We start from the raw sequence: 57,098 nt of genomic DNA, 5'->3' as shown, positions 1-57,098 counted from the left end.
CCCGTCGTCGTCGACCTTGAGCACGTGCTCGTAGCGGCCCACGTAGGTGTAGGCGCCGCCGTCGCGGTAGCGGTGGATGAGGAAGTTGGCGCTGATCCACACCGTCTCCGCGCCGGCCTCCAGCAGGATCACGTTGGAGACCATCCGGTGGGTACGCGAGTGCGGGTTCTCGGCGTGCGCCTTGCGGCTCTTGAGCCGCTTCACCCGGGCCCGGATCAGGTCGTAGTCGTCGCAGACGAAGAATCCGGCGGTGGTGGCGTCCCAGCCGGCCCAGTCGGTGGTCGGCACCTCCATCCGGCCGTCCGGCTCGAACATGGTGAACCACTCGTCGAGGCGCCACTCGTCGAGCAGTTGCGCCTCCCGGTAGAGGAAGTCCTCCACCTGCGCCCGGGTCACTTCGCGGGCGCCGACGTTGAGCACTGCTCCGCTGGTCGTCGAGGACATCGGGTCACTCCTTCCCGCTGGCGGTGGGCGCGGCGGAGCCGCTGGTGGCTGCGGATCCGGCCGCGAGGACGGCGGACGGGCCGGGTGCGCCGGGGTCGGCCGGCGGGTCGCCTGCGACGGCGGTGGCCGCCCCGACCCGGTCGGCCCAGTGTCGCCAGAAGCTGCGCATCGCACCCTCGTCGATGGAGCGGCCCTGGTTGCCCTGCTTCTCGTTGGCCATGCCGCGCGACATGTCGGACCAGTCGTGGGCGGGGTCGGCAGAGTCGGCGGTGGCGACGATGCCGCGCTGCACCGCCTCGTACGCCTCGATGTCGTCCGGGGTGGCCAGGCCGCCGGGGCCGACGAAGCTGACCATGGTCCTGATCCGCAGCGCGCGCACCGACTCCGGCTCACCGGTCTCGACGAACTGCCAGGCCCGCACGTCGGTACGGTCCGGGGCGACCGGTTCAAGCTGGCGGATGGTGAGCGCTTCCAGGTCGAACAGCAGCAGGTTGGGGAAGACGAAGAGGATCCGGCTGGCGTCGGCGATCTCGGCGGCGAGCTCCGGCCCGAGCCGGGCGATCATCTCGTTGCGCTTGGCGACGGTACGGGCCTTCTCCTCGTCGCCGAAGCGCGGCTCCCAGACCATGCCGATCCGGCCGTTGTGGCCGGTGAGCACCAGCAGCCCGTGTCCGCCGCCGAGGTCGTATGCGTACTGGTCGTCGTCGGTGACCGCGAACCCGGTCTCCCGCAGGTAGCCGACGAAGGTGTTGTGGGTGGGCGCGAAGTGGTAGCCGTCCATGGCGTTCTCGACGGCGAGTTTCCAGTTGCCCTTGACGCTGTAGAGCTGCACGCCGGGCAGGGTCTGCATGCCATGCTCGCCGATCTTGGCGGTCAGCGACATGTAGTGCGCGGCCGGACCGAGGTGGGTGAGCAGGTCGGGCACGTCGGGGTCGAACGCGATGAAGACGAAGCCCTCGTGGATCTGCAGCCGGGGCACCTGGCGCAGCCGCATCGACTCGCGGAAGCCGGGGTCGTCGGGGTAGCTCTCGTCGCCGGGCAGCGCGGCCAGGTCACCGGAGTTGCTGAACGCCCAGGCGTGGTAGAAGCACTGGAAGAACTTGGTGTTGCCCTCGTTGTGCCGGCACAGGATGGTGCCGCGGTGGGTGCAGGCGTTGAGGAAAACCTTGACCTCGCCGGCGGAGTCGCGGCAGAAGATCAGCGGACGGCCGCCGAGGGTGCGGGTCTTGAAGTCGCCGGCGTTGGGGATCTCGGTCTCGTGGCCGAGGTAGAGCCAGGTGTGGCCCCAGATCCTCGCGATCTCGTCACGGAAGACACCCGGGTCGCGGTACGCCGAGCGGTGCACCCGGAAGCGCATCGCCTCCCAGTCCTCGTCGATCAGCGCGCCACCGTCGGCTCCGCCGAGCGGTCGCACCGGCGTCTGCTGCGTCATCACCCACCGCCCTCTTTCGTCCCGTCCGCCCACCTCGGCGGTGCTACGTCATGCGAGACAGTGTCTCGCTCTCCGATGCTGCTATCAGAGCCCTCCACCTGTCAAGAGCAGGGCATTTTCCGTGATCGGGTTACTCACTGTTAACAGGACAGCAACATGTTCCTGCGGGTTCGGCGGAAACGATCCGGTCATCCACCCATCACCCCGGCCCACCAGCGGCACGCACCGCCGCGCGCCTCTGCGCCCGCCGGCCGGGTACCCCTTCCGGAGGAACCGATGCTCCAGCCGCACCAGGGACCGATCGCCGGCGCCCACTACCTGCCGACCACGCCCGACACCTGCCTGTGGGGCCGGCTGCCCAACCGCAGCCACGCCCCGGTGCTGCGGGTCCGCTCCGGTGAGACCGTGACCATCGACACCCTCAGCCACGAAGGCATCCTCGAAGACCAGGGCCGCGACCCGGTCGGCTACCTCAAGCAGTACGACGTACCCGCCGACGGCGTCCTCGCCGACGCCCGCGACCTGGCCGCCTCCGACGTCGCCCACGACTACGACGACGACGGCCCGCACGTGGTCACCGGCCCGATCACCGTCGACGGCGCACAGCCCGGCGACCTGCTCCGGGTCGACGTGCTCGACCTGACGATCCGGGCCCCGTACGGCTTCGTCAGCAGCCGGCACGGCTACGGCGCGCTGCCCGGCGAGTTCCCGCTCACCCCGGTCGACACCGGGCCCGACAGCGACCCGCGCGCCTACGGCAGCGTCTGCCACTTCACCGAGGTCGTCTCCAGCGGCGGCCGGCTGTACGGCGTACTGCCGTTCGGCGCCGGCCGGGCCGCCCGGTTCCCCCTCGCCCCGTTCCTCGGCCTGATGGGCGTCGCCGTCGACACCGACGAGATGGTGCACTCGGTGCCGCCCGGCGGGCACGGCGGCAACCTGGACATCAACGAACTGCAGGTCGGCTCCAGCCTCTACCTGCCGGTGCAGCTGCCCGGTGCCGGCTTCTACGCCGGTGACCCGCACTACGCCCAGGGCGACGGCGAGGTGGCGCTGACCGCCCTGGAGGCGCCGCTGCGGGCCACTCTGCGGCTGAGTGTGATCCCGGCGGCGCAGGCCGCCCTGCTGGTCGGTGCCGGCGAGGCCCCGCTGGCCGAGACCGACACCCACTGGATCCCGGTCGGCCTGGACGCCGACCTGAACGAGGCGATGCGCCGGGCAGTCCGGGCCGCGGTCGACTTCCTGGCCCGCACCCAGGGAATGCCCCGCGACACCGCCCTGGCCTACCTGAGCGCCGCCGCCGACTTCGAGGTCAGTCAGGTCGTCGACGCGGTCAAGGGTGTGCACTGCCTGATCCGCAAGGCCGACTTCCCCGCCCAGATCTGACCCCGCCGCCACATCGCGGCACCTCGGCACTCCGCCGAGCGGCCCCTTCCCAAGATCATGTGAGCGCTATGGACGTCACGATGCGATTGTGGCGTACATAACGCTCACATGATCTTGAGCAACCGCAGTCTGGCAGGATCACCGGGGTGCGTCGAGCGTCAGCACCGCGAGCGGCAGCCAGGTGGTACCGGGGCGACTGCCACCTGCACTCGGTGCGGTCGACCGGCGGTGAGCTGACCCCGGCCCAGCTGACCGCCGCCGCCCGCGCGGCCGGGCTCGACTTCGTCGCCGTCACCGAGCACAACACGACCGATGGGTACGCCGACTGGGTCGACGGCGCCGGCGACCTGCTGGTGATCTGCGGCCAGGAGGTCGTCACCCGTACCGGGCACTGGCTGGCCCTCGGCCTGCCACCCGGTCACCTCGTCGACTGGCGGTACGGCAACGACAACAGCGACGGCGACGACCGGATCGGCCGACAGCTCGACGAAGTGCACCGGGCCGGTGGACTGCGCGTCGCCGGAGTCATCCTCGCGCTGTGCCGACCACCCCGCGCCGACGGGCGGCGGGCCGCCGACGACCGACCGGGTCTGGCCAGCTAGCCGACGGTGAGCACCTCCGCCCGGCGCGGGGCGCTGGCCATCGCGCCGGGCCGGGTCACTGTCACCGCCGCCGCCCGGCTCGCCCAGCGGGCCGCGTCTTCGATCGCCGCACCGTCGAGCAGCGCGTCGGCCAGCGCCGCGCAGAACGTGTCCCCGGCACCGGTGGCGTCCACCGCGTCGACCCGCTCGGCCGGCACCAGATGCTCCCGGTCGGCGGTCACTACCAGGGCACCGTCGACGCCGAGGGTCACCACCACCGGCCCCCGGGTACCCAGCGACCGGGCCATCGTGGCGAGCGCGGCGACATCGCCGGTCCCGCCACCGGCCGGCACGGCCGCACCGGCCAGCGCCGCGAGTTCACCCCGGTTGGGCACCAGCACGTCGACCCGGGCCAGGGTTTCCGCGTCGATCGGCCGGGCCGGGGCCGGGTTCACCACGACCAGGCCGCGGGCGGCGGCCACCACCGCGGCCACCACCGCCGCGTCGACCTCCTGCTGCAGCAGTACGGCCGCAGCGTCGCCGATCAGGTCTGCGTACGGCCGCAGGTGCTCCGGGGCGAGCCACATGTTGGCCCCGGAGCTGACCGCGATGGTGCTGTCGCCGTCGGCGGTGACCAGCACGATCGCCTGCCCGGTGGGGCGGGGTGCGCGCAGCACCGCCGAGGTGTCGACGCCCTCGGCGGCCAGCAGCCCGGTCAGCCACTCCCCCTCGGGGTCTTCGCCGACCGCGCCGACCATGGCCACCGACCGGCCCAGTCGGGCGGCGGCCACCGCCTGGTTGGCGCCCTTGCCGCCACCGGCCCGGGAATGGTCGGCGGCGCTGAGCACCGTCTGCCCGACGGCGGGCAGCTCGTCGAGGGGCACCACCACGTCGACGTTGAGGCTGCCCACCACCACAATGTCAGTCATCGGCTCACCCCTGAGCGGCGGGACGCCAGGCATGCGCCAGGAAGTCGGGGCGCGGCGGGGCGAACACGTCCAGGTTGATGCACGGGCCCTCGGTCGGCTCGATGTAGTGCTCGGCGCCGCGCGGCACCAGCAGCATCGAACCCGCGCTCATGTCGTGCGGTACACCGTCGACGTAGTAGTTGCACCGCCCGCCGAGGATCATCACCAGCTGGTCGAAGTCGTCGTGGGTGTGCGGGTTGAGCGCCATGCCGACGGCGAGTTCATGCCAGGCGAGGACCACCTCGTCGGTGGCGTACACCTTGCGTCGCACGCCGGGGCGCACGTCAGTGGCGGGGATGTCGTCCCAGTTGACCGAGGTGCGGTAGAGCTGCGGGTTCAGCACGTCCGGGCTCCCTTCGAGGGCTGGCTCAATTGTCGGTGGCGAGGTGGCGCAGGCCGGCGCCGAGCAGCTGCAGGTCGGAGCCGGCGACCAGGTAGTTGGCGCCGGTCAGCCCGTACCGGCGCAGAATGCCGTCGGCCCGGCCCGGCGCCCACCCACCCAGGGTGACCCCGGCGACGCGGGCAGCGTCGGCGATCTCACCGACCCGGCGCAGCAGCGGCGCCTGGTCGTCGGTGGTGGCCAGGCCGAGGCTGACCGCCAGGTCGGTGGTGCCGGCGAACGCCACGTCGACGCTGGAGTTGCCGTCCGGGCTGGCAAGCAGGTCGGGCAGCGGGTCGTCGGTGTCGGCGGTCTCGATCTGGGCGACCAGCAGCGGCGGGTCGGCGGCCTCGGCGGCCAGGTAGGCGTCCAGCCCGGCGGACCCGTAGCCGGCGGCCGGGTGGGCGAGGCTGATGCTGCGGCGGCCGACCGGCGCGTACCGCACGGCGGCGTGCAGCGCGGCGACCTGCACGTGGGCACGGACGGTGGACAGCTGCACCCCGGCGGCACCCGCCTCCAGCAACCGGTTGACCTGCGCCGGGTCGACCGCTGCCAGCCGTACCAGGGCCGGCAGGCCGAGCAGCGCGGCGTGCCGCAGCTGCCCGGCGGCGGTCCGCTCGTCCAACCCGGAGTGCTCCAGGTCGACCACGACGAAGTCGAGGCCGGCCTGGGCGGCCAGCTCGACCGCGTCGGTGCCGGGCAGTTTCAGGAAGGTGCCGACCACCCGCCGGCCGCGCCGCAGCCGCTCGCGCAGCGCGGCCCGGCCGGTGTGCACCCCGGTGCGCATCGGGTCGGTCCTCAGCTGGCCCGGCCGGCGGCACCGGCCTGGTCGGTGGGCAGGCCGCGCCACGGTACGGTCGGCACCCGCTCGCCGGCGAGCAGCACCACTTCCGGCTCCAGCCGGGGCGCGGTGATCTGGTTGCCGGCCGCGTCGGGCAGCACCGCCTCGTCTGCGTCGGCGAGCACGGTGACGTGCGCCGGGCCGCCTTCGACGAGGCTGCCGTAGCCTTCGGCGTCCAGGCCGGTCAGCCGGGCCGGGGCGCTGGTCACCCGGGGCACGATCTGCTCCATGGTCATGCCCAGCGCGCGTAGCTTGGCCATGCTCGTGACCAGGTCGAACACCGGGCCGCGCCAGTTGCGGGCCGAGGTGTCCGAGGTGATCACGTCGGGGTAGAAGCCCTGCGCGATCGCCGGTTCGGCCACCTTGAAGCTGAGGTTGCTCTTGCCGTGCGCCGACTCGAACAGCACACCGCGCTCACGGGCGGCGTACACCTCGGGCAGCACCGTGCCGTCGGCCAGGATGCCGTACGGCTTGCCGGTGTAGCAGTGCGCGACCACGTCGCCGGGGCGCAGCATCTCCAGTACGGCCGGCAACGGCTCCGGGGTCTCCCCGATGTGGATCATCAGCGGCAGGCCGGCCTCGGCGGACAGCTCCAGCGAACGCTTGAGCAGCGGCCGCCAGTTGTGCCCGACGACGTCCTCGGAGAGCCGGATCTTGAAGCCGCGGACCCGGTGCGGGTTGGCGGCGGCGACCGCGAGCGCGTCCTCGGGGACCAGGGTGTCCGGGTTCATCAGCTCGCCGAACCGGAAGTCGATCAGCCCGAGCACGCTGACGTTGAGGAAGTTGACCAGCCGCAGCTTGGCCGGGGCGGCGACGTACCGCTCGAAGGCGGCGAAGGTGGACGCGCCGACGGTGCCGGCGTCGCAGGCGGCGACGACGCCCCGGTGCAGGTGCGCCTCGTCCGGCGGGGCACCGACCTTGGACACCTCGGCGAAGATGTGGGTGTGTCCCTCGACCAGGCCGGGCAGCACGTACCGGCCGGCGCAGTCGACCACCTCGCGGGCGTCGGCGGCCAGGCCGGGGGCGATCCGGGCGATCCGGTCGCCGGTCACCGCGACGTCGGCGACCTGGCTGGCACCGGTGGTGGAGTCGAAGACCTCACCACCGGCCAGCACCAGGTCGTACCGGGGAGCATTCTCAGTCATCGGTCAGCGGACTTTCTGTGCGAAGGAGAGGACGGTGCCACCACGTCGGGGGTGCCGTCGGCGGTTTCGGCGCAGAACCGGGTACGCAGCGGCAGCACCCCGCCGACCGAGACCTCGACCAGGTCACCGGGGCGCAGGAAGCAGCCCCGGTCCTGGCCGGTGCCGGCCGGGGTGCCGGTGAGCACCACGTCGCCCGGTTCCAGCACCACGTACCGGGTGATCCAGGCGAGCAGCTGCGGCACCGGGAAGATCAGGTCGGCGCTGGTGGCCTGCTGGCGTACCTCGCCGTTGACGGTGGTCCGCACCTCGATGGCGTCGCGGTCGGCGACGGCGGCGATGTCCAGCACCGACGTGCCCAGCGCGCCGAAGCCGGGGAAGCTCTTGGCCAGCGTCGGGTTGCCCGACGCGGTCATCACGTCGCGGGCGGTCAGGTCGTTGGCGGCGGTGATGGCCGCGACGTGCGACCAGGCCTGCTCGGCCGGCGTACGGTGCATCCGGGCCCCGATGACCAGCGCGATCTCGCCTTCGTAGTCAGGCTGGGCGCTGATCGAGCTGGGCAGCGCCACGGTGGCGTCCGGACCGGAGCCGGCGCTGGCCGACTTGAGGTAGAGCACCGGTTCGGTGGGCAGTGCCCGGCCGGCGGCGCGGGCCTTGCAGTGGTAGTTGAGGCCGACTCCCCAGACCGCCCGGGTGCTGCCCAGCGGGGCGACCAGCTCAGCGGTGAGGGTGTCCAGCGGCAGCCGCTCACGTGTGGGTGCGGTCGCCGCGGGGTCGAGCCCGGTGCCGGCGCGCAGGAGGTCGGCGATGTCGCGGTACGGCAGGTCGAGCAGTTCGGCGGTGCCGTCGCCACAGATCCGGGCCAGCCCGTGCCGGGTGGCCAGCAGCTGCAGTCCGGGGGCGCTCACGCGGCGTCCGACGAGTGGCCGGGCACGGTGCTCAGCGCCGGGTTGACCAGCGGTGCCAGGTTGTTGACGGCGGCGGCGGCCTCACCGAAGCCGACCGAGATCAGCCGCACCTTGCCCGGGTAGTCGGTGACGTCCCCGGCGGCGTAGACCCGGGGCAGGTTGGTACGCATCGACCGGTCGACGGTGATGTGCCGTTTGGTCATCTCCAGCCCCCACTGCTGCATCGGGCCGAGGTCGGCGATGAAGCCGAGGGCGGCCACCACCGCCTGGGCGGGCAGCTCCTCGCGCCCGTCGCCGCGTACCTCGCTGATCGTGACCGAGGTGAGCTGTGGGTCGCCGGCGATGCCGCTGACCTCGTACGGGGTGACCACCCGCACGCTCGACGCGTGCAGCTGCTCGACGCTGCGTTCGTGGGCGCGGAACTGCGGCCGGCGGTGCACCAGGGTGACGCTGGCGGCGTACGGCTCCAGGGCGAGCGCCCAGTCGACGGCGGAGTCGCCGCCGCCGACCACGACGACCTGCTGTCCGGCGAGTTCCTCCAGCCGGGGCACGAAGTAGCGCAGCCCACGTCCGAGGTAGTCGCTGCCGACCGGCAGCTCGCGCGGGGTGAAGGTGCCGATCCCGGCGGTCAGCAGGACCGCCTTGGCGCGCACCCGGCTGCCGGTGTCGGTGCCGAGCTGCACGTGGTCGGCGGCGTTGGTCAGCTCCACGGCGCTCTCGCCCAGCAGGAAGGTGGGTTTGGCAGTGGCGGCCTGGGTGAGCAGGTCGTCGACGAGCTGCTGGCCTTTGATCGACGGTAGGCCGGCGATGTCGTAGATGTCCTTCTCCGGGTAGAGGGCAGCGATCTGTCCGCCCGGTTCGGGCAGCGAGTCGATGATCGCCACGGTCATCCCACGGAAGCCGGCGTAGTAGGCGGCGTAGAGGCCGGCCGGGCCGGCGCCGATGACAGCCAGGTCGACGTCGTGTTCGGCGGTCATGAGCCGGTGCTCCCGGCGACGGCCGGGTGGTCGCGACCGACCCGGCCGATCTTGCGGGCACCGCCGGGGGCGCCGAGCTCGCTGAAGAACTCGGCGTTGATCGGGCCGAAGTGTGCCTGGTCGGCCGGCAGGTCGTCCAGGTGGAAGATCGAGGTGACCGGGCAGACCGGTTCGCACCGGCCGCACTCGACGCACTCGTCGGGGTTGATGTACATCATCCGGTCGCCCTCGTAGATGCAGTCCACGGGGCATTCCTCGACGCAGGAGCGGTCCTGTACGTCCACGCATTCGTCGGTGACCACGTAGGTCATCGGTCCTCCCGCATCAGTGGGCCTCTTCGCCGTCCTGCTCGCGTCTCGCGCCTCTGCGACCTGCGGTTATCTGGTTGGACAGCGGCGTCGTTGATGTGACGTCACGCTAGAGACCCCACCCTGGCTATGTCAACATGCGAGACGTCATCTTGGATAACTGTCACGGGAGTGATGGGATGAGGCAATGAGCGAGGACCGGATCGTCGACGCCCTGACGGTGCTGACCGCCGGGCCGACCCCGTACGGGCAGGAACTGGCCACCGCCGAGCGGCTGGCCGGCTGGGGCGCCAGCCGTTGGCCGGAGCTGGCCTGGCGGGTCGACCGGCTGCCGGCGACCGCCGAGATGCCCCGCAGCGCCAATCTCGTCGTCACCGCCGGCCGCGACGTCACCGCCGGCCACAACGTCACCGCCGGCTGCGGCGACGCGCCGGAGCTGCTGATCTGCTCCCACCTCGACACCTCCCTCACCGGTGAGCCGGGCTTCGACGAGCCGATCACCGGCGTGTCCGGTCCGACGGGTGGACTGCGCCGCTCGGCCGGACCGGCCGGCGACGCCCTGGTCGACGGCTTCGGCCTCGGGGTCGCCCGGGCCGCCGCCGCGACCGCGCTGGTCGGTTTCGTCGCCGCCGCCGAGGCGCTGCGGGCGGCCGACCGGCCACACCGGCTGACCCTGCTGCTGGCCGCCACCGGAACCCACCGGTACCACCTGTCGCAACCGCCGGAGACTCCTGCGCGCGTGGTCCGGCAGCAGCCCGGCGGTGTCGCCCGACACCTGGACCGGTACCCACCGCCGGCGGCGGCGGTGCTGGCCAAGTCCAGTCCGCCGGGCGTGCTGACCGCCGAACCTGGCGCCCTCTACCTGCGGGTGCGGCTGACCGGCCGGTTCCATCCGGTGCTGGCCCGCGAGCGCGCGGTGCCGCCCGGCGGTCTGATCACCCATCTCGGTGTGGTGATCGAGGCACTGGAGGCCTTCCGGCGGCGGCACCTGGCCGCCCGCGCCGATCCGACCGCTGCGGTCGGCGCCGAAGTCGGCATCGGTGCGGTACGCGCCGGGCAGCCGGCCAAGCCGGATCTGCTGCCGGGCCGGCTTGACCTGCACCTGTACCTGGTGACGGTGCCCGGTGACGATCCGGCGCGGATCCGCGACGAGGTGCAGGCCGCCGTCACCGCCGCGACCGCCGGCACTCCGCTGGCCGAGTGCCCGGTCTCGGTGGACGGGCAACTGGTCCACCCAGCCGCGGCGACGGCACCGGACGCGCCGATCGCCCGGCACGCGTGCGACGCCTGGACAGCGGCGTACGGCGAACAGGCACCGCCGGTCCTCGGCTGGACCGGTTCGACCGACGGGGTGGTGCTGCGCGGCCGGGGCGTGCCGACGGTACGGCTGGGACCGCCCGGCCGGGGTGCCGATCCCGCTGATCCCCGCCGGGACCGGTACGCGCTGGCCGATCTGCGGATGTTCGCCGGCATCTATGCGGACATCGCGGTACGGCACACCGGCACCATCGACAGCGCAGGGTACCGTATGGCATGATGCTGTCTCACTTTCCGTACGCGTCCCGGCCGCTCGCACCCACCCCCGTCCGGTGCGCACGCCCCGCCGCTTCCGACCAGGAAGCCAGATAAGGAAGCCAGATGGCGGACGACAGCTCTCCCGCCGAGGTGAGCCCCCCGGTGCTCGCCGAGCCGAGCACCCCGGCGATCCAGACCGTGCAGCGCGCCGCGGTGATCCTCAACGCGTTCACCGCAGCCCGACCCCGGCTGAGCCTCAACGAGCTCACCGCCAGCCTCGGCACCAGCAAAGCCACCGCGCACCGCTACACCAAGGCGCTGCGGGAGAGCAACCTGTTGCGCTACGACGAACGTGAGGGCCTCTACTCCCTCGGCCCGCAGATCCTCACCCTGTCCGCCGCCGCCCGCGCCGCCATGCCGGTGATCAGCATCGCCGGCCCGCACATGCAGCAGCTGGTCCGCGAGGTCGACGAGACCGTGGTGCTCAGCGTCTGGGACGGCGACACGGCGGTGGTGGTCCGCGCCGACGACAACACCGACCGGGTGATCCGGGTCAGCGTCCGCACCGGATCCCGGCTGTCGCGCACCGAGTCCGCCCAGGGCCGGGTGTTCTGCGCGTTCCTGCCGGCGGAGGACGTCACCGGGCTGGCCGCCGACCTGGCGGCCTCGGCCGAGCTGCGCCACGAGGTCGACAAGATCCGCCGCACCGGCATCTCCGCCAACACGCCGTCGGTCAACGGGGTACGCAGCATCGCCGCGCCGATCTTCCGGGGCCAGACGCTGATCGCCGCCATGGCGATCGTCGGCACCACCACATCGGTGCCGGAGGGCACCGACAGCCCGCTGGCCACCGCGCTGCAGCGCGCCGCCGCTGTGGTCACCGCCGAACTGGGCAGCGTCGCAGGCAACGGCCACCAGCAGCCGGGCGACACCGGGCGCAACGGCCACCGGCCGGGCGGCAACGGCCGGACCAGCCGGAGTTAACCGGCGATCGCCCCCAACGTCTCGGACAACTCCCCCGCGACCTGCCGCAGCTGGTCCGCCGCCGCGGTCTGCGCCGCACCGGCCAGCGCCACGCTGGTGCCGAGCACCGCGAGCGCGGCCACCACCTGGGTACGCTCGAACACCGGTGCGGCGATCACCCGTACCCCGAAATCCTCCGGTGAGTTGACCGCGACGCCGTCGCGGCGCACCTGCGCGACCACCTCCCGCAGCGCGGCGGACAGCCGCAGCTGCCGGGCCACCACCGGATTCTCGGCGGGCGGCAGGTAGGCGCAGAACACCCGGCCCTGGGCCGAGCGGGTCAGCTCCAACGGCGAGCCGGTACGCACGCTGAGCCGCACGTCACCGCTGGTGTTGTCCATGCACCGGACCACCGTCGGCGCCTCGCCGTTCCAGATGCTCAGCACCGAGGTCTGGTTGGTGTCGCGGGTCAGCCGGTCGAGGTAGGGCTCGGCGACCGTGACGATCGGCAGCGCGGCGCGGGCCGCCGCCTCCATCGCCAGGATCTGCGGGCCGAGCGTGTAGGTGGCGGTGGCGACGTCGAACCGCAGCAGATTGGCGGTGCGCAGCGCCCGCGCGTACCGGTGCGCGGTGGCCCGGCTGATCGCCAGGTCGGCGGTCAGCTCGGCCAGGGTGAGCCGGGGCCGTTCCGCGGTGAACGCCCGCAGGATCGTCGCGGCGCGCTGCACCGTCTGGATGGCCGGCCCGTCGCCGGCCACCTCGCTCGTCTCACCCGCCGCCCGACCCGTGACCACCACGGCGCCACTCTACCGAGCCCTACGCCACCGGCGGGATAAGCCGGCCGACGGGACCAGCCAGCCGATAGGGACCAGCCAGCCGACAGGATCAGCCGGCGGCGATCTGTCGGTGCACCTCGGCGCTGTCCCAGTAGTCGACCCGGCGGGCGATCAGCCCGTCGGCGTCCACCTCGAAGCGGAACATGCCCCGGATGCGGACCGGCGCGCGGCCGGCCGACACCAGCCGAAACGACATCCGGTACGCCACCGCCGCCCGGTCGCCCTCGACCAGCAGATCCTCGACCTCGTAGTGCAGGTCGGCGAACTCGGCGAGAAAGCCGTCCAGCCGGGCGCGGTACGCGGCCCGGCCGGTGACGGTTCGGCCGAGCGCCGCGGTGTGCTCGTTGACGAACCCGGGACTGACGCAGTCGGCGACCGCGTCGGCGTCCCGGGCGTTGAGCGCGGCCAGGTACCGCCGCACCGCGTCGCGGGTGCGTCCGCCGGTCAGCTCCCCCACAGCCGCCGTACGGTGTCGAACACCTGCTGGTCGTGGGAGATCTCGATGACGTTGCCGTCCGGGTCCTTCAACGCGCAGATGTAGCCGACCGGCGGCGGCATCTGCCGTGGCTCCCAGTGCAGGCAGCCCATCTCCCGGGCCCGTTCGGCGATCTCGTCGACGTCGGACCGGTTCGGCACCTCGATGCCGATGTGCGCGAACGGGTGCAGCAGCCCCAACTGGCCGCCCTTGTCCTTGTTGAACGAGACCAGCACCAGCACGAACGGCGTCTCGACCTGCTTGTCGTTGGAGAGCCAGACGCTCTCGCCGTCGGCGTCGGCGAAGCGCTCCACCACCACCAGCGGGGTGAGCGAAGTATAGAACGAGATGGCCTTGTCAAGGTCGCCGGTGGGCAGTGCCACGTGCGTCCATCGGGCGTGGGTAAGGCCGGTCGCCACGGGAACCTCCAGTTGCCGAAATGTCTGTTGCAGCGCGTCTACCAGGCTATTCGGCACCGTAGCCGGGATCCATGTGCCGGGGACACAAACCCGGCGACCGGCCTTCGAGCCGCTGCGACGGTGCCGCCGTCGGTGGTCGGCTGACAGGCTGGCGGCGGGAGGTTCTGATGCAGTACCGCAGGCTTGGCGGCACCGGCGTCGAGGTGAGCACGCTATGCCTCGGCACGATGATGTTCGGTGCCTGGGGCAACACCGACGAGCAGGAATGCCGGCGGATCGTCGGGGAGGCGCTCGACGCCGGGATCAACGTCGTGGACACCGCCGACGTGTACGCGCACGGCGAATCCGAGCAGATCCTCGGCCGGGCGCTGCGTGGGCGGCGCGACGACGTCGTGCTGGCCACCAAGTTCCACGAACCGATGGGGGACGACCGCAACCGGCGGGGCAACTCGCGGCGCTGGATCCGTCAGGCGGTCGAAGCCAGCCTGCGCCGGCTCGGCACCGACCGAATCGACCTCTACCAGGTGCACCGGCCCGACCCGGGCACCGACATCGACGAGACCCTCGGTGCGCTGTCCGACCTGGTCCGCGAGGGCAAGGTGCTGATGGTCGGCTCCTCGGCGTTCCCCGCCGAGGAGATCGTCGAGGCTCAGTGGGTCGCCCAGCTGCGGCAACGGGAACGGTTCACCACCGAACAGCTGCCGTACTCGATCATGGCGCGTGGGGTGGAGGCCGGGGTGCTGCCGACCTGCCAGCGGCACCGGCTCGGGGTGCTCGCCTTCAGCCCGCTCAACGGCGGCTGGCTGACCGGCAAGTACCGCTCCGCCAAGGTTCCCGCCGACTCACGGGCCGGACGCAACGCCGACCACTTCGACTTCCGCGATACCGCAGCCCGGCAGCACAAGCTGGAACTGGTCGACGAGCTGGAGAAGTTGGCCGCGCAGGCCGGGCTGACCCTGATCGAGCTGGCCCTCGGTTTCGTGCTGAGCCACCCGGCGGTGACCAGCGCCATCGTCGGCCCGCGCACCCTGCCCCAGCTGCGCAGTCAGCTCGGTGCCGGTGAGCTGACCGGGCTGCCCGCCGCAGTGCTGGACCGCATCGACGAGCTGGTGCCCCCAGGACACAACGTCAACCCCGCCGACGCCGGCTACCGGCCGCCGGCGCTCACCGACCCGGCGCTGCGCCGCCGGGGCTGACCGGACCGGCGCTGCACCACCGTGACCGGCCGCCGCCCAGGGCGGCGGAGTCAGGCGGCGCGAACCAGCAGCAGCACCACCGTGACCAGGTAGATCACCGGGATGGCGATGCCCTCGAAGCCGACCCCCCGGCGTTGGCGCAGGAGCAGGCCGGCGGCGAGGGTCACGGTGAGCAGCGTGGTCGACCCGGCGAGGAGCAGACCGGCGGAGGCCGCGTCGGCGTATACCGACCCCGGCCGGTACGCCGCGTCGGCGAGGAAGATCATCAGCGAGTCGAACGCGTTGCCGCCGAGGATGTTGCCGATCCCCAGGGTCAACGCCCCGATCCGGACCGCCGCGATCAGGGTGACCAGTTCCGGCAACGACGTGATCGCGGTGGTGACGGTGAACCCGACGAAGCCGCTGGGCAGACCCGTCGCCGCGATCACTCCCAGGCCGCCCTGCCCGATGAGGTAGCCGGTGCCGCCGACGACGGCGGCGAGTGCGGCCAGCCGCCACCACAGCCGGCGGGTGCTGGGCGCACCGTCGGCGTCGCCGTCGACGTCGTCCGGTACGTCCTGCCGGGTGTCCGAGGTCTGCTCCGCCCGCCACATCGGGTTCTGCCGCAGCCGGCGGACCAGGTGCAGTCCGTACAGGTAGAGGACCGGGATCAGCAGGCTCGCCGGATGCACCCAGCCGAGAGTCAGGCCGGGCGTGGCGTAGGCGACGATCGGCAGGCAGAGCAGCGCCACCAGCACCAGCGCCTGCATGATGTTCTCCAGCGAGGCGGCCGCGTGTTCGATGTTCGACCGCCGGTAGAGCAGATCGGCGATGGCCAGCCAGACCGTCTGTACAGCGATGCCGCCAATCGGGTTGGCGATGGCGAACTGCGCGTCGCCCTGCCAGGCGCCGATCGCGGTGGTGGCGATCCCCGGTAGCGAGGTGACCGCGCCGAGCAGCAGCGCTCCGGCGACGGCCTCGCCCATTCCGGTCCGGTCGGCGAGGGTGTCGGCGGTCGCCGCCAGCGACTTGCCGGCGAAGACGATGACGAGCAGGGCGACCGCGAGCGCAGCGATGCTCGGTGCCAGCGGCCAGGTCGACCCGGTCACCGTCGCCCACCGTCGCCTCGTGACGGATGGCCCGTTGACGGTGGGCACAGCCGAGCCGTCTTCGTCCGTTCAGGTCCCATGACCGACCTCGCTACCCGATCACTGTCACGGCGAATCATCCGCCCGTGATCCGGTCGCCGGATAGCCGGGAGCCGTCGCGGGTATTTGAGCAGGATGTTACTCGACAACCCACATCATCTGTGGCGAGTCACCGCTGTCGGTGTCCTGATCTACGTCCTTCTCGTCGGCGTACTCAGGGCGTCCGGCAAACGGACCCTGCGCTGAGCCGGGCGGTGACGCCGAGCCCGGCGGTGACGCTGAGCCGGGCGCGCCGGTAGTCAGGTAGCCGACTAGGTGGTGCCGCGCTGGAACGGTTTGGCCAGCGCTCTCGGTTCTCGGTGCTGGGTGGCGAAGACCAGCATGGCCAGCAGCGCCAACAGGTACGGCGCGGCGATGAGCAGCTGCGAGTTGATGGTCACCCCGAGCGCCGGCAGCGCCAGCCGCATCGCATCGGCGAGACCGAACACCGCACAGCCGACCATGGTCCGACCGAGCCGCCAGGCACCGAAGATCACCGCGGCGATCACCAGGTAGCCACGACCGGCGGTCATGTTCTGGTTGAACGAGCCGACCTCACCCACCGCCAGGTAGGCACCGCCGAGCCCGGCGAGCAGACCACAGAACAGCAGCGCCTGCCGGCGCCGGTGGTTGACCCGGATCCCGCTGACGTCGGCGGCCTGCGGGTTTTCCCCGACCGCCCGCAGCTCCAGGCCCCACCGGCTGCGCTCCACCAGCCACCAGGTGAGCGGTACCGCGATCAGCAGCAGGTACGCCGGCCAACGCTGTACGAACAGCATCGGTCCGATGATCGGGATGTCGCGCAGCACCGGGATGTCCACCCGCCACACCTGGTGCCCGGTGAAGCTGCTGATGGTGATCAGATAACTGGTCAGGCCGAGCACCAGGGCGTTGAGCACCAGACCGACGACGAACGTGTTGATCTGGGCCCGGTGCGACAGGTTGGCGTGCAGCACGGCGACCAGCACGCCGACGAGGGCACCGGCGGCCAGCCCGATGGTGGCGCTGCCGGTGGCGCTGGCCACGGCGATCGAGCCGAACGCCGCGCCGAGCATCATGCCCTCGACCGAGATGTTCAGCGTGCCGGCGCGCTGCGCCACGTACTCGCCGCAGGCGGCGAAGGCCAACGGGATGGTCAGCCGCGCCCCGCTGGACAGAATGGTGGCGATGTTGTCGGCGGCGCTCATGCCGGCCTGCCTTCCATGGTGGTCTTCTCGCTACCAGTCGACCCGCTACCGGTCGACCCGTTACCGGTCGACCCGCTACCGGTCGGCTCGCTACCGGTCGCCTCCGGGACGTCGATCGCCGGCACCTCGGTGCCGGGTGCCGCCGGCTCCCCCGTCGACGGGGTCGGGGTCGGCAGGCCACCGGTCGGCGGCGGAGTGCCCGCCGGTTCACCGCCGGCCCGCCGCCGGCGTAGCAGGGCGATCACCGCAGGCGGCGCCACGAACGCCAGCACCAGCAGCGCCTTGACCACGTCGACCAGGAACGACGGCACCCCGGTGGCGGCCAGAAAGCTGGATCCGGCGCGCAGCACGCCGAACAGCACCGCCACCGGAATGGCCAGCAGCGGATTGTTCCGGCCGACCAGGGCGACCAGCAGGCCGTCCCAGCCGAGGTTCAACGACATTCCCGGCTGCAGCCGGTGGCTGCCGATCGGGCTGGTCAGCAGCAGCGCGCCGGCCAGGCCGGCGAAGGCTCCCGAGATGGCCAGCGCCATCCCACCGAGGGCGCCGACCCGGACCCCGGCGTGCTGGGCGGTGACCGGGTTGAGCCCGAGCATCTTGAGCCGGAACCCCCACCGGGTCCGGGTCATCGCCAGGCTGATCGCCACCGCGATCAGGACGGCCAGGATCAGCCCTCCGTTGACCTGCAGGTTCGGGTACTCACCGAGGGAGGCGAGCCGGGCGTTCTCCGGCAGCGGGTTGGACTGTGGCGAGACCACCCCGGTGCCCAGCCGGGACTCCTGCAGCAGCCACGGGGTGTTGACCGCGAACGCCACCAACTGCTGGGCCAGGAAGGTCATCAGCAGCGTGCTGACCACCACGTTGACCCCTCGGAAGCGGTACATCAGCGCGCTCAGCCCGGCCCAGCCGCCGGCGGCGAGCAGCGCCGCGAGCAGCACGACGACCAGCAGCAACGGCCCGGGCAGGGCGAGTCGCAGGCCGACCCAGGCACCGGCCAGCGCCCCGATCAGCACCTGGCCCTCCTGGCCGATGTTGAAGAAGCCGGACCGGGCGCTGACGCAGGCACCGACCGCGACCAGCAGCAGCGGTGCGACGTAGAGCAGCGAGTTGCTCCAGGCTCGCGGGCTGGCCATGCTGCCCTGGTAGAGCGCCTGCACCGAGGCGCTCGGCGAGCCGCCGGTGACCGCGATCAGCAACGCGGACAGACCGAGGGCGACGGCGACCGTCACCACGGTCGCCGCGGTGACCTGCCGGCCGCCGGGGCCGGGGGTGAGCCGGGCCAGCAGCCGCCGGCCGGCCGGGTCCGCACCGGTCAACGTGGCCATCAGTGGCTCACCCCGCCGACCAGCATGCCGAGGCGTTCCGCGGTGGCCTCGGCGGGATCGAGCACGCCGACGATCCGACCCGAGGAGATCACCGCCACCCGGTCGGACAGGGCCATCACCTCTTCGAGTTCGGTGGAGATCAGCAAAACCGCCACCCCTTCCGCGGCGGCCTGCCGCAGCCGCACGTACATGTCTTCGATCGCGCCGACGTCCAGCCCGTGGGTGGGCTGGGCGGCGATCAGCACCCTCGGTCCGGCGGACAACTCCCGGGCCAGCACCACCCGCTGCTGGTTGCCGCCGGACAGGCTGCGCACCGGGGTGTCCGGGGACGGGGCGATGATGTTGAACTCGGTCATCCGCTGCCGGGCGATCTGCTGGATCCGTCGCCGGCTGAGCACCCCGCCGGCGCCGGAGACCGCGGCCAGCGACTTCATCACCAGGTTCTCGGCGATCGTCATGTCCAGCACCACGCCGGACCGGTGCCGGTCCTCGGGCACGATGCCGAGTCCGGCGGTGTGCAGCGCGCCGGCCCGGTCGAGGTCGACCGGCTCGCCACCGATCTCGACCGTGCCGGAGTCGGGCACCAGCAGCCCGGAAAGCAGATCACCGAGGGTGGCCTGGCCATTGCCTTCGACGCCGTACAGGCCGACGATTTCCCCCGGTGCGACGTCGAGGTTGAGGGCGTCGAGAATCCGCAGCTCACCGAGGAGCACGGTGACGTCGCGCAGCCGCAACGCCGGCGGGGAGCCGGCGGCCGGCTGGCCGCTGGCAGACGGCTGGTCGCCTGCTGGCTGGTCGCCGGAACGATCGACCGGCAGCATGCCCAGCGCGGCGCTCTCCGCCCGCAGCGACACCTCCCGACCGACCATCTGCCGGGCCAGCAGCTGCGGGGTGGTCTGCGCGGTCGGCCCGTGGAAGACCACCGCGCCCCGGCGCAGCACGGTGACCCGGTCGGTGGCCGCGATGATCTCGGCCAGCTTGTGGCTGATCAGGATGACCGCCCGGTTCTCCGCCTGCACCACCCGGCGCAGCACGGTGAACAGTTCGGCCGACTCGGCCTGGGTGAGCACCGACGTCGGTTCATCGAGGATCAGCACCGACGGGTCGCGGCGCAGACACTTGATCAGCTCGACCCGCTGCCGTTCCCCGGCGGAGAGCCGGTCCACCCGGGCCATCGGGTCGATCGGCAGGCCGTACCGCTGGGCGACCTGCTCGACCTGGGCGCAGGCCGCGCCCTTGTCGACCCGGCCGCTGTCGCCCATGATCACGTTTTCCCAGACGGTGAGTGGGTCGATCAGGCTGAAGTGCTGGTGCACCATGCCCAGCCCCAGATCGGCCGCCCGCTGCGGGGTGTCGATCTCGACCGGCTCGCCGTCGCGCAGGATGCTGCCGGCGTCCCGGTGCACCAGCCCGAGCAGGATCTTCATCAGGGTCGACTTGCCGGCCCCGTTCTCGCCGAGGAGGCCGTGGATCTCGCCGGGTCTGACAGCGAGCCCCACGGCGTCGCAGGCGACGACCGGACCGTAGCGCTTGCTCACTCCGCGCAGGGTGAGCGCCGGCGCCGTGTGGCCGTCGGTGTGCACAGTCCGTTCCACCTCGATAGTCGGGTCAGCAAGTGGTTTCCGATGTGCGGTCGGTGGCGGGTCAGCCGCCGAGCCGCTCCACCTCGGCGGCGGTGTCGATGTTGCCCTCGGCCACGTCGGTGACGAAAGCCTCCATCCGCTCGGTCTGCTCCGCCGTCGGGTCGCAGATCTTGATCGCCGGGTACGGGTCGATACCGATCTGCCACACCTTGGTGGTGCCCATCTCCAGCTCGCCCTCGGCGAACAGGGTCAGCGCGGCGGCGAAGTAGGCACCCGGGTCGAAGATGACCGAGATGTCGAACTCCGGCTCGGTCGAGTCGCACCGGTCGGTGCCCGGGGTCAGGGTGATCGCGCCGCCCTCGTTGGCCAGTTCGGTTGCGGCGTCGGTGGCCCCACCGAGGTACGGGTAGACCACACTGACGCCCTGGTCGATCTGCGCCTGCACGGCCTCCCGGGCCTTTGCGGAGTCGTTGAAGTCACCGGTATAGGTGATCACCAGCTCGGCCTCGGGGACCACCATCCGGATCCCGGCCTTGAAAGCCCGGGCGGCGTTGATCGCGAAGTCGACCTCCATGCCGGTGACGAAGCCGGCCTTGGTGTCACCGTTCTCCTCCATCAGCAGACCGGTGGCGTATCCGGCGGCGAGCATGCTCTGGTTCGGGTCGTCGCTGGAAATGACGATCTCCGGGGTCTGCGGGATGTTCTCCGACGACGGCACGTACCAGGCAACGTTCTCGCAGGCCGGCTCCTCGGAGGCGGGGATGGCGTCCTTGAGCTCGGAAGCGCCCAGCGCCACCATGTCGACGCCCTGCTGGCACAGCGCCCGGGCCGAGCTGAGCGCCTCGGTCGGCGGCACCGAACCCCGCTTGATGACCTCCCAGCCCTGCTCGTTGGCGAACCGCTCGGCTTCGGCGACAAAGCTCTCGTAGTAGCCGTTGTCGTTGATGTCACCGGGGCTGAGCACCCCGATCAGCACCTTGCCGTCGCCGTTGACGTCCGGCTGGCCGGCGATGACGGTGCCGCCGCCCTCGGAGCCGGCGGGGTCCGGCGCGGTGGCGTCGTTGTCGGCGCAGCCGACCAGGGCGAGGCTGACGGCGCCGGCGAGCAGCGCCGCCGCACCCTTTCCGATCCTTATTGTCACAGCTGTTCCTTTCACCTTGGGGGCGTCGCGCCGGCCGGTCCGGTCCGGTGCGCGCGGTACTCGGTCGCCGGCACGACAGGCCAGCGATGCGGGATGTCGATGCCGGCCCGGCGGAGCAGGTCCGCGCCGCGCGCCGCGACCTCGGCCCGCAGGGCGTCGACGTCGACGGTGGTGATCCGTCGGTCCCGGACCACCGGCCGGCCGTCGACCAGTACGTCCCGCACGGTGTGGCTGGCCGCGCCCCAGACGAGCTGGGTGGCCAGGTCCCCGCGCGGGGTCCACGCGATGGTGCGGGTGTCCAGTACGACCAGGTCGGCGGCCTTGCCGACCTCGATCGAACCGGTCAGCCGCCCCAGCCCGACGGCGTCGGCGCCGTCGACGGTGGCCAGGGCGAAGATCTCGTCGGCGGGCAGCGGCTCGGCCGCGCCACGGTCGCGGTCCAGCCCGGCGAAGAGCCGGGCCGCCCGCCACACGTCCGGGGTGTCGCCGGCATTGTGCGAGTCGCAGCCCAACGCCAGCCGGCCACCGGCCCGCCGCAGCTCGGTGTGCCGGCCCGCCCGGGTGAAGCCCTGTCCGAGCCGCAGGTAGGCGCCGGGGCAGGAGGCGACAGAGGCACCGCTGCCGGCGAGCGCGTCGAGCTCGTCGTCATCGAGCCAGACGGCGTGCCCGAGCAGCAGGCGGGGGCCGAGCACACCGAGGTCACGCAGGTGCAACACGGGCCGGGGGCGGCCGGCGACGGCGTACCCGGCCGGGTCCTCGGCGCTGGGCGACAGGTGCCAGGTCATCGGCACGTCGAGTCGCTCGGCCAGCTCGGCGGCGCCGGTGAACAGCTCGTCGCTGACCAGATCGTGGCCGACCAGGGTGACCCAGCCGGTGACCAGCCGGTCGCCGGCCAGCGCGGTGACCGTCTCAGCCTGGGCGGCGAGGGTCTCGCCGGCCGGCATCGAGTACGGGGCATCGGCGGTGTCCCAGCCCCAGCGGCCGACCCGGCCCCGGATGCCGGCGGCGCGCAGCCCGGCAGCGACCCGCAGCGGATGCGCCACGGTGCCCGGTTCGAGCAGGGTGGTGACGCCGTAGCTGAGCGCCTCGACGGCGGTGAGGGTGGCCGAAAGTTCGTCGTCGTCGCCGGTGACGGCGGCGTGCAGCGGCACGATCCAGTCGAAGATCGCCTGCTGGGCGGGGACGTCGTCGGGGATGCTGCTGCGGATCAGCGGGTCGGCGGTGGTGTGCTGGTGGGCGTTGACCAGGCCGGGGACGACCAGGCAGCCGGCCGCGTCGAGCTCCGGGGTGTGCGGGTACGCGACCCGCAGCGCACCGGTCGGGCCGATGTCGGCGATCCGGCCGTCGACCACCGCGATCGCACCGCCGGTGACCACCTCCCGGCCGGGGGCCATGGTGACGATGTCGGCGTCGACGACCAGCAGGTCGGCGCGGGCGGTGCCGGGTCCGGAGTCGGCGGTCGGGGCCGCGAGCGTGGTCATGGCCGGATCAGGATCTTGCCGACGAGGTCACCGGACTCCAGCCGGGCGTACGCCGCAGGCAGGTCGGCGAGCGGATATTCGGCTCCTCGGACCGCCCGCAGCCCGCCAGCGAAGTACGCATCGAGCATGGCGGCGAAGTCGGCCGGGGCGTACGCGCCGGCGCCGAGCAGGCGCAGACCCTGGTGGTACACCTGGGCCAGCGACAGACTGACCTGGTCGCCGCTGGTGTTGCCGAGCAGCACCAGCCGGCCGCCGGTGCGCAGGCTGGCCAGGGAGCTGTGCCAGGTGGCCGCACCGACGTGGTCCAGCACCAGGTCGGCGCCGTGCCCGCCGGTGTGCTCCCGGACCCCGGCGGCGGTCCGGTCGTCCAGGTCGAGCGCCACGTCGGCGCCGAGGGAGACGGCTGCGGCCCGTTTGGCTTCGCTGCGGGCCACCGCGATCACCCAGGCGCCGCGGGCGCGGGCGAGCTGGATGGCGGCGATGCTGACCGCGCTGGTGGCTGCCTGGATCACCACGGATTCGCCGGGGTGCAGGGTGCCGACCCGGTGCAGGGCGTGCCAGGCGACGCTCCAGGCGGTGGGCAGTGCGGCGACGTCGGCGAGGTCGACGTGGTCGGGGACCCGGTGGGCCACGGCGGCCGGTACGGCGACGTACTCGGCGAAGCCGCCGGGTCGGTTGCCGCCGACGACGCGCAGCGTTCGGCAGTAGCCGGGGTTGCCGCCGACGCAGGCGGCGCAGTGCCCGCAGCCGATGGTGGGGTCGAGCACGACCCGGTCGCCGGTGCGCAGCGTGCCGACCTCGGCACCGGTGGCGACCACCTGCCCGGCGACGTCCATGCCGGCGACGTGCGGCAGCGTGAAGCCGGGGAGCAGGCCGGGCCCGCGCAGCTGGAGCAGGTCGAGACGGTTCAGCGCGGCGGCGGTGACGCCGACGACGACGTCGGCCGGGCCGGGCTCGGGGTCCGGCAGGGCGCGCGGCCGTACGACTTCGGGGCCACCGAAGTCGGTCTGAACCATCGCCCGCACCCTTACCTCCACCGGTCTACCAAACAATATGCCGTCTTGCATTGTGATCCGTGCTGCTTAGCGACGTACTCTGCCTGCGCTCCGGCAACCTGTCAACGCCTCGACCGAAACTGGCTCAGCTACGTAACGTGCCCGTGATCCAGGCCGGCACAACCGGGCGGAAGTCGCCATCGACCTGCGGTTATCCGCCGTCTGCGACGACGATCAGCAGCTCCCGCGCGACCAGCGCGGTACGCAGCACCGCAGCAGTCGACGGATGCAAAGGATCCACCCCCAGTAGCCGCTTGATCAGACCCACCCGGTAGCCGACGGAGTTACGGTGCAGATGTAGTTGTTCACTCACAGCTTGCCTGCTCCCACCGGTCGCCAGCCAGTGGTCCAGGGTGCGGAGCAGGTCGTCGCGCTGCGCGATCGGCCCCAGGTGCCGGTCCACGTACCAGCGCAGCCGGTCCGGCGGCACGGCCAGCAGCAGCTGCGCCAGACCAGCCCGCTCGAACGGCAGCTCGGCCGGCTCCGCAGCCGCCGGACTGTTGCGCAGCAGCAGCCGCAGCAGCAGCCGGGCGTCCCGGAACGAGTCCGGGGTCGCGGCCGGGCCGGTCACCGACCGGCCGCCGGCCACCCGGACCTGGCCGGCACCGACGATCTGTTCCAACCGGCCGCGCAGCCGGACCACCTCCCGCTCGGCGTCACCCTGCAGCAGGGTCCAGCCCAGCCCTCCGTCGGCCAGCACCGGCCGGTCCAGCCAGGTCAACGCGGACGCCCACCGGCGCCGCTGGGTGCCGGTGTAGCCGAGCGCCACGGCCGCGTGCGGTTGGTCCAGCCGCCACCGGTACGCCGCCGCGGCCCGCACCAGGTCCGCCTGGCCGGCCGGGGACCGGTCACCGGTGCCGTCGCGCAGCGCCCGCAGCAGCCCGTCAGCGCCCACCGGCGGTGGCGGCTGCGGCGGCTCCCGACGTACCGCCTCGATGAGCAGTGCGGTGACCGCGGCCCGGGCGTAGTCGAGCTGGCCGGCCCCGACCGGCTCGGCCAGCAGCAGGGCACCGAGCCGACGGCTGCCGGACCCGACCGGCACCGACCGGCCGAGCCAGCCGTCGACGCAGCGCACCCGGTCGCCGCGTAGCTCGACCGGGTCGGCGACCGCGCTGCCGCTGGTGCTGTCGCTGGTGGCCAGCAGCTCGCCGGTCTCGGCGACCAGCCGGCAGTCCCGGCCGATGGCCTCGGCCAGCCGGGCCAGCAGCACCGGCCAGCCAGCACCGCCGAACGCGAGGTCGGTCAGCCACTGGGCGAACTGGGCCGGCGTCGGTTCGGCAGCCACGGCCAGCCGGGGCCGGACGGCCGGCACCGGACGGTCGGCCGCCCCGGTCACGTCGGCGATCGATCGAGCAGCCGGACCGCGACGGCCTTCTCCTGGGTGTACTCGCGCAGCGCCGCGTACCCGCCGCCCCGGCTGAACCCACTCTCCTTCTGCATGTTGAACGGGAACCCGATCACCCCGGCGTCGTGGAACTGGTTGACCGCCACCTGACCGCTGCGGGCCTGGCCGGCCACCCGCAACGCCCGGGACACGTCGGAGGTCCAGACGCAGATGAGCAGGCCGAAGTCGGTGCCATTCATGATCGACACCGCTTCCTCGGTGGTCCGGAAGCCCTGCACGGCCAGGACCGGGCCGAAAATCTCCTCGCGAGCCAGCCGCATCGTCTCGTCGACGCCGTCGAACACGGTCGGGGCCACGTACCAACCGTCACCGAACGCGGCCGTGGCCGGCTCCCCGCCGGTGACCAGCCGCGCCCCGGAGCCCGGCGCCTCGGCCAGGAACCCCCGGACCCGCTCGTACTGGGCCTGGCTGACCAGTGGGCCCATGTCCAGGTCCTGTTCCCACGACCCGACCCGGACCTCGGCCATCGCGGCGGCCACCCGCTCGACCACCTCCGCCCGGATCGACTCCTCGACCACCAGCCGGGAGCCGGCGTAGCAGTTCTGGCCGGCGTTCTCGGTGATCGAGGCGACGATCGCCGGTACGGCGGTGTCCAGGTCCGCGTCGGCGAAGACCACGTTCGGCGACTTGCCGCCGAGTTCGAGTTTCACCGGGACCAGGTGCTCGGCGGCGGCCCGCATCACCGCCCGGCCGGTGACGGTCGAACCGACGAAACTGATGTGGTCGACGTCCGGATGGCCGGTCAGCGCCACGCCGGCCTCCGGGCCGAGCCCGGTCACCACGTTGAGCACCCCGGGCGGCAGCCCGGCCCGCCGGGCCAGCTCGGCCAGGGCGAACGGGGCGAGCGGGGCGATCTCGGACGGCTTGAGCACCACGGTGTTGCCGGCGGCCAGCGCCGGGGCGACGTTCGCGGCGGTGAGCACGGCCGGCACGTTCCACGGGATCACCACCGCGCAGACGCCGTACGGCTCCGGGCGGGTGTAACCGAAGTAGTCAGGGGTACGGGTGGGCAGGGTGACCCCGGTCAGCTTGTCGGCCGCGCCGGCGAAGTAGTCGACGATGCCCTGCGCGATGTAGATGTTGAGCCGGCCGCCGGAGCGGGGTTTGCCCACGTCACGGGCCTCATAGACGGCAAGTTCCTCGACGTGGGCGGCGATCAGGTCGGCCCACCGGCGCAACGCCGCGCCGCGTTCGCTCGGCGAGGTCGCGGCCCAGCCGGGGGCGGCCCGGCGGGCGGCGGCGACGGCACGGTCCACGTCGACGGCGCGGGCCCGGGCGACCGGCTGGATGCTCTGCCGGGTCGCCGGGTCGAGCACCGGAAGTTCGCCACCGTCGGCGGCTGCCTCCCAGGCACCGTCGATCAGCTGGCGGGCAGCGGGAATGTCCAGGTCAGCCATGGTGGAATCCTTGACCCTCCATGTTCCGCATGTCAAGATGCAGTCTCGCTTTGTGAGTACACCGGGAGGATTTGCGTGCGGGTCACGGCGGCGGTACTGGACAGCGCGGGTGGACCGTTCACCCTGCAGGAGCTCGACCTGGCCGGACCCGGCCCGGACGAGGTGCTGGTACGCGTACACAGCGTCGGTATCTGCGGCACCGACCTGGAGTTCGCCAACTTCTTCCCCACCCCGGCGGTGCTCGGCCACGAGGGTGCCGGCGTGGTCGAGCAGGTCGGCGAGCGGGTCACCGGTGTCTCGGCCGGCGACCACGTGGCGATGAGCTTCACCTCGTGCGGCACCTGCCCGCTCTGTCTGACCGGCAGCCCGGCGTACTGCCGCAGCTTCGACGCGGTCAACTTCGCCGGCCGCCGCCCGGACGGCAGCAGCGCGCTGTCGCGCGACGGCGAACCGGTCAACGGGCACTTTCTCGGCCAGTCGTCGTTCGCCAGCCACGTGGTCGCCCCGGCCCGCGCCGTGGTGCCGATCAGCAAGGAGATCGACCTGCGGCTGGTCGGGCCGTTCGGCTGCGGCTTCGGCACCGGGGCCGGCGCGGTGCTCAAGGTGCTCCGCCCGCCGGTCGGGTCGTCGATCGTCGTCTTCGGTGCCGGCTCGGTCGGCGTGGCGGCGATCCTCGCCGCCCGGATCGCCGGCTGCACCACGATCGCCGCGGTCGACGTCAACGCCGACAAGCTGGACACGGCCCGGCTGCTCGGCGCCACCCACGGCGTCGACTCGCGCACCGGGGACGCGAAGGAGCTGCTCGCCGCGATCGCCCCGCACGGATTCGACTTCGCGATCGACGCCACCGGGCGCGAGGAGGTGCTGCGGACCGCGGTCGAGTCGCTCGGCCCGCTGGGTCGGTGCGGCGTCGTCGGGGTCGGCCCCAGCGAGCGGATGAGCTTCGACTGGCGCAGCATCCTCAACGGGCGCAGCGTCACCGGGATCATCGGCGGCGCCAGCCTGCCCCAGGTGTTCCTGCCGAAGTTGCTGGACCTGCACACCGCCGGCCGCTTCCCGGTGGACCGGCTGCTCAGCTACTACCCGTTCGAGCAGATCAACGAGGCGGTGGCGGCGGTACGCTCCGGCACCGTCGGCAAGGCCGTCCTGACGCTCTGACCCGAGCGTGTCCCATTGCGAAACGTTGTCTCGCCATGTGAGTGGGATTACCCTCGGCTCCAGACACCCAGTGGCGCGGCTGGGAAACACCGCGCGGCAGTCAGCACATGTGGAGCTCGCCCGCCATGACTGAATCTCGTATCGCGGGTCCGTCCGACCCGCATTCCGCGGCACCGTTCGACCACCACTCCGCCGAGTGCAACGCCGACCCGGTCGGCTACTACCGGGCGTACCGCGACAGATGTCCGGTCGGCCGGACCGACGCGCACGGTGGCTTCGTCTACACCACCCGGTACGCCGACGTGGTCCGCGTCGCCCGCGACGACGACACCTTCTCCTCGGCCCGCGCCGCCGCCGGTGGCGACGGCACCGCCATCGTCATCCCCCGCGGGCCGGGTCTGGAGCAGTACCCGATCGAGCTGGACCCGCCGGCCGCCGGCGACTACCGCGACCTGATCAACCCGCTGCTCACCCAGGACGCGGTCGCGAAACTCGCCCCGATGATCGCCCGGCACACCACCCGGATCATCGACGACTTCGTCACCGAAGGCTCGGTCGACTTCGTCCGTGACCTGACCAACCCGCTGCCGGCCGCCGTCACCCTGGACTGGCTCGGCTTTCCCGAAGCGGAATGGCCCAAGCTGGCCAAGCCGATCCACGACATCTTCGCCGCCCTGCCCGGCAGCGAACGCGCCATCCGGGGCGGCCAGGGCCTGGCGTACATGGACGAACGGATCCGGGAACTCATCCACGCCCGGCGCGCCGAACCGGCCGACGACGCGGTCAGCTACCTGGTCGCCCAGCGCCGACCCGACGGCGAACTGTTCGGCGTCGACGAACTGGTCTCCGTCATCGGCCTGCTGATCGCCGGCGGGGTCGACACCACCACCTCGCTGACCGGCTCCACCCTGGTGCACCTGAGTCGCCACCCGGAACAGCGGCAACGGCTGATCGACTCACCCGACCTGCTCGACGGCGCCACCGAGGAGTTCCTGCGGGTCTTCGCGCCGTCCCAGTCGATGGCCCGTACCGCCCGCGCCGACGCCGAGGTCGGCGGCTGCCCGGTCAGCGCCGGCGAACGGATCCTGATCCCCTGGGTCGCCGCCAACCACGACCCGGCGGTCTTCCCCGAGCCGGAGCAGGTCCGGCTGGACCGCGACGCCACCCGGCACCTCAGTTTCGGCATCGGCAGCCACCGGTGCGCCGGCGCCCACCTGGCCCGGCTGATGTTCCGCGAAATGATCACCCAGGTGCTGACCCGGCTGCCGGACTACCGGGTCGTCGAAGACGGCCTCGTCGGCTACCCCACCAAGGGGAACCAGACCGGTTGGGACGCCATCCCGGCCGTGTTCACCTCCGGCCGCCGCGCCGCCGACGCGGCGGCCGGAGGTGCCCCGGCGCTCACCCGCCCCGGCGGCGACCGGGAACTGGTCGTCGGGGCGGTCACCCGGGCCGCCGACGAGGTGCTGGAGGTACGGCTGACCGCCGCCGACGGCGCACCGCTGCCGGCCTGGGCACCCGGCGCCCACCTGGAGGTGCGGCTGCCGTCCGGCCGGGTCCGGCAGTACTCGCTCTGCGGCGATCCCGCCGACACCAGCGGCTACCGGCTCGGCGTGCTGCGGGAGGCCGCCGGGCGCGGCGGCTCTGTCGAGCTGCACACCGTCGCCGCCGCCGGCGCGACCCTGACGGTACGCGGCCCGCGTAACCACTTCCCGCTGGTCGACGCCGACGAGTACCTCTTCCTGGCCGGCGGGATCGGGATCACCCCGATCCTCGCCATGGTCCGCGAAGCCGTCCGGCGCGGTACGCCGTACCGGGTCGTCTACGGCGGCCGCAGCCGGGCCTCGATGGCCTTCGCCGACGAACTGGGCGCCCTCGCCGGCGACCGGGCCGCGCTGCTACCGCAGGACGAGGCCGGGCTGCCCGACCTGGCCGGGCTGATCGGTGGCGTCGGCGACGGCACCGCCGTCTACTGCTGCGGACCCGGCGCGATGATCAACGCGGTGGAGCGGGTGTGTGCCGACGCCGGACGCACCGGGCAGCTGCACGTGGAGCGCTTCGCCGCTGGCGACGACCTGGAGGTGGCGTTCGACCCGGCGGCCAACACCGAGTTCGACGTCCAGTTGGCCCGCACCGGGGTCACCCTGCGGGTGCCGAAGGACAAGCGGATGATCGAGGTGCTGCGCGAGGCCGTACCCGGCCTGACCTACGACTGCGAGAAGGGCTACTGCGGGGCCTGCGAGACCCGGGTGCTGGCCGGCACGCCGGAGCACCGCGACTCGCTGCTCACCGCCGACGAACGGGCCGCCGGGCGCAGCATGATGATCTGCGTCGGCCGGTGCAGCTCCGACCGCCTGGTGCTCGACCTCTGACCGCAGTGGTACGACGAAGGGCGGGAACGGTTGAACGGTCCCGCCCCTCTGCCATTTCACCGGCGCCGGTCAGTGGAATGTGGGCGGCCCGCTGCGCTACGACTTTGGAGCGCGGCGGGCCGTCCACGTACCGGGAGTGGTCAGTTACCCCACTCAATGTTCACCTCGGCCGCCTCGGCGATCTGGAACCGGCCGCCCGGGACCACGTCCGCCGCGCCCCGGTCGCTGACGACGTTCTTGCCGAAGCCGTCCACCAGGGGGCGGCCGACGTCGCGCTTGAGCCACAGCCGCAGCAGGTGACGGCGACGCTCCGGCTCGGGGTAGTCGACGTAGCCGGTCCGCGAGTGCAGGGCGGCGTAGTTCAGCAGCCACTGCACGTCGCCGGGCTGGAAGTTCATGTCCAGCGCCAGGCCCGGCTCCTGGGAGATCTCGTCGTAGAGGTGCAGCAGCTCGATCTGCGCCTCGGTGAGTCGGGGCACCTCGGGGTAGTCCTGCGCCGAGAAGATCATCGAGCTGCCGGCGTAGGTGCTGAAGATGCCGTCGACGTAGCTGCAGATCGGCGACAGGTAGGTCTTCGCCGGGGCGTCGTGGTCCTGCTTGTACCAGTCCCAGTGCCACGGCTCGAACAGCAGCGGCGCCAGGTCCGGCCGGCGGCGCAGGATCTCGTTGTAGATGGTGGTACCGCTGACCAGGCTGCTCGCCCCGCCCTCCTTCGCCGCGCGCAGGCACATCAGCGCGACGACGTCGGAGCTGTCGGAGTGGAACGGCAGCCGGTCACGCACCCGCGACGGCAGCGCCGACGGGTCGTCGAGGGTCTTGTTGGAGGTGGCGATGACGTGGTCGAGCACGTCACCCATCTGGTTCTGCCCCATCGGTACGCCGAGGTGCAGCCCCATCAGGAAGAAGATCGCTCCGGCGAGGGTGTCGCCGTACTCCTCGGTGCGCAGCCCGCGGACCAAGATGAAGCCGCGGCCGGAGTCCATCTGCTGGGCACATTCGGCGTTGAGGCCGGCGCAGACCGGCAGCGGGTAGTCGGCAGCGGTGACCGTACGCAGGTCGGGGTCGTCGGCGACGAACTTGCGCCCGACGGTCTCCAACTCGGTCCGCTCGGCGTCGCTGAGGTGGTAGATCCATTCGGTGGACTTGCTCAGCTCGTCGCCGCGCCAGGCGGACGGGCCGGAGATCGGGGCCAGGTCGATTGCGGTCGTCATGATGATGCGCTCCGAGGGTCGTCGGTTCTGATGGATGAGTCGGCCGGTGTCCCGGATGCGACGCGCGGTGGCGTGCGCGGACCGGTTCGGTCAGGACAGGTGTGGCGAGCCCGCCGTGTCGCCCGGCGTGTCAGGTGCCGGGGTGCGACAGACGGGCGTACTCGACAATCAGAACGGGGTCTGCGGATCCCCGGCGGCGGTCCCGGGGCGCATGCCCTCACGCGGCGGGTGGACCCGCAGCGGCTCCTCGTAACCGCGCACCAGCAATCCAGCACCTTGCGGAACTCGGATCATGGCGTTCTCCTGCGGCTGGGTGGTCGTGTCCGCCAGCCTAGGCCAGCACAAGTCGACCGTCAACAGAGACGCCGTCTCGCAATACGATCATTCCCGGGGCTCTCGGTAGGGGTACCGACTAACGGAGCGCTCGGTCGAGCAGGTTGGCAAGCGTGTCGGCGGCCCCGGCCGCGTCGAAGCCGGGGTCGGCGAGGCGCTGCGCCACGATCGCGTCGATCGCCCCGTTGACGATGACGGCCGTACCACGGGAATCGACGTCGGCGCGGTAGTCGCCGGCCGCCGTCGCCGCGTCGATCAACCCCGCGACCGCCGCCCGGCGACCCTCGTCGTCCGGGCTGTCGGTGATCCCGGCGTCGGCGGTGATCGCCTCGATGATCATGCGAGCGTGATCGGGACGGGCGTCGAGGTGGCCGACCAGCGCCCGGATGTACGCGTACAGCGCGGCGGCACCCGACTGGTCGGCGACGGCCGCGCCGACCGCAGTGGTGAGCGCGTCGATCACCGTCTGGTAGGCGGCCCGGAGCACGGCGTCCTTGGTCGGGAAGTGGTAGAGCACGGCCGCCTTGGAGACCTCGGCGGCCTCGGCGATCCGGGCCAGCGAGGCCCCTCGGTACCCGTGCTCGGCAACGAGGTCGATGGTCACCTGGACGAACTGCGCCCGCCGCGCCCGCTCGGTGATCGTCAGCGGCTTGCCTGCCAGGTCCGGGCCGGTCGATGACATGAGTCCGAGCCTACCTGTCGGGCAGAAATTCCACCGCGTGGTTAGACTTCTGACCGTACGGTAGATCGACGACAGCCGGAGCGCACGCCCGCAGAGGAGCCCAGATGCGCCGCCTACTCCCCCGCCTGCGCCGCCGACGCTGGCTTGTCGTCGGCATCGCCGCCCTGATCGCCACCATCGCGCTACTGACCGGCTGCCTCGCTGTCCGCACCCCCACGCCGGTCGGCCACTTCACCTCGGCCGCCGCCGCAGACCGCTTTCTCGCCGCGTACGACCGGGCCATGGCGGACCTGCCGAGCGCCGACCGGACCTTGGACGTACGGACCAGCTACGGCGTGGTACGGCTCTACCACTTCGCCGGCGCCGAGCCGGACGCCGATCCGCTGCTGCTGTTGCCGGGTCGAGCCGCGGCCTCGCCGGTCTGGGCCGACAACCTGCCCGCACTGCTGCGACTGCGCAGCGTCTACACCATCGACCTGCTCGGCGAGCCGGGGATGAGCATCCAGCAGCGGCCGATCGAGACCCCCACCGACCACGCCCAGTGGCTGCACGAGGTGCTGATCGAGTTGCCGGAGCCGGCCATCCACCTGGTCGGGCTCTCGATCGGCGGTTGGACCGCGATGAACCTGGCGGTGCACCGACCGGAGAAGGTCGCCAGTGTCACCCTGCTCGACCCGGTCCTGGTCTTCGCCGACCTGTCCTGGCAGGCGATCCTCCGGTCGATCCCGGCCAGTGTCCGCTGGTTTCCCAGGTCCTGGCGGGACGACTTCGCCAGCTGGACCGCCAACGGCGCCCCGGTCGAGGACGTACCGGTGGCCCGGATGATCGAGGCCGGCATGCAGACGTACGCACTGAAGCTCTCCGCACCGCACCGGGTCACGCCTGAGGATCTGTCCGGGGTAGGGACACCGACGCTGGCGCTGCTCGCCGGCGAGTCCCGGATGCACGACACGGCCGAAGCGGCCGAGGTCGCCGAGCGGGCAGTACCCGAGGCGACGGTGATCGTCTACCCGGACGCCTCGCACGCAATCAACGGCGAGTACCCGGACCGGATCGCCGCCGACATTGCAACCTTCCTCGCAGCGTCCGGCCCTTAGCCGCCCAGGCTCGGCCCTGGAGCCACCCGCACGAAGGATTCGCGCTCACCACCAGCAAAAACGTTGATCAGATAAGTAGTGAATTCGGAAGCATTCTCACGATAGCCGCCAAGCAGCGGACGACTCTGGAAAGACACCGAAACGACCGGCTTGGATAGCCCAGTCGGAGGAGTCAGCGCTGGTCACGACATGATCATTTCTGCTGCCGTACCGCACATCAACTCAGATCGTTTCATCTGGCGTGTCAGGTAGGTTACGACGGGTAGCGCAGATGGGTGGATGCATCTAAGATGAGCCATGCCCAACCAGACGATGATCAACTCTGGGAGGTCACAATGACTGCCGCCAACCTTCCCGGGCCAACTGTCACCGAACTCAATGCCTCCGAGTGGAAGCAAGCAGTCCAGGAGGCATTGGATAAACTGCATATCACATACCAGCAACTCGCCGAGATGGCGAGGGCACGGCAGTTCGATTCACTGGAAGCACAAAAGCTGTGGATCTCCATTGGCGAATTCGACAAATAAGGCGCTCATCGAGCAGTCCCGACAGTTTGCCGAGAACCTGCGGATACTTCTCAACAACACAGTCTGCGACTCAGCGACGATCGCAGCCAGGATCGCACCCGATCAACACCATGCGATCGTCGGCACCCAACTAACCGGCATCACCGCCCAACCGGTCAGGATGAGGTCGGCCGCAGCGTCCCCCATCTGGCTCGACGTTATGTGCCGACTCAATCTCGACGAGGACGAGGGCACGTTTCTGACCGGTAAACATTCACCTCTTGTGAGGGCGCGGGGTCAGCCCTGGAGGATGTGGGCGGTCTGCGGCATCCAGGGGTTCCCTGTGACGGCGTCGCGGAGTGCGGTCATGGCGTTGACGCCGTGTTTGACCGCAGTGGATAGGTAGCTGCGGATGGTCAGCCGGTCGCGGGTGGCTTTCTCGCTGGTGAGCCGGCCGGAGATCTTCTGCTGGGTCTTGTTCGGCCGTAGGTCACGCTCGGCGAGGTTGTTCGTCGGCGGAATGGTGGTGTCGTAGCAGAACCGCAGGACGTCGTCGTGGCGGTGGTGGAGATCCTCGAGTAGGTTGCGGCCGGGCGGCTGCCTGTCGCGGGGGCCGCCGACGCGGGGGACGTCCTTACGGCCGACGATCACGCCGTCGCGGAACTCGCGGACCAGCGGGTCACGCACGGCGGGGTCGATCTCGGCCTGTCCGGCGGCGCGGGCGAGGTTCGCGGCGTGGATCAGGCCGCGTAGCGCCCGCTGGCACTGGACCGGCCAGACGTGGTCGGGGTAGGTCTCGGCCGCGTCTTCGAGATCGCGGAGCAGATGTGCGCGGCACAGTTGGTGCCGCACCCCGTCGGCGAAGTTGCCGGCCTGGTCGTAGACGGTGTACCGGTCGTGCACGGCGACCCCGGTGAACGCCGGCCCGATCCCGATGGTGCGGAACTGTTCGCCGCTGCGACGCTCAGCCAGCGCGTACAGGGTGTACCGGCCGGTCGACGCGGACCATACGTACCCGTTGCGGCCCGCGGCACCCGCCCGGATCGTGGTCTCGTCGAAATGGACCACCTCGGCCAGGGTGATCAACGCCTTGATCATCGTGACGATGTCGGTCACCGCCGCCGCGACGGCGGCGAGGACCTTGTGGACGAACCCGGCCGACACGCGGGTGCCGGCCAGATCGGCGATCAGCCGCACGCACCGCTCGACCGGCACGTGCTGCACGATCAGCAGGTACACGGCGAGAGCGCGCAGGTTCGCCCCGTACACCCGGGTGTTACCCACCCCCGCCTGCTTCGGCGGGGCGGCGACGTGCTTCCGGCCGCAGCCGCACCGGACCCGGTACTGCCGGTACTCCACCGTCGACGCGGTGACCAGCGGCACGTCGGTGACCTGACTGGCCGACACCACCCCCTCGTCGACAGCCCCCGCCAGGTCCGTCCCGCACTCGCACGGCCCGCACGGACGCTGGTCAACCACCCGGACGTCGGCCTCGTCCAACCAGGGCAGATACGATCCCGGCGCACCGGGCTGTTTACCTCGCCCCGGCTTCTTCCCGCCCGAGCGCCCACCGCCGGCGGGCTTGCTCCTACCCGACCGGCCAGGCAGATCATCGGTCGAGGGCGGCATCGAGGAGTTTCGGCTGTTCCGCGAGATCAACCGCTTGATCTGCTCCAACTCCGCACGTAGCCGTTCCACCTCGGCCGTCTGATCCGCCAACTGAGCGGCCTGATCACGGACCACCGCGATCAGCTCGTCCCGCGACAGCGCCTCCGGATCAACCACCCGGGCACAAGATCACGATCGGTCCGAGACGGCAACCACCCCCAGCTCGGCCCGGCGAGTCACGCTACCCAACAGCAAACCCGCCAGCAAGACGTGAATGTTTACGTTTCTGACCGTCCAGGCCTCGGTATGCAGCCTGCTGGTAGGCGACGAGAAAATCGAGTTGTTACACTACGACTACGAACGAAACAAGGCCCGTTACACGGAAGCACATATCCAGGTCAACGCACGCCACGAGGCATTCGAACGCCACCTTGCCGAGACCCGAAAAAAGGGGATAAACGGGCTGAACAAAATCCACCTCCCAGTTGGTGGACGCCGATTCCGCCCCGCCCTGGAAGACCTTCTTGAGTGTCTTATCGTCGAAGATCTCGTGGCACCGAAGAATGACTGGGAGACTACCCTCAACCAGAGCCGGGACCGGTACCGTCGCAAACAAGCAGCCGCCGTGGTCCGGCGCGATCCCACATGCGCTGTTGAGGAACTCGAACGACTTGGCTACCAGGTCAGCCCACCGGGCGACGCCAACCGTCGGACGCTGCTGGACCGGCTGGTGCGGCCACGACAGCGCGGCGATGTTCCCGATGGAGAGCGTCAGAAGCCCCGAAATTCCCGCCGCAGACGCTGAATGCGTTCCGGTAGCGTCCAGGAAGGTACGCCACACAATCGCCAGGGCGATGCCGTCTGCTACGAGATCGCGGTCGGCGTCGCGGCGGTGGTCGACATGGCCGTCGCCGCCGCCAGCACCACGGCGGCGTGACAGCCGCCGGGACATGGTCAGCGGCGGTCGAGGTCGGCGCGGGTCAGCAGCGACTGCAGCCGGATGCCCTCGGCCGGCGACCGCCGCGCCTTCGGCCAGCCAAGCGGCGCCGTACTCCTTCGCCGTCTTACGCACGATGGCACCTGGCAGTCCGATGTGGCGACCCACCGCGATGCCACCCATCTCCGGGCCGGCGAGTTCCTCGATCTCCGGCGGCACCAGCGCGGCCTTACCGACGGTAAGTGTGTAGACAATCGGGCACACTCGGGAAGTGCTGGTTGAGACGTTGTCGGTTCGCGAAACCCGTGAGCAACTACCCGGCGAGACGGCTGCCGAGCGTACCCGGTCGTTTATGCAGGCAGCAGCCTCGGTAAGGGCTGAAGGGTTGACGGCGAGCGCCCACGTCGAGACTGTCATGGAGCGGTGGACTGGCGGCGAGATCAGCACTGAGCAGATGCGTAATCTCGTCCGGCGGCTCTATGGCGCGGCGTGACCGTCGATTCATACCTCGGCGTACCGGACCTCGCCGGCGACCACGGTGGCCAGGACCGTGCCGGCGAGCAGCGCGTCAGGGTCCGGGGTGAGTGGGTCGACGTCGAGCAGGGTCAGGTCCGCCGGCTCGCCGACCCGCAGCACCCCGGCGCCCCAGCCGGCCCGCCGGTTGCCGGCCACCTCGGCAGCGCCGGTGGTGAACAGCGCCAGCGCCTCAGGCGCGGTGATCGCCTGGTCCGGCCCGAGCGGCTCGTCGCGGCCCCGGACCCGACGGGTACGGGCCTGCCAGATGCCGTGCAGCACCGACATCGGCGGCCCCGGCCCGTCCGAGCCGCCACCGACCGTCACCCCGGCGTCCAACCAGGACCGAAGCGGGTTCGCGGCGGCCGCGGCCGGCTCGCCGAGTCGGTCAATCAGGTTGAGCCCGAACGCCCACTGCAGCGCCGGATGCGCCGACACCGGCACGCCGAGCCGCCGGGCGGTGGCCATCGCCGCCGGCCCAGGGCCGAGGTAGGCGTGGATCAGGTGGAAGCCCAGTCCGGCGATCGGCTTGCCGGCCGCGACCTCGGCGAAGACCGACAGGGTGAGGTCGATCGCGGCGTCGCCGACGGCATGCACGCCGACGCCCCGCCCGTGCGCCGCCGCTGCCGCGCAGTGCGCCCGCACCGTGTCGGTACGCAGGCTCTGGTTGCCGTGGTAGCCGTCGGTGCCCGGCCAGGGTGACGACAGCAGCGCGGTGCCGAGCGAGCCGCCGCCGTCGAGGAACAGCTTCGTCGGCCCGGCGCGCAGCAGACCCGGCGCGGCCCGGTCAAGATCACAACCATCGAGGGTACGGCGAAGCTGCGCGTCGTCGACGTCGTCGCCGCCCAACGGCATCGCCACGGTACGCAGCCGCAGCGCACCGGCCCGGCCGGCCGCCGCGTACGCGGCCAGTTCGGCGGCCGGCACCGCCGGGTCGACGGCGGTGGTGATGCCATGGGCGAGCAGCGCCGCCTGCCCGGCGGTGATCCAGTCGATCCTCGTCTGCTGGTCCGGCTCCGGGACCACCGCACGGACCAGGGCGACCGCCGGATGTTCGACGAGCAGCCCGGTCGGGGTGCCGTCGGCGTACCGGTCGATCCGCCCGCCGGGCGGGTCCGGGGTGCCGGCGGAGATCCCGGCCAGCCGCAGCGCGGTCAGATTGGCGATGCCGTCGTGGCCCTTACGGTCCAGCAGCACCGGCCGGCCAGGAGCGGCGGCCTCCAGCTCGGCGGCGCTAGGTAGCCGGCGTTCGGCCAGGTCACCGGGGTCGAAGCCGGCGTCGGCCTCGATCCACCGGCGGGTGGGATGCCGGCGGGCGTACCCGCTGAGCCGGTCGCAGATGTCGCGGACGCTGACCGCGTCGTCCAGCCCGACCCGGGCGGCGGCCCGGCCGGCCCAGATCAGATGGACATGGCTGTCGACGAAGCCGGGCAGCACCACCGCGCCGGGCGGGGCGAGCTCCGGCGTACCGGTGGGGACGGCGGCGCGGGCGGCGCGCAGGTCGCCGACGGCGGCTATCCGCCCGGCGCGCACGGCGACCGCTTCGGCCCGCGGGCCGGCCGGGTCCATCGTCTGTACGTCGCCGACAACGAGCAGATCACCGCCGGTCACCGGGTCACCTGCCGGAAGGCGAGGGCCTCGTGCATGGTCCGGGCCGCCCGCGCCCCGGCGTGCACCGCGTCGTGCAGCCGTCCCGGGCGCAGCGCGTCGCCGCAGCGCAGCACCGGCCGACCGGCGGCCACCTCGGCGGCGGCCTCGTACAGGTCGTGGTGAGGTTCGCGACCGACCGCCGCGACGATCAGCCCGGCCCGCAGTACCGTTCCGTCCACCTGCACCTCCTGGTCGTTGGTGACCCTGGCCCGGTGGCCGAGCACGGTCCGCGCCCCGACCGAGGCGAGCAGGTCGGTCCAGGTCGGTGGGTCGTCGGGGGGTTCGTCGTCGAGCACCTGGGTGGTGTCGCCGAGTAGCGTGACGTCGGCACCGCGCCGGGCCAGCGCGGCGGCAGTGCTGGTGCCGGTCCGGCCGGCGCCGATCACCAGCACCGGACCGTCGGCGGGCAGCGGCACCAGCCCGCGCAGCACGTCGAGGGCGGGCACCGCGCCGGACAGCGACCGCGCCACGCCGCCGGTGGCGACCAGCAGCCCGGCCCACTCTCCACCGAGGTCCGCCGGGTGCAGCGGGGCGTCGACCACCTCGACGGCGCTGGCCGCGAGCCGGTCGGTCAACCAGCGCAGGTACGGGGCGAAGCTGTCGTGCACCCCGCTGTCCACCGCGTCCCGCAGGGCACCGCCGGGCCGGCCACCGGTGTACAGCCGGACCCGGTGTCCGTGCTCGGTGAGCCGGTGTGCGGCTTCCAGACCGGCCGGACCGGCCCCGGCGACGAGCACTGGGGCGTCCGACGGCACCAGGTGAGGCGACCGGTTGGCCGGTCGCACCGGGCCGGACGACGCTGAGGCCGGCGGCAGGCTCAGCGATGGGTTGACGGTGCAGGCGACCGGCCGGCCGATCAGGGCGGCGCGGGCGTGGCAGCCGTCGTTGCCGCGTACGCAGGGGCGGATCCGCTTGGCGGCACCGGCGAGCGCCTTCTCCGCCCAGTCCGGGTCGGCGAGGAAGGCCCGGCCGAGCGCGACCAGGTCGGCGGTGCCGTCGCGCAGCAGCCCGGCCGCCTGTGCCGGTTCGGTGATCCCGCCGCAGGCGATGGTGGGCAGCCCGGCGGCCCGCAGGGTCCGGGCCGATCGCCAGGCGGCCCCGGGTGGCACGGCGGCCGGCGGCACCTGGCGTACCCGCGTGGCGTGGTTGCCGGACGACACGTGTACCGCGTCGACCTGGCCGGTGGCGGCCAGGGCCGAGACCAGCCCGGTGGTCTCGGCCAGATCCTGCCCACCAGGTTCGTGGTCGCGGTCGGACAGCCGTACGGTGAGCGCCACCTCGGCCGGCAGCGCGGCCCGGCAGCGGGCGACGACCTCCAGCAGGACACGACGTCGCCGGGCCGGATCGCCGCCGTAGTCGTCGTCGCGCCGGTTGGTGTGTGGGGAGAGGAACCCGGCGAGCAGGTAGCCGTTGGACGCCTGGATCTCTACCACCTGGAAGCCGGCCTGGGCCGCGCGGCCTGCCGCCCGGCCGAAGCCGTCGACGACCGCGGCGATCTCGTCGACGGTGATGGCGCGGGGCCGCAGCCCGAGTCGGCGTTCGATGGCGGGCCAGGGCACCGCCGACGCGGCGAGCGCCTCCCCCGGCAGGGTGCGTTGTCGTCCGGCGTGGGCGATCTGCAGCCCGGCGACGCGACCGTCGGCCCGGATCCGCTCGGCGACCGGGGCCAACGCGGCGGCGTGGTCGTCGCTGGCGATGCTGAGATGGCCGGGGAAGCCGAGGGCGGCGCCGTCATCGATCGCGGTGAACTCGACGATGGTCAACGCGCTCCCCCGGCCGACCCGCGCATAGTGGTCCCGGTGCCACGGCCGGGCGTACCCGCCCGTGTCGGCCGCACCGGTCGAGGTGGGTGCCTTGACGATCCGGGACCGCAGCGTGACCGGCCCGAGCCGGTACGGGTCGGCGAGCAGCGTGGCCGCTTCGGCGGAGTCCATCAACGGCCCCGCAGCACCCGGGCGGCGCCGTCGGCGCGGGGGTCGCTGGCCGCGTCGAGGCCGGCCGGGGTGAGCCGGGACAGTTGGACGTGCCCGGCGTCGTCGTGACGCCGCGGCAGCTGCACCACCCGCAGGCCGAGGTCGGTGGCGGCGGCCCGCAGCGCGTCGGTGGCCGGGGTGTCGGGTTCGAGTAGCAGGCTGGGCCGGTCCTGGCCGACGTCGCGGGCGCCGATCACCCAGCGGGGGCGGGCCAGCAGGTTGGCCGGGTCGGCGGTGGTCAGCGCGTCGGCGGCGACCTGGGCCAGGATCCACGGCTGGGCCCGGCCGCCCTGGCAGCCGAGCGCGACGACCCGGTCCGGGCCGGTGGCTATCGCCGGGCAGAGGGTGTGCGGTGGGCGGGCACCGGGGCGCAGCCGGCCGGGGTGGGTCGGGTCGAGGCTGAACACCGATCCCCGGTTGTGCAGCACCAGGCCGGTGCCGGGTTCGCAGATGCCGGCACCGAAGGTCTGGAAGACGCTCTGGATCAGGGTGACGGCGGTGCCGTCGTTGCCGACGGCGGTGACCGCGACGGTGTCGCCGGCCGGTTTCGGGCCGGCCGGCGGCGCCGGCCCGGTCGGTGGGTCGGTGCGAAGCAGCAGCCCGTCGAGGTCGACCGGGCCGACCCGGGGGTCACCGAGGAGGGTGTCGCGGCGCTGTTCGGCGGTCCGGGCGGTGGCCAACGCGGCGTTGGCGTTGGCGTTGGCGTTGGCGGCGAGCATGGCCAGCAGGGTGGCGCCCTGGCTGGGTGGCGGCGCGACGGACCAGGTCACCTGGGAGCCGGCGGCGGCGTACCGCAGTGGATCGGTCAGCTCGGCGGCGTGCCCGGCGAGGTCGGCGGTGGTCAGCGGGCTGCCCAGCGCGGCCAGTCCGGCGGCCAGCGCCTCGGCGAGTTCGCCCTGGTAGTAGTCGCGCCAGTCGGCGCCGATGGTGCCGAGGGTGCGGGCCAGCGCCGGCTGGCGCAGCACCGCTCCGGGCGGCAGCGGCGTACCGTCGCCGTCGCCGTCGAGCAGCAACGCGGCCAGGCCGGGATCGGCGCGTACCACGTCGAGCCGGCGCAGGATCGCCGCAGCCAGGCCGGGGCTGACCGGTACGCCGCCGGCGGCCAACTCGACGGCGGGTGCCAGCACCCGGGCCAGCGGCAGCCGGCCGCCGAGTCCGGCGAGCGCGGCCCAGCCGGCGACGACACCGGGCACGGTGACGGTCAGCGGTCCGCCGGGCGGCATCCGGTCGGCGGCTGCGCGCAGCGCCGCGACGTCCACGCCGCCGGCGGCGGCGCCGACCGACAACACCGCGCGTACCTCGTCGTCGGGGGTGCGGACCAGAGCGATCAGATCACCGCCGGCCGAGCACTGGTGCGGGTAGGCGACGGTGAGCGCGGCGGCGGCGGCGAGGGCGGCGTCAACGACGCCACCGCCGGCCGCTACCACGTCGGCGGCGGCGTCCAACGCGGCCGGATGTGGTGCGGCGAGCGCGATCTCGATCGACATGCGGATCAGTCTCGCCGGGTCAGTCGCGCTGGACCAGGATGGTACGGGCGAACGCCCCGTCTGCGCCGACCAGTTTCGTCGGCAGGCAGACCAGTTCGTACTCTCCCGGCGGCACGGCGTCCAGGTCGGCGTTCTCCAGGATGATCACGCCGGAGCCGAGCAGGGCGTGGTGGGCGTCCCAGGTGTCGGTGCGCCGGTGGCTCTCGATGGTCAGGTAGTCGATGCCGATCAGCGCGACCCGCTGGTCGATCAGCCAGCGGGCGGCCTCCGGGGAGAGTCCGACCCAGGATTCGGCGCGTTCGGTCTCACGCAGCGGGCCGGCCGAGTTGCTGGTCTTCAGCAGCACCCGGGTGGCACCGGCGACGCCGGCAGCGACCAGGTCAGCGACGGTCACGTCCCCGTCGACGGCGGTCAGGTCGGCGACCACGGCCGGGCCGACCAAGGTCTCCAGGGCGACCTCATCGATCGGGGTGGCACCGTCGACAAAGTGCGCCGGTGCGTCGACATGGGTGCCAGTGTGTGCGCCGAGCCGCCACCGGGTGACGTTGGAGGCGTCGCCGTTGGCCAGCGACTCGACGATCTCCACCTCAGGTTTGCGGCCCCAGTGCAGCATCTTCGGATGGATCGGCAGGGTGATGTCGTAGATCTTCACGCGGGTCCTCCGGGCGGGGCGTGGCGGGACGGTCAGGGCCGGTGAGTGGGGTCAGGCCAGGGTTCGCGCACGGCGGCGGCGACGGCCCGGGAGGTGGTGGCCACACAGCGGTCGTACTCGGCCCGGCCGTGCTCGGCGGTGGCGTCGGCGACGTCGCGACCCCACACGCCGGTGTCGCTGACCTGGTCCATTCGGTAGTCCCAGAACGAGTCGACGTCGCGGTGCGAGGTGGCCTTGTCCATCCGGACCAGGTCCGGATACAGGTGCAGCATCACCGAGGTCTCGAAGTAGTTGGCGTGCATCAGCCCGCGCCCGTGGTAGACGTGGCCATCGACCTCCGGTCCGGGGTACATGGTCACGTAGGCCAACGCCCGTACCCGTGAGTCGCGGTGGCGGACCCGTAGCTTCTCGGCGGAGACGTCGAGCGAGCCGTTGTTCCAGATATGCCCGTTGAGGAGGATGAATTGCCGTACGCCGCTGGCGTGCAGCGAGTCGATGACGTCCTCGACGACGGCGATCAGGGTCTCCGGGCGCAGCGCGATGGTGCCGGCAAAGTCGCCGTGTGAGGCGGAGACGCCGAACCCGATGGGGGGCACCACCGGCACGCCGGTGAGCGCGGAGACGTCGCGGGCGACCGCGTCGCAGATCAGCGTGTCGACAGCGAGCGGCAGGTGCGGGCCGTGCTGTTCGGTGGCACCGACCGGGATGATCACCGAGTCGACAGCGGTTGCCGTCTGCCCGGCCTCCGGCCAGGTCAGGTCGGCCCAGGCGACCGGGGTGCCGGGGCCGCCGAGCTCGGCGGCGAGCGCCGCCCGGTCAAGGTCGGTGCGGGACGGTTCAGACACGGTGTTCCTCTCTCGGTACGTGGACGGAGTCGGGCACGGCGCGGTACGTGTACGGGGCCGGGTCACCAGGCCCGGCGGGTCTTCTCCGGTAGCAGGTCGATGGCCTCCGTCGCGGTGACGGCGCCGTCGACGGTGGTGATCCAGACCCGGGCCTGCGGGCTGTAGTCGCTGATCAGCTCGCGGCACACCCCGCACGGGGCGATGACCCGGAACCGGCCGGCCGGCTTGATCTGCACCGAGACAACGCTGTCGACGGTGAGCGGCGTCCCGGCGGGCAACGCGGCGCGGGCCACGCCGAGGGCGACACCTTCGGCACAGATCGAGCTGCGCCGGCAGGACCCTTCCAGGTGCACGCCGGTGTGGATGGTGCCGTCCGGGGTGCGCAGCGCGGTGGCGACCTCGTGCCGGCCGGTGACCCAGACCTTCGCCAGCAGCCGCTGGGCGACGTCGAGCAGCTCGACCTCGCCCGGGGTCATCCCGTCCGGTGCCGGCACCGGCGCGACATCCTCGGCGGTCATGCGGCGATCCCGAGCAGCCTGGCCATGTTGCCGCCCTCGACGAGCGCCCGGTCCGCGGCCTCCGGGATCGCCTTGGCAATCTTCATCCGTTCCAGGTCGAAGTCGGAGCCGGGCCACTCGCTGCCCAGCAGGATCTGCCCCGGACCGAGCCGGGCGTACGCCCGCTTGACGTCACTGATCAGGGTGGCTGAGGTCTCCAGGTAGATGTGCGGGTTCCGTTCGGCGACGATGATCGCCTCGGGAACGTTCCAGACCGCTCCCATGTGGGCGATGATCGTCGGCACCTGCGGGTGGCCCTTGGCGATCTCCTCGATCGCCAGCGGCGCGCAGAACGCGTCGTCGAGGGCGTTGATCAGCACCATCAGGCCGTGTTCGGCGCAGGCGGCGAAGACCGGGTCGAGCAGTCCGTGGTCGGCGACGTGGTAGCCGTGCAGGCTGGGGTGCAGTTTGAGCCCTTTGAGGCCGGCGTCGGCGATCCGGGCGATCTCGTCGAGCGCGTCGTCGTCGGCCGGGCGGACCTGCCCGAAGCCGAACAGCCGGTCCGGGTGGGCCTTGGCCAGGCCGATGATGAAGTCGTTCTCGATCCGCTGGGCCAGGGAGCAGACCATAGCCATGTCGACCCCGGCGGCGTCCATCCGGTCCAGGATCCGCCGCGGGTCGAACGGCGTGTACGGCGGCGGCGCCTGCCCCGGCCGGGCGCCGGTGAGGTAGTCGGATCGGCCCCGCACGTCCTGGGTGGTGTTGTACGCGTCGATGATCACTGTGCTGTGCCTCCGGTGGTGACGGTCGACGGTGCCGGGATGTCCTGCGGCACCAGGGGAAGATGGCAGCGGACCGTGCGGCCCGGTTGGATCGATCGCAGTGCCGGCGCCTCGGTGCGGCAGCGTTCGACGGCGTACCGGCACCGGGTGTGGAACAGGCATCCGGCCGGTGGGTGGGCGGGGTCGGGCAACTCGCCGGCGAGCACGATCCGTTCCCGGTCGGACTCCCGGTCCAGGGTGGGTACGGCGGAGAGCAGTGCCTCGCTGTAGGGGTGTGCCGGCACGTCGAAGAAGGTGTCCCGGTCGGCGACCTCGATGATCTGGCCGAGGTACATGACGGCGATCCGGTCGGCGATGTGCCGCACCACGCCCAGGTCGTGCGAGATGAACAACATGGTCAGGCCGCGCTCCCGGGTCAGGTCGGCGAGCAGGTTCACCACCTGGGCCTGGATGGAGACGTCGAGGGCGGAGACCGGCTCGTCGGCGACGATGAACCGGGGTGACGGGGCGAGCGCCCGGGCGATGCCGATGCGTTGCCGCTGGCCGCCGGAGAACTCGTGCGGCCGGCGTCGGCCGGCGTCGCGGCCGAGCCCGACGAGGTCGAGCAGTTCGTCGACGGCCCGGCCGGCGTCGGCCCGGCTGACCCCCCGACCGCGCAGCAGCGGCTCGGCGACGCTGTCGGCGATCCGCCGCCGCGGGTTGAGTGAGCTGAACGGGTCCTGGAAGACCATCTGCAGGTCGGCGCGGATCTGTCGGAAGACGGTGCCGCGCAGTCCGGTGATCTCCCGGCCGAGCAGTCGGATGCTGCCGGCGGTGGGTTCGGTGATCCGCAGGATGGCCCGACCGAGGGTGGACTTGCCGCAGCCGGACTCGCCGACCAGCCCGAGGGTCTCGCCCTCGCGGATCTCCAGGTCGACGTCGCGCACGGCGCGGACCGGATCACCGCCGCGCCCCGGGTACTCCACCCGCAGTCCGGTCAGCTCGATCAGTGGCACGCTGGTCACGGTCGACCTCCGACCGCTGCCGGAGTGCGGGCGGCGTGCCGGGCCGACGCGTCGAGCAGGCAGGCGTCAACGTGGCCGGGTTCGCCGTGCCGGTGAGTCAACTCGGGCGGCGCGCTGTCGCAGTCGCCGTGGGCGAACGCGCAGCGTGGGGCGAAGCCGCAGCCGGGTGGTCGGTCGACGCCGGTGAGCGGACTGCCGGGGATCGCCGGCAGCGGGTCGGCGACCGGCCCGTCGACCCGGGGCACCGAGTCGAGCAGCCCCATCGTGTACGGGTGCTGCGGTGAGTACAGCACCTGGTCGCGGGTGCCCTGCTCGACGATGCGGCCGCCGTACATGACGGCGACCCGGTCGGCGACCTCGGCGACCACGCCGAGGTCGTGGGTGATCAGGACGATGGAGGTGCCGTGTTCGGCCTGCAGCCGGTTGAGGGTGGCCAGCACCTGGGCCTGGATGGTGACGTCCAGGGCGGTGGTGGGCTCGTCGGCGATCAGCACGGTCGGGTCGTTCGCCAGCCCGATCGCGATCATGACGCGTTGCCGCATGCCGCCGGAGAGCTGGTGCGGGTAGGCGCGGGCGTTGCGCGCCGGGTTGGCGATCCCGACGTCGGCGAGTAGCTCCTCGGCCCGCTGCCAGGCCCGCGCCCGGCTGATCCGTTGATGGGTACGGATCATCTCGGCGACCTGCGCCCCGGCCCGTTGCAACGGGTTGAGTGCGGCGAGGGCGTCCTGGAACACCACCGAGATGTCCCTGCCCCGGACCCGGCGCAGGTCGGCCTCGCTGGCGGTGGCCAGGTTCCGGCCGGCGAAGTCCACCCGGCCGCTGATGTGCGTGCCGGGTGCCCGGTTGAGTCCGACCAGGCTCATCGCCAGGGCGGACTTGCCGGAGCCGGACTCGCCGACCAGGGCGAGGATCTCACCGGGGTGCAGGTCGAGGTCGACGCCGGCGACGGCGGGCAGCCGACCGGCGGGCACGTCGAACTCGACCCGCAGCCCGCGTACGGACAGCACCGGCGCCGGCGGGCCGGCGGGGGCCGGGCCGGTCGGGGCGGAGGTCACCGGGGCGCTCCGGTGACGCTGGCGACGGCCTGCTCGACCAGGTCGGCGACGTCGCGGGGCCGGACCCGGGGGGTGAAGTGACTGCCGCCGACCTCGGAAATGGTGGCACCGGCACGGGCGGCCATGTCCCGTTGGGTGTCCGGCCGCAGTGTCCTGTCCTCGGCCGCGACCAGATACCAGGACGGCTTGTCGCGCCAGGCGGGCACCCCGGTGGGCTGCGCGAAGATGGCGTCGGCGCTGGGGCGCGAGTCGGCGTCGAAGTTGTCCCGTTCGGCTTCCGGCACGTCCCAGCCGATCTCCGCCCAGTACTCGGGGCTGTGTTCCGAGGCCCATTCGCCGTTGGGGCCACGCCGCATGTGCCGGCTGACCTCGGCCGGCGGGTAGCGGCCGATGATGTCCTGCACCGACTCGTCCTCGTCGGGGGCGAACGCGCAGACGTAGACGAGCCCGACGACCCGGATGTCGCGCCCGACGTTGGTGATCACGACGCCGCCGTAGGAGTGCCCGACCAGCAGCACCGGCCCGGCGCAGTCAGCCAGCACGGCGGTGGTGTTGGCGACGTCCTCGACGAGCGAGTTCATCGGATTGGTGACCAGGTGGACCCGGTGCCCGGCGGCGCGCAGCAACGGTGCCACGCGGGCCCAGGTGCTCGGGGTGCCGCCGGCGCCGTGCACCAGCACGATATCCATGATGGACTCATCCTTTCCGTAGGCGCGGGTCCAGGACCAGGTAGAACAGGTCGACCGCTGCGTTGACCAGCACGAACAGCAGTGCGATCGCCAGCGCGGCGCCCTGCACCACCGGGTAGTCGCGTTGCAGCACCGAGCTGACCAGCAGGTTGCCGACGCCGGGATAGGAGAAGACGGTCTCGGTGATCACCGAACCGCCGAGCAGCGAGCCGAATTGCAGACCGAGCACGGTCACGATGGGCAGGCCGGCGTTGCGCAGCACGTGGCGGCGCAGGATGGTCCGCTCCCGCAGCCCTTTCATCCGGGCGGTCCGCACGAAGTCGTCGCTGAGTACCTCCAGCACCGAGGCCCGCACGATCCGGGTGATGAAGCCGGCCATCGCCAGCGCGAGGGTGGTGGCCGGCAGGATCAGGTACTGCAGCCACGGCCCGACCAGCTCCGGCCGGTCCTGCAGGATCGCGTCGAGCAGCACGAAGTTGGTGGTGGGCTGGTAGTCGAGCTGGCTGGGCAGCCGACCGATCACCGGCATCCAGCGCAGCCACACCCCGAAGATCACGATGCTCAGTACGCCGAGGGCGAACCAGGGCAGCGAGAAGCTGACCGTGGCGATGGACCGGGTGGTCGTGTCGACCCAGGTGTCCTTGCGCAGCGCGGCGATCACCCCGGTGACGACCCCGATCAGGACGGCGATCAGCATCGCCGCGACGGTCAGCTCGATCGTCGCCGGTAGTGCCCCGCCGAGCAGGTCCAGCACGCTGTTGCCGCCGTAGAAGGAGCGCCCGAGATCGAGGCCGAGCAGGTCGCCGAGGTAGCGCAGGTACTGCTCCCAGATCGGCCGGTCCAGACCGAGCGCTTCGTTGATCCGGGCCTCGTTGGCCGAGATCTGCTCGGCGCTGAGCCCTTGGGTACCGCTGGCCGCGAGGGTGGACGACGGCGAGCCGGGTAGCTGGCGGATGGCCAGGAACACCAGGGAGGCCAGGACGAACAGCACCACCGGCACGCTGGCCAGCCGGCGCATCGTGAGCATCGGCAGCGATCTGCCGCGCAGCAGCCGCATCATCGGCGGCTCCTCGGGTCCAGCGCGTCACGCAGGTCGTCGCCGACGAAGTTGCTGGCGACCACGAAGACCAGCGTCAACGCTGCGGGCAGCACCGCCATCCGGGGTGCCGAGTAGATGAACTCCTGGCCGGCCTGCACCATGTAGCCCCAGTCCGGGGTGGGCGGCTGGATGCCCAGGCCCAGGTAGGACAGGCCGGCGGCAAATCCGGCGGCCACCGACAGGGTCATCACGATCTGGGCGAGCAGCGGGCCGGCGATGTTCGGCAGGATCTCCTGGATCATGATCCGGGGCGACCGGGTGCCGCCGAGCCGGGCGGCGAGCACGTAGTCGCGGGCGGCCTCCCGGGCGGTCAACGCCCGGGCCAGCCGGGCCAGGCCGGGTGACAGCGCGACCCCGACCCCGACCACCAGACTGCGTACGCCGGGTCCGCTGGCCGCCACCACCAGGATGATCAATAGCATCGACGGGAAGGCCAGCCCGACGTCGGTGACCCGCATCAGGATCTGCTCACCCCAGCCGCCGAGGTAGCCGGCGAGCATGCCGACGGTGGTGCCGATGAGCGCGGCCAGGACGGTGGCGAGGAACGCGACCAGCAGCAGTGGTTGGGCGCCGTACACCAGCCGGGCCAGGAAGTCACGGCCGAGATCGTCGGTGCCGAGCGGGTGCCCGGCGGTACCGAACCCGGCGAGGGTGACGTTGGACTGCCGCTCCGGGTCGGCGCCGATCATCAGCGGCCCGATTGTCGCCATCAGCACGAAACCGACGACCACCAGCCAGGAGACGGTGGCCAGCCAGGACCGGGGGGGGGGGGGGGGGGGGGAGCGGGGGGGGGGGGGGGGGGGACCTGTAGGGGGTTCTCCCCCCCCCCCCCCGACCGGCCGCGCCCCGGCGACCGTCACTGGTCCCCCGGCCGGGCCGACGTGGGGGTCGGGTCAGACACTGGCGTTCTCCATGAAGCAGCGGTGGTTGCCGAGCGCGGCGACGTTGGCACCTTCGACGTTCGCCCCGGTCACCACCGGGTTCGCCGAGTAGCACAGCATCGACAGCACCATGTACTGCTCGGCGAACCGGCGCTGGATGTCGCTGTACGCGGCGGTGCGCTCGTCACCGTTGGGCAGGTTCTTCGCGGCGGCCAGGTCGTCAGCGAACGCCTCCGAGCCGGGCAGCGTGTTGAATCCGGAGGTGAAGTCGCCGTACACCCCGGACGGCAGGCCCATCGCCCCGATCATGTTGTCCGGGTCCGGGATGTAGGAGTTGCGCTCCCAGATCATCACCTCGTGGAACTCGTCCTCCGGGTCGAGCAGCCGGCTGAAGTAGGTCGCCGGGTCGACCGAGTCAGTGACGACCGTCAGCCCGATGTCGGTGAGGTTCTGCGCGACGATCTGCGCCGCGCGCGGGTGCCAGGAGTCGCTGGCCGCCATCAACGCCACCTGCCGGCCGGTGGCGCCGGCCGCCTCGATCAGCCGCCGGGCCTCGTCCGGATCGAACCGACTCAGGTCAGCCAGGCTCGGGTCGTAGCCGTCCTGCGACGGCGGGATCGTGTAGCCGTCGGGCAGCGCGCCGATCCCGAAGAACGCCTGGGCGATGATCGCCTCGCGGTCGACTGCCAGGTTTATCGCCTGGCGCACCTCCAGCTCCGGGATCCGCCGGGCGTCGATCATCATCATCGCGTCGAAGCTGTACGGCGTCTCGTGGAAGGTCACCGCGTCGTCGGCCTTGAGCTGCTCGACCGCCGAGTACGGGGTGAACTGGGTGGCGGACAGGTCGCCGCTGAGCAGCGAGCTGACGATGGTCGAGGGGTCCTGGACCTGTTGCATCACCAGCCGGTCGACCTTGGGCCGGCCGGTGCGGTAGTCCTCGAATGCGGTCAGCACCACCTGCTGCCCGGCGGTGGCCGAGGAGAACTGGAACGGGCCGGTGCCGACCAGGTTCTTGCCGATGTCGGCGCCGTACTCGGCGAGTGCAGCGGAGGAGATGATCCGGCCGCCGATGTCGGAGAGCCGGTTGAGCACGGTGGCGTCAGGGCTGTTGAGCACCATCACCACGGTGTACTCGTCCGGAGCGTCCAGCGAGGCGACGTTGGCGCCGAGGCTGCGCAGCGGCCGGGAAGACCCCTCAGGCAGCGTCGGGTCGTCCTCGTTGAACTGCCGACCGAGGCTGGCCAGCACGTCCGCCGAGGTGAAGGTGGTGCCGTCGTGGAAGGTCACACCTTGACGCAGAGTGAAGGTGTAGGTCAGCCCGTCGTCGGAGATCTCCCAGCTCTCGGCGAGGTCAGCCTGCGGCTCGTTGGTCTCGAAAGAGATGAAGGTCAGTCCACGGCAGATGCAGTCGACCGCCATCCAGTCGCCCAGTGACGTGTAGAAAGCGGGGTCGTTGACGGCGCTGGTGGCGTCGATGCCGAGCGTGAGAGTGCCGCCGCTGCTCGTGCCGTCGTCGCCGTCTTCGCTGCCATCGGAGGCGACGCCGCAGGCGGCGAGGAGGTTGCTGGCGCCGAAGCCGAGACCGAGCAGACCGGTGCCGCGCAGCATCGCGCGACGGCTTATCAGATTCTGCGGGAGTTTGCGGGGATCGTCCGACATAGTGCGCTCCTCGGCGGGGTATGGGACGAAGATGGATTAAATTTCATTTGGATTGGATCCAAAACCATCATCTGCGGTACCCAATTCGGGTCCGTATCGCGATTGTGAACGTCTGGTGTCGGGAAATCGAGAGTGGACAGGGGTCCCCGTGGCCGGCGCGCTGGCCGACGCACCGGCCGGGTCAGTCGGCCGGCACCACGTCATTTCCAGTGGAGCAGCAGGCACTGCCCGCACTGCGGGCGGCAGCCGGATCCGGCACGTCCATCGCCGGATTGCGGTCGAAGAAGCCGTCCGGTTCGAGGATCATGTGGATCGCGTCCACCGGCATCACCGGCCACTGCTCCGGGCGCGGGAAATGGTGGGTGCCGAGCACCGGCCACAGCACCAGCTCCGCACCGTCGATCGACCGGTCCTGGCGCTGCCAGACCTGCACACCGTCGTCGCCCGGCTCGGCATGGTTGGGATAGCGACCACCGAGGAACTGCTCCTGCGGATCGTACGGGGTGGCCCACAGGTGCTGGTGGATGAACGGTGCCCGACGGGCCATCACCGAGTCCGGCCGGGCGAACGGTCGAGTGGTGTTCGGCAGCAGCAGCCGGTAGGCCGTCGGCTCACCGTACCGGTTGGTCCGGGTGGTGCTCTCCACCCGCCAGCGGCGAGCCGACGCCGGGTCGGTGCGGCGCGCGGCCTGGGACTCACGCAGCAACGGGGTACGCACGTTGCGTACCGCGTTGCCGTACGGGTCGAGCGTCGGGTCGGTCTCGCCCTCGGCATGCTCCTCGACCAGCCGGTTGCGCGATCCGTCCACCGCCATGTCCAGGCGTAGCCCGAAGTAGTGCTGGTGGGTCGGGGTCTGCACGTTCGACGCGACGATCCGGCCGTAGCGCACCTCGTCGCCGTCGGCGATACCGGAGGCCGACAGCATCCCGGTCAACTTGACCTCCAGCTCGATCCGGCCATCCTGATAGAGCGACCAGTAGAAGCCGTAGTCGTAGTTGGCCACGGTCTGAAAGTTGGAGATGACCAACCGCCGCGAGCGACGCACCTGGCTGACTCCGCGGCGCAGGTCGTTGTGCTTCCAGAGGATGCTGTGGTCCTCCTCGTGCATGCAGATCGCGTTCGGGATGGTCACCGGGTCCCCGTCGCCACCGAGATAGGCGGTGTCGAAGTAGTAGATGACGCCGAGGCAGTCGCAGCCGAGGGCGAGCGAGTTGGTCAGCGGCCCGGCCCCGTACTCGCCCCAGTCGAAGAAGTTCTTGCGGTACTGGGTGGAGTTGGGGTCGAGGTACGGCACGTACATCTCGTTGCAGGCGGCCCGCTTGACCACCGGCCGCCCCTGGAACTCCAGGTCGTACAGGACCAGGCCCTCGCGGTGGGTGAAGCCGACCCGCAACTGCCAGCCCTGCCAGCTGACTCGCCAGCCGTCGACGTCGAAACTCGGACCGTCGGGCTGCACGACATCCAACGGACGCAGGCCCGGCCGGGTCGGCCAGGCGTCGGCCTCCAGCGGGCCGGCCTCTTCGGAAATCGGCACCACGCCGTGGTCCTCGACCTCCAGGACCTCCATGGTCGCCATGTCGATGATTGGCACCACGCCCTGCACCGGGCGGACGTAGCCGTTGTCGCCCTCGTCGACACGGTGCCAGACGGTGCCCCAGGTCAGCCGCCGGTCGGCGTAGCGCTTCGGCTCGAAGCCGCCCATCGACTCGGCGTCGACCATCACCAGGGAGACGTCGTGGATGCCCCGCTTGGCGAGCACCTCGCGGAACAGTGGGCTCTGCCGGCAGGCCTGGGCGGCCGCGCGAGCCTCCTCGGAGGTGATGCCGGGCCGACGCGGGTCGAGTGGACGCCAGTCCAGGCAGCGGTCCGCAACGTCCTCGTCTCCAGCGTGGTCCGACGGCGCACCGTCGGCCCGGCTCCCGGCGGCCAGCGCGACGTCGATCTCCCAGGCAGTGCCGGCGGCGTGGTCCATGGCCACCAGTCCGAGTCGGACCTCCCCGGCCGCCGCCGCGCCGGCCACGACGGCGCGGGCGTGTGCCTCGTCCAGCGTGGCCCCCCAGAACCGGGTCCGCTCGCCGAGGCGACCGTCGGCACGCGCGACGGCGACGGCACGGGCGATCTCGGCCGGGCTGGGCGGATCGAGCGGATGACTGCGGTGGTTGCGCCCGTCCGGGCTGGGGTGGCACGCGCTCACGATTGCTCCTGTCGCCGTCGCGGGAGTCGTTCCGATGCGGTCCGGCTCGTCTGGGGTCGGTCTGTGTCGCGTCGTGGTGGCTGCGGCGGGCCGGTGCTTCCTAAGAACTCCCTGGCCAAGGTAGTCTCGGATACTACCTCAGGATCTTTGGATCCAAAACCGGGATCCAAAGCGAAATGTACGGGACCCGCAGGGTCGACGGCCGGCTTGCTATCGTGACATCCACATCGCACCACTGTGGAGAAGACCGCAGCCGGGCCGGCACCCGGCCGGCTGCGCCGCACACCGATCAGACAGGGGCACCGGGCATGCCAGTCAGCTCGACGGAAAACACCAGCAGTGCCCTCGTCGACGCCACCGCCGCGAAGATCCGCGCCAAGATCATGTCCGGCGAGATCCCGATCGGTGCCCAACTGCGCCAGGCCGAGCTGGCCAAGCTGCTCGGGGTCAGCCGCACCCCGGTCCGGGAGGCGCTGCGCCAACTGCAGACCGGTGGGCTGATCGAGGTGGTGCCGCACCGTGGCGCGGTGGTCCGGGTGCCGGCGCCGTGGGAGGTCCGGGAAGCCTACGAGGTCCGTGCGGAGCTGGAGGCGCTGGCCTGCGAACGGGCGGTCAGCCGGATCACCGACGACGTCCTGCACGAGCTGCGGGAGGCCAACTCGCTGCTGCGACGTACCGAGCAGGCCGCCCGGGGCAGCATCCCGCAGCGACGGGTCGAGGACGACCCGGGGGTCGCCCGCGCCCGGGTCGCCCTGGCCGGCTCCACCAACGCCGCCAACGACCGGTTCCACACCCTCATTCACCAGGTGGCCGGCAACGACTGGCTGGCCAGGGTGATCAAGGAGATCAACGAGGCATTCCCGCGTAACGTCTCGGCGCTGGTGTTGCAGGACAACCCTCGCCACCGCGACGACAACTTCCACGAGCACGAGCGGATCGTCGCCGCGCTCACCGCGGAGGACGGCGAACGCGCGCGGCGTGAGATGCAGGCCCATGTGATCAGCGCCGGTGAGCAGTTGGCTCGCTGGTACGAGCGGCGTTCGGCAACGGTGTTCCGGGGTTGACCCGGTCGCCGGCCCAGTCCCCGGGCGGCACCCCGTCGACCCCCATCGCCGCCGGAGCGAGAAACTCCAGGTCCGGCCGGGGCATCCCGGTCGCCAGGTCGGCCAACGCGGCACCGATCGCCGGGCCGAACTTGAACCCGTGCCCGGAGCAGGCCGCCGCGACCAGCGCCTGCGGATGCGCCGGCAACGCCCCGACCGCGAACCGGTTGCCCGGCGCCATGGTGTAGCGGCAGGCCAGTTCTGCGGTGACCGGGCCGTCGGCGGCCGGCAGGAAACGACGGGCGACGGAGAGCAACTCGGCCCGCTCGGTGGCGGTCACCGGACCGGGCGGCCGGCTCAGGTCGTCGACCGGACCATGGTCGAATCCCACCTTGACGGCGTCCGGACCGTGCGCCGGGATGCCGTAGAGCAGACCGACGCCGGGGACGTCGACCGAGAACGGGCCGAGCGCCGGCGGGGCCAGCAGCGCCGGGGTGGACGAGCCGATGTGGATGTTGACGATCCGCACGGTGGTCAACCGGCTGGCGAACTCCGGCACCAGGTCGGCGGTCCACGGTCCGGCACAGATGACCAGCCGGTCGGCGAGCAGGTCACCGGAGTCGGTATGTACCCGGACCCCGGCACCGTCCGGGTGCCAACCGGTCACCCGGCAGCCGTCGCGACGGTGCACCCCGGCGGCCCTACCGAGCCCGGTCAGCGCGTCCATCGCGGCGGCGGCGTCGATCACGCCGGCCGCCGGATCGTGTACGGCCACCATGTCGGCCCCGAGCACCAGGCCCGGCGCGATGCCGGCGGCCTGGTTGGCGTCGACCAGGACACAGTCCGGCCCGCGCAGGGTGCCGCTGGTCCGGGCCGGTCGGGCGTACAGGCCGCCGACAGTGCTGACCAACCGGCGACCGGCGGCCTGTTCCAGCTCGCGCCAACCGGTGTACGCGCGGTCCACCAGGTCGTCCCAGACCGGCGACGGATAGGCGCGACGGATCATCCGGGTCTGTCCGTGTGACGATCCTTCCGTGTGCCCGGCCGGCAGCCGGTCAAGCTGGATCACCCGGACACCGCGTGCGACGAGTGCCCAGGCCGCGCTGCGTCCGTGGACGCCGGCACCGATGACGATCACGTCGGCCCGGCGGTCTGCACCGGTCAGCAGCGCGGGAGCCGGGCCCGGCGCTGGCGGCACCGGCGGCACAGCGTCCGGCGTGGCAGTCGCCGTCGGTGGCGTCGGTACGCCGGTGGCCGCCGGGCGGGCCAGTCGGGCGAGCAGCGCGTCCACCTCGGTGTCGTCGTTGTAGACGTGCACGGAGGCTCGGACCACCGCAGGCAGGCCGCGCCGACCCAGGTCCCACTGGCCGTGGCTGGCCGGCACGGCGACCAGGTGCAGGCCGGCGGCGCGCAACGTGCGTACCGTGGTGGCCGGCTCCTCGCCGTCGCGGACGAAGGTGACGATGCCACCGCCGGCCGCCGGCGGGTCGACCACGGTCACTCCGGGCAGCTCGGCCAGCCCGGCCCGCAGCCGGGCGGCCAACTGGCTGACGTACGCCGAGATGGCGTCGACGCCGAGGGCAAGCGCCTCGGTCAGCGCGGCGCCCAGGCCGAGCCGCAACGCGTGCGACGCCTCCCAGGTCTCGTACCGTCGGGCACCGGGCAGCAGGTCGTACTCCTCGTCGCCGGTCCATCGGGCCCCGCGTACGTCCGGGGTCAACGGACGGGCGCGTTCACGCAGCGCCGGGTCGAGATAGAGCAGCCCGGTGCCGCGCGGTCCACGCAGGAACTTGCGGCCGGTGGCGACCAGGATGTCGGCGTGCATCGCGCCGACGTCGACGGGCAGTTGGCCGACCGACTGGGTGGCGTCGACCAGCAGCGGTACGCCGGCAGCGGCGACCCGGGCGCCGATCTGCGCGACCGGTTCGATCAGCGCCGACGAGGTCGGTACGTGGGCGACAGTGACCAGCGCGGCCGGCTGCCGCAGCGCCTGCTCCAACTGGTGCAGGTCGACGCCGCCCGAGTCGTCGGTGGGCAGCACCTCGACGCTGATGCCCCGGGCGCGGCGCAGCTCGAGCAGGTGCAGTGCCGAGCTGACGTAGCTGGACGCGGAGGCGAGGATCCGGTCGCCGGGGCCGAGCCGCAGCGCGTCGATCGCCCGGTGCCACGCCACGGTGGCACTCTCCACCAGGGCGATGTCCTCTCCTGTCGCGCCGAGCAGCCGGCCAGCCAGGTGGTAGACGTCGGCGGTCCGCTCGGCGGCGGCCTCGGCCGCCTCGTAGCCGCCGAGCCGCGACTCGAGCCGCAGGTGGTCGATGACCGTGTCGAGTACGGCGAGGCTGGGCAGTGCGGCGCCGGCGGCGTTGAGGTGGTGGGCCAGGGTCGCGCCGGGAGTGGCGGCCCTCAGCGCCGCAGGGTCCAGCGTCAGCGCGCCCGCCGGCACAGACGCCGGGCCCAGCGGCACGGGCGCCGGGTCGGCGGGCTCCGCGACCGCACCCGCCGGCCCGGTCTGGGATGCAGAGTCTCTCAAGATGGATCCCATCGGTGATCGAGGCGGGGGGGGGGGGGGGGGGGGGGGGGGGGGGGGAGGGGGGGAGGAGGGGGGGGGGGGGGGGGGGAGGAAAACATTTTTCTTACTCCGAAGGCCGGAGTTTTCTTACCCCA

52 protein-coding genes (1 of these 52 running past the window's edge) are annotated in these 57,098 nt (G+C 72.0%); 11 read left to right on the top strand and 41 right to left on the bottom strand.

Going from position 1 to position 57,098, the window contains the following annotated elements; translation table 11 throughout:
- Together ACXAHD_RS04430 and ACXAHD_RS04425 are read right to left on the bottom strand one after the other, a co-directional pair.
- A protein-coding gene (locus ACXAHD_RS04430; RefSeq protein ID WP_281551084.1) for an aromatic-ring-hydroxylating dioxygenase subunit beta crosses the window boundary here: on the bottom strand, positions 1-444 show its 5' portion. It extends 78 nt beyond the left edge of the window; 444 of the gene's 522 nt are visible here — the first part of the coding sequence; its start codon is at positions 442-444; the stop codon falls past the left edge of the window.
- 4 nt (positions 445-448) lie between these two features.
- A complete protein-coding gene (locus ACXAHD_RS04425) occupies positions 449-1,876 on the bottom strand; it encodes an aromatic ring-hydroxylating oxygenase subunit alpha (protein ID WP_475048754.1) in 1,428 nt (475 codons plus the stop codon).
- Between the two features lie 276 nt (positions 1,877-2,152).
- On the opposite strand from ACXAHD_RS04425, the gene ACXAHD_RS04420 reads away from it, so the two are divergent.
- Together ACXAHD_RS04420 and ACXAHD_RS04415 are read left to right on the top strand one after the other, a co-directional pair.
- Positions 2,153-3,259 carry an acetamidase/formamidase family protein gene (locus ACXAHD_RS04420; RefSeq protein ID WP_281551086.1) on the top strand — a complete coding sequence of 369 codons (1,107 nt, stop codon included), beginning with the start codon at positions 2,153-2,155 and terminating at the stop codon, positions 3,257-3,259.
- Between the two features lie 146 nt (positions 3,260-3,405).
- Complete coding sequence (locus ACXAHD_RS04415) at positions 3,406-3,861, top strand: CehA/McbA family metallohydrolase (RefSeq protein WP_348650050.1); 456 nt, start codon at positions 3,406-3,408, stop codon at positions 3,859-3,861.
- On the opposite strand, the gene ACXAHD_RS04410 is transcribed toward ACXAHD_RS04415, so the two are convergent.
- The 7 genes from ACXAHD_RS04410 to fdxA are packed head-to-tail and all read right to left on the bottom strand — an operon-like array spanning position 3,858 to position 9,366.
- Complete coding sequence (locus tag ACXAHD_RS04410) at positions 3,858-4,769, bottom strand: ribokinase (RefSeq protein WP_289213426.1); 912 nt, start codon at positions 4,767-4,769, stop codon at positions 3,858-3,860. The genes ACXAHD_RS04415 and ACXAHD_RS04410 overlap by 4 nt on opposite strands.
- 4 nt (positions 4,770-4,773) lie before the next feature.
- The gene (locus ACXAHD_RS04405; protein WP_281551088.1) at positions 4,774-5,151 is read right to left on the bottom strand and encodes a cupin domain-containing protein; all 378 of its coding nucleotides are present in this window, start codon (positions 5,149-5,151) and stop codon (positions 4,774-4,776) included.
- A 25-nt stretch (positions 5,152-5,176) separates the two neighbouring features.
- Entirely contained in the window at positions 5,177-5,974 is a 798-nt protein-coding gene (locus ACXAHD_RS04400) for an HpcH/HpaI aldolase family protein (RefSeq protein WP_475048752.1), read from the bottom strand.
- An 11-nt stretch (positions 5,975-5,985) separates the two neighbouring features.
- The gene (locus ACXAHD_RS04395; RefSeq protein WP_281551090.1) at positions 5,986-7,173 is read right to left on the bottom strand and encodes a TatD family hydrolase; all 1,188 of its coding nucleotides are present in this window, start codon (positions 7,171-7,173) and stop codon (positions 5,986-5,988) included.
- The gene (locus ACXAHD_RS04390; protein ID WP_475048748.1) at positions 7,170-8,078 is read right to left on the bottom strand and encodes a fumarylacetoacetate hydrolase family protein; all 909 of its coding nucleotides are present in this window, start codon (positions 8,076-8,078) and stop codon (positions 7,170-7,172) included. The genes ACXAHD_RS04395 and ACXAHD_RS04390 overlap by 4 nt, the downstream gene beginning before the upstream one ends.
- On the bottom strand, positions 8,075-9,055 hold the full coding sequence (locus ACXAHD_RS04385) for an NAD(P)/FAD-dependent oxidoreductase (protein WP_281551092.1): 981 nt from the start codon (positions 9,053-9,055) through the stop codon (positions 8,075-8,077). Before ACXAHD_RS04385 ends, ACXAHD_RS04390 begins: the two co-directional genes overlap by 4 nt.
- On the bottom strand, positions 9,052-9,366 hold the full coding sequence (gene fdxA, locus ACXAHD_RS04380) for a ferredoxin (RefSeq protein ID WP_278170791.1): 315 nt from the start codon (positions 9,364-9,366) through the stop codon (positions 9,052-9,054). The genes ACXAHD_RS04385 and fdxA overlap by 4 nt, the downstream gene beginning before the upstream one ends.
- Positions 9,367-9,550: 184 nt before the next feature.
- Here fdxA and ACXAHD_RS04375 point away from each other — a divergent pair, with 184 nt between their 5' ends.
- Together ACXAHD_RS04375 and ACXAHD_RS04370 are read left to right on the top strand one after the other, a co-directional pair.
- The gene (locus tag ACXAHD_RS04375) at positions 9,551-10,900 is read left to right on the top strand and encodes a hypothetical protein (RefSeq protein WP_281551093.1); all 1,350 of its coding nucleotides are present in this window, start codon (positions 9,551-9,553) and stop codon (positions 10,898-10,900) included.
- A gap of 101 nt (positions 10,901-11,001) precedes the next feature.
- Positions 11,002-11,862, top strand: a complete 861-nt coding sequence (locus ACXAHD_RS04370; protein ID WP_281551094.1) for an IclR family transcriptional regulator — start codon at positions 11,002-11,004, stop codon at positions 11,860-11,862.
- Here ACXAHD_RS04370 and ACXAHD_RS04365 read toward each other — a convergent pair.
- The 3 genes from ACXAHD_RS04365 to ACXAHD_RS04355 all read right to left on the bottom strand — a co-directional run bounded on the left by ACXAHD_RS04365 (position 11,859) and on the right by ACXAHD_RS04355 (position 13,571).
- Complete coding sequence (locus ACXAHD_RS04365) at positions 11,859-12,638, bottom strand: IclR family transcriptional regulator (RefSeq protein WP_475048744.1); 780 nt, start codon at positions 12,636-12,638, stop codon at positions 11,859-11,861. The genes ACXAHD_RS04370 and ACXAHD_RS04365 overlap by 4 nt on opposite strands.
- 88 nt (positions 12,639-12,726) lie before the next feature.
- Positions 12,727-13,134: an ester cyclase gene (locus ACXAHD_RS04360; protein WP_475048741.1), complete on the bottom strand. Its 408-nt coding sequence runs from the start codon at positions 13,132-13,134 to the stop codon at positions 12,727-12,729.
- A complete protein-coding gene (locus tag ACXAHD_RS04355) occupies positions 13,122-13,571 on the bottom strand; it encodes a VOC family protein (RefSeq protein ID WP_278170800.1) in 450 nt (149 codons plus the stop codon). Before ACXAHD_RS04355 ends, ACXAHD_RS04360 begins: the two co-directional genes overlap by 13 nt.
- Before the next feature lie 167 nt (positions 13,572-13,738).
- Between ACXAHD_RS04355 and ACXAHD_RS04350 the strand changes: the two genes are divergently transcribed.
- Positions 13,739-14,767: an aldo/keto reductase gene (locus ACXAHD_RS04350; protein WP_475048739.1), complete on the top strand. Its 1,029-nt coding sequence runs from the start codon at positions 13,739-13,741 to the stop codon at positions 14,765-14,767.
- Between the two features lie 50 nt (positions 14,768-14,817).
- Here the strand turns inward: ACXAHD_RS04350 and ACXAHD_RS04345 are convergent, their stop codons facing one another.
- From ACXAHD_RS04345 to ACXAHD_RS04305, 9 genes are all read right to left on the bottom strand, one after another.
- Positions 14,818-15,855: a sodium:calcium antiporter gene (locus ACXAHD_RS04345; RefSeq protein WP_475048737.1), complete on the bottom strand. Its 1,038-nt coding sequence runs from the start codon at positions 15,853-15,855 to the stop codon at positions 14,818-14,820.
- A 350-nt stretch (positions 15,856-16,205) separates the two neighbouring features.
- Positions 16,206-17,120 (bottom strand): ABC transporter permease, encoded by a 915-nt coding sequence (locus ACXAHD_RS04340; RefSeq protein WP_281551099.1) that lies wholly within the window; start codon positions 17,118-17,120, stop codon positions 16,206-16,208.
- Positions 17,117-18,445 (bottom strand): ABC transporter permease, encoded by a 1,329-nt coding sequence (locus ACXAHD_RS04335; protein ID WP_475048734.1) that lies wholly within the window; start codon positions 18,443-18,445, stop codon positions 17,117-17,119. Before ACXAHD_RS04335 ends, ACXAHD_RS04340 begins: the two co-directional genes overlap by 4 nt.
- Complete coding sequence (locus ACXAHD_RS04330) at positions 18,445-20,040, bottom strand: ABC transporter ATP-binding protein (protein ID WP_475048732.1); 1,596 nt, start codon at positions 20,038-20,040, stop codon at positions 18,445-18,447. The genes ACXAHD_RS04335 and ACXAHD_RS04330 overlap by 1 nt, the downstream gene beginning before the upstream one ends.
- 49 nt (positions 20,041-20,089) lie before the next feature.
- Complete coding sequence (locus ACXAHD_RS04325) at positions 20,090-21,169, bottom strand: BMP family ABC transporter substrate-binding protein (RefSeq protein ID WP_233606006.1); 1,080 nt, start codon at positions 21,167-21,169, stop codon at positions 20,090-20,092.
- Between the two features lie 11 nt (positions 21,170-21,180).
- Positions 21,181-22,650: an amidohydrolase family protein gene (locus ACXAHD_RS04320; RefSeq protein ID WP_281551102.1), complete on the bottom strand. Its 1,470-nt coding sequence runs from the start codon at positions 22,648-22,650 to the stop codon at positions 21,181-21,183.
- A complete protein-coding gene (locus ACXAHD_RS04315) occupies positions 22,647-23,666 on the bottom strand; it encodes a zinc-binding dehydrogenase (RefSeq protein WP_281551103.1) in 1,020 nt (339 codons plus the stop codon). Before ACXAHD_RS04315 ends, ACXAHD_RS04320 begins: the two co-directional genes overlap by 4 nt.
- Positions 23,667-23,856: 190 nt before the next feature.
- Positions 23,857-25,041 carry a PucR family transcriptional regulator gene (locus ACXAHD_RS04310; RefSeq protein WP_281551104.1) on the bottom strand — a complete coding sequence of 395 codons (1,185 nt, stop codon included), beginning with the start codon at positions 25,039-25,041 and terminating at the stop codon, positions 23,857-23,859.
- Entirely contained in the window at positions 25,038-26,507 is a 1,470-nt protein-coding gene (locus ACXAHD_RS04305) for an aldehyde dehydrogenase family protein (RefSeq protein ID WP_475048727.1), read from the bottom strand. The genes ACXAHD_RS04310 and ACXAHD_RS04305 overlap by 4 nt, the downstream gene beginning before the upstream one ends.
- A 75-nt stretch (positions 26,508-26,582) precedes the next feature.
- On the opposite strand from ACXAHD_RS04305, the gene ACXAHD_RS04300 reads away from it, so the two are divergent.
- Complete coding sequence (locus ACXAHD_RS04300; protein ID WP_281551106.1) at positions 26,583-27,665, top strand: NAD(P)-dependent alcohol dehydrogenase; 1,083 nt, start codon at positions 26,583-26,585, stop codon at positions 27,663-27,665.
- Between the two features lie 125 nt (positions 27,666-27,790).
- On the top strand, positions 27,791-30,037 hold the full coding sequence (locus tag ACXAHD_RS04295; RefSeq protein WP_281551107.1) for a cytochrome P450/oxidoreductase: 2,247 nt from the start codon (positions 27,791-27,793) through the stop codon (positions 30,035-30,037).
- A 140-nt stretch (positions 30,038-30,177) separates the two neighbouring features.
- Here ACXAHD_RS04295 and ACXAHD_RS04290 read toward each other — a convergent pair whose 3' ends face one another.
- From ACXAHD_RS04290 to ACXAHD_RS04280, 3 genes are all read right to left on the bottom strand, one after another.
- Positions 30,178-31,248: a TauD/TfdA family dioxygenase gene (locus ACXAHD_RS04290; RefSeq protein ID WP_281551108.1), complete on the bottom strand. Its 1,071-nt coding sequence runs from the start codon at positions 31,246-31,248 to the stop codon at positions 30,178-30,180.
- Between the two features lie 168 nt (positions 31,249-31,416).
- Entirely contained in the window at positions 31,417-31,542 is a 126-nt protein-coding gene (locus ACXAHD_RS04285; protein ID WP_255500449.1) for a hypothetical protein, read from the bottom strand.
- Positions 31,543-31,660: 118 nt separating this feature from the next.
- A complete protein-coding gene (locus ACXAHD_RS04280) occupies positions 31,661-32,263 on the bottom strand; it encodes a TetR/AcrR family transcriptional regulator (RefSeq protein WP_281551109.1) in 603 nt (200 codons plus the stop codon).
- 104 nt (positions 32,264-32,367) lie between these two features.
- On the opposite strand from ACXAHD_RS04280, the gene ACXAHD_RS04275 reads away from it, so the two are divergent.
- Both ACXAHD_RS04275 and ACXAHD_RS04270 read left to right on the top strand, forming a co-directional pair.
- On the top strand, positions 32,368-33,360 hold the full coding sequence (locus tag ACXAHD_RS04275) for an alpha/beta fold hydrolase (RefSeq protein WP_281551110.1): 993 nt from the start codon (positions 32,368-32,370) through the stop codon (positions 33,358-33,360).
- A 335-nt stretch (positions 33,361-33,695) separates the two neighbouring features.
- Complete coding sequence (locus ACXAHD_RS04270; protein ID WP_278170824.1) at positions 33,696-33,887, top strand: hypothetical protein; 192 nt, start codon at positions 33,696-33,698, stop codon at positions 33,885-33,887.
- 276 nt (positions 33,888-34,163) lie between these two features.
- On the opposite strand, the gene tnpC is transcribed toward ACXAHD_RS04270, so the two are convergent.
- Together tnpC and ACXAHD_RS04260 are read right to left on the bottom strand one after the other, a co-directional pair.
- Positions 34,164-35,651 (bottom strand): IS66 family transposase, encoded by a 1,488-nt coding sequence (gene tnpC / locus ACXAHD_RS04265; protein WP_281551111.1) that lies wholly within the window; start codon positions 35,649-35,651, stop codon positions 34,164-34,166.
- 166 nt (positions 35,652-35,817) lie between these two features.
- A complete protein-coding gene (locus ACXAHD_RS04260) occupies positions 35,818-36,675 on the bottom strand; it encodes a hypothetical protein (protein WP_281551112.1) in 858 nt (285 codons plus the stop codon).
- Between the two features lie 7 nt (positions 36,676-36,682).
- Between ACXAHD_RS04260 and ACXAHD_RS04255 the strand changes: the two genes are divergently transcribed.
- Positions 36,683-36,904, top strand: a complete 222-nt coding sequence (locus ACXAHD_RS04255) for an antitoxin VbhA family protein (RefSeq protein WP_289213439.1) — start codon at positions 36,683-36,685, stop codon at positions 36,902-36,904.
- 8 nt (positions 36,905-36,912) lie between these two features.
- Here the strand turns inward: ACXAHD_RS04255 and ACXAHD_RS04250 are convergent, their stop codons facing one another.
- From ACXAHD_RS04250 to ACXAHD_RS04185, 14 genes are all read right to left on the bottom strand, one after another.
- A complete protein-coding gene (locus ACXAHD_RS04250) occupies positions 36,913-38,535 on the bottom strand; it encodes an amidohydrolase (RefSeq protein ID WP_281551114.1) in 1,623 nt (540 codons plus the stop codon).
- Positions 38,532-40,508, bottom strand: coding sequence for an oxidoreductase (locus tag ACXAHD_RS04245; protein WP_281551115.1), 1,977 nt, complete (start codon positions 40,506-40,508; stop codon positions 38,532-38,534). The genes ACXAHD_RS04250 and ACXAHD_RS04245 overlap by 4 nt, the downstream gene beginning before the upstream one ends.
- A complete protein-coding gene (locus ACXAHD_RS04240) occupies positions 40,508-42,034 on the bottom strand; it encodes a gamma-glutamyltransferase (RefSeq protein WP_475048717.1) in 1,527 nt (508 codons plus the stop codon). Before ACXAHD_RS04240 ends, ACXAHD_RS04245 begins: the two co-directional genes overlap by 1 nt.
- A 19-nt stretch (positions 42,035-42,053) precedes the next feature.
- Positions 42,054-42,686 carry a cyclase family protein gene (locus ACXAHD_RS04235; RefSeq protein WP_281551117.1) on the bottom strand — a complete coding sequence of 211 codons (633 nt, stop codon included), beginning with the start codon at positions 42,684-42,686 and terminating at the stop codon, positions 42,054-42,056.
- A 32-nt stretch (positions 42,687-42,718) separates the two neighbouring features.
- A complete protein-coding gene (locus tag ACXAHD_RS04230; RefSeq protein WP_281551118.1) occupies positions 42,719-43,531 on the bottom strand; it encodes a creatininase family protein in 813 nt (270 codons plus the stop codon).
- 62 nt (positions 43,532-43,593) lie between these two features.
- Entirely contained in the window at positions 43,594-44,049 is a 456-nt protein-coding gene (locus ACXAHD_RS04225; protein ID WP_281551119.1) for a cytidine/deoxycytidylate deaminase family protein, read from the bottom strand.
- On the bottom strand, positions 44,046-44,810 hold the full coding sequence (locus ACXAHD_RS04220) for an amidohydrolase family protein (RefSeq protein WP_281551120.1): 765 nt from the start codon (positions 44,808-44,810) through the stop codon (positions 44,046-44,048). Before ACXAHD_RS04220 ends, ACXAHD_RS04225 begins: the two co-directional genes overlap by 4 nt.
- Complete coding sequence (locus ACXAHD_RS04215) at positions 44,807-45,814, bottom strand: ABC transporter ATP-binding protein (RefSeq protein WP_289213443.1); 1,008 nt, start codon at positions 45,812-45,814, stop codon at positions 44,807-44,809. Before ACXAHD_RS04215 ends, ACXAHD_RS04220 begins: the two co-directional genes overlap by 4 nt.
- Entirely contained in the window at positions 45,811-46,869 is a 1,059-nt protein-coding gene (locus ACXAHD_RS04210) for an ABC transporter ATP-binding protein (RefSeq protein WP_475048713.1), read from the bottom strand. The genes ACXAHD_RS04215 and ACXAHD_RS04210 overlap by 4 nt, the downstream gene beginning before the upstream one ends.
- Positions 46,866-47,558 (bottom strand): alpha/beta fold hydrolase, encoded by a 693-nt coding sequence (locus tag ACXAHD_RS04205; RefSeq protein WP_281551123.1) that lies wholly within the window; start codon positions 47,556-47,558, stop codon positions 46,866-46,868. The genes ACXAHD_RS04210 and ACXAHD_RS04205 overlap by 4 nt, the downstream gene beginning before the upstream one ends.
- Positions 47,559-47,565: 7 nt before the next feature.
- Positions 47,566-48,618, bottom strand: coding sequence for an ABC transporter permease (locus ACXAHD_RS04200; protein ID WP_281551124.1), 1,053 nt, complete (start codon positions 48,616-48,618; stop codon positions 47,566-47,568).
- Positions 48,615-49,517 carry an ABC transporter permease gene (locus ACXAHD_RS04195; protein WP_475048708.1) on the bottom strand — a complete coding sequence of 301 codons (903 nt, stop codon included), beginning with the start codon at positions 49,515-49,517 and terminating at the stop codon, positions 48,615-48,617. Before ACXAHD_RS04195 ends, ACXAHD_RS04200 begins: the two co-directional genes overlap by 4 nt.
- 33 nt (positions 49,518-49,550) lie before the next feature.
- Positions 49,551-51,197, bottom strand: coding sequence for an ABC transporter substrate-binding protein (locus ACXAHD_RS04190; RefSeq protein ID WP_475048706.1), 1,647 nt, complete (start codon positions 51,195-51,197; stop codon positions 49,551-49,553).
- Positions 51,198-51,378: 181 nt separating this feature from the next.
- The gene (locus tag ACXAHD_RS04185; protein WP_281551127.1) at positions 51,379-53,391 is read right to left on the bottom strand and encodes a primary-amine oxidase; all 2,013 of its coding nucleotides are present in this window, start codon (positions 53,389-53,391) and stop codon (positions 51,379-51,381) included.
- Positions 53,392-53,699: 308 nt separating this feature from the next.
- Here ACXAHD_RS04185 and ACXAHD_RS04180 point away from each other — a divergent pair, with 308 nt between their 5' ends.
- Positions 53,700-54,455, top strand: coding sequence for a GntR family transcriptional regulator (locus tag ACXAHD_RS04180; protein WP_281551128.1), 756 nt, complete (start codon positions 53,700-53,702; stop codon positions 54,453-54,455).
- On the opposite strand, the gene ACXAHD_RS04175 is transcribed toward ACXAHD_RS04180, so the two are convergent.
- Complete coding sequence (locus ACXAHD_RS04175) at positions 54,391-56,964, bottom strand: aminotransferase class V-fold PLP-dependent enzyme (protein WP_281551129.1); 2,574 nt, start codon at positions 56,962-56,964, stop codon at positions 54,391-54,393. The genes ACXAHD_RS04180 and ACXAHD_RS04175 overlap by 65 nt on opposite strands.
- Between the last annotated feature and the right edge of the window lie 134 nt (positions 56,965-57,098).

This window comes from Micromonospora sp. ABR4_055 (genome assembly GCF_056160425.1).
This window is presented reverse-complemented; position numbering and strand designations above follow the sequence as displayed.

Excerpts from the sequence above, each read along its gene's own strand:
- ACXAHD_RS04425 (WP_475048754.1), bottom strand. The coding sequence starts at position 1,876 with ATGACGCAGCAGACGCCGGTGCGACCGCTCGGCGGAGCCGACGGTGGC.
- ACXAHD_RS04420 (WP_281551086.1), top strand. The coding sequence starts at position 2,153 with ATGCTCCAGCCGCACCAGGGACCGATCGCCGGCGCCCACTACCTGCCG.
- ACXAHD_RS04410 (WP_289213426.1), bottom strand. The coding sequence starts at position 4,769 with ATGACTGACATTGTGGTGGTGGGCAGCCTCAACGTCGACGTGGTGGTG.
- ACXAHD_RS04400 (WP_475048752.1), bottom strand. The coding sequence starts at position 5,974 with ATGCGCACCGGGGTGCACACCGGCCGGGCCGCGCTGCGCGAGCGGCTG.
- ACXAHD_RS04395 (WP_281551090.1), bottom strand. The coding sequence starts at position 7,173 with ATGACTGAGAATGCTCCCCGGTACGACCTGGTGCTGGCCGGTGGTGAG.
- ACXAHD_RS04385 (WP_281551092.1), bottom strand. The coding sequence starts at position 9,055 with ATGACCGCCGAACACGACGTCGACCTGGCTGTCATCGGCGCCGGCCCG.
- fdxA (WP_278170791.1), bottom strand. The coding sequence starts at position 9,366 with ATGACCTACGTGGTCACCGACGAATGCGTGGACGTACAGGACCGCTCC.
- ACXAHD_RS04375 (WP_281551093.1), top strand. The coding sequence starts at position 9,551 with ATGAGCGAGGACCGGATCGTCGACGCCCTGACGGTGCTGACCGCCGGG.
- ACXAHD_RS04370 (WP_281551094.1), top strand. The coding sequence starts at position 11,002 with ATGGCGGACGACAGCTCTCCCGCCGAGGTGAGCCCCCCGGTGCTCGCC.
- ACXAHD_RS04350 (WP_475048739.1), top strand. The coding sequence starts at position 13,739 with ATGCAGTACCGCAGGCTTGGCGGCACCGGCGTCGAGGTGAGCACGCTA.
- ACXAHD_RS04340 (WP_281551099.1), bottom strand. The coding sequence starts at position 17,120 with ATGAGCGCCGCCGACAACATCGCCACCATTCTGTCCAGCGGGGCGCGG.
- ACXAHD_RS04335 (WP_475048734.1), bottom strand. The coding sequence starts at position 18,445 with ATGGCCACGTTGACCGGTGCGGACCCGGCCGGCCGGCGGCTGCTGGCC.
- ACXAHD_RS04320 (WP_281551102.1), bottom strand. The coding sequence starts at position 22,650 with ATGACCACGCTCGCGGCCCCGACCGCCGACTCCGGACCCGGCACCGCC.
- ACXAHD_RS04315 (WP_281551103.1), bottom strand. The coding sequence starts at position 23,666 with ATGGTTCAGACCGACTTCGGTGGCCCCGAAGTCGTACGGCCGCGCGCC.
- ACXAHD_RS04305 (WP_475048727.1), bottom strand. The coding sequence starts at position 26,507 with ATGGCTGACCTGGACATTCCCGCTGCCCGCCAGCTGATCGACGGTGCC.
- ACXAHD_RS04295 (WP_281551107.1), top strand. The coding sequence starts at position 27,791 with ATGACTGAATCTCGTATCGCGGGTCCGTCCGACCCGCATTCCGCGGCA.
- ACXAHD_RS04290 (WP_281551108.1), bottom strand. The coding sequence starts at position 31,248 with ATGACGACCGCAATCGACCTGGCCCCGATCTCCGGCCCGTCCGCCTGG.
- ACXAHD_RS04285 (WP_255500449.1), bottom strand. The coding sequence starts at position 31,542 with ATGATCCGAGTTCCGCAAGGTGCTGGATTGCTGGTGCGCGGTTACGAG.
- ACXAHD_RS04280 (WP_281551109.1), bottom strand. The coding sequence starts at position 32,263 with ATGTCATCGACCGGCCCGGACCTGGCAGGCAAGCCGCTGACGATCACC.
- ACXAHD_RS04275 (WP_281551110.1), top strand. The coding sequence starts at position 32,368 with ATGCGCCGCCTACTCCCCCGCCTGCGCCGCCGACGCTGGCTTGTCGTC.
- ACXAHD_RS04270 (WP_278170824.1), top strand. The coding sequence starts at position 33,696 with ATGACTGCCGCCAACCTTCCCGGGCCAACTGTCACCGAACTCAATGCC.
- ACXAHD_RS04245 (WP_281551115.1), bottom strand. The coding sequence starts at position 40,508 with ATGGACTCCGCCGAAGCGGCCACGCTGCTCGCCGACCCGTACCGGCTC.
- ACXAHD_RS04240 (WP_475048717.1), bottom strand. The coding sequence starts at position 42,034 with ATGTCGATCGAGATCGCGCTCGCCGCACCACATCCGGCCGCGTTGGAC.
- ACXAHD_RS04225 (WP_281551119.1), bottom strand. The coding sequence starts at position 44,049 with ATGACCGCCGAGGATGTCGCGCCGGTGCCGGCACCGGACGGGATGACC.
- ACXAHD_RS04205 (WP_281551123.1), bottom strand. The coding sequence starts at position 47,558 with ATGGATATCGTGCTGGTGCACGGCGCCGGCGGCACCCCGAGCACCTGG.
- ACXAHD_RS04200 (WP_281551124.1), bottom strand. The coding sequence starts at position 48,618 with ATGATGCGGCTGCTGCGCGGCAGATCGCTGCCGATGCTCACGATGCGC.
- ACXAHD_RS04190 (WP_475048706.1), bottom strand. The coding sequence starts at position 51,197 with ATGTCGGACGATCCCCGCAAACTCCCGCAGAATCTGATAAGCCGTCGC.
- ACXAHD_RS04180 (WP_281551128.1), top strand. The coding sequence starts at position 53,700 with ATGCCAGTCAGCTCGACGGAAAACACCAGCAGTGCCCTCGTCGACGCC.